At 43.2% G+C, this 57671-nt stretch carries 55 protein-coding genes and 1 pseudogene (2 of these 56 cut by a window edge); 21 read left to right on the forward strand and 35 right to left on the reverse strand.

The annotated features are described in order from the left end of the window. Positions 1 to 365: the 3' portion of a family 78 glycoside hydrolase catalytic domain gene (locus ACQY4U_RS21615; protein WP_428331544.1), read on the forward strand. 2473 nt of this gene lie to the left of the window's left edge; the window shows 365 of its 2838 coding nt (coding positions 2474-2838); the start codon falls outside the window, past its left edge; it ends in the stop codon at positions 363 to 365. A gap of 49 nt (positions 366 to 414) precedes the next feature. Here the strand turns inward: ACQY4U_RS21615 and ACQY4U_RS21620 are convergent, their stop codons facing one another. Both ACQY4U_RS21620 and ACQY4U_RS21625 read right to left on the reverse strand, forming a co-directional pair. Beyond that, positions 415 to 1338 carry a helix-turn-helix domain-containing protein gene (locus ACQY4U_RS21620; RefSeq protein ID WP_428331545.1) on the reverse strand — a complete coding sequence of 308 codons (924 nt, stop codon included), beginning with the start codon at positions 1336 to 1338 and terminating at the stop codon, positions 415 to 417. A 72-nt stretch (positions 1339 to 1410) separates the two neighbouring features. Then, positions 1411 to 2265 carry an SDR family NAD(P)-dependent oxidoreductase gene (locus tag ACQY4U_RS21625; RefSeq protein WP_428331546.1) on the reverse strand — a complete coding sequence of 285 codons (855 nt, stop codon included), beginning with the start codon at positions 2263 to 2265 and terminating at the stop codon, positions 1411 to 1413. Between the two features lie 1081 nt (positions 2266 to 3346). Here ACQY4U_RS21625 and ACQY4U_RS21630 point away from each other — a divergent pair. The 4 genes from ACQY4U_RS21630 (at position 3347) to ACQY4U_RS21645 (ending at position 12683) form a co-directional block, all read left to right on the forward strand. After that, entirely contained in the window at positions 3347 to 4390 is a 1044-nt protein-coding gene (locus ACQY4U_RS21630; protein ID WP_428331547.1) for a trypsin-like serine peptidase, read from the forward strand. After that, positions 4380 to 6245, forward strand: coding sequence for a trypsin-like serine peptidase (locus tag ACQY4U_RS21635; RefSeq protein WP_428331548.1), 1866 nt, complete (start codon positions 4380 to 4382; stop codon positions 6243 to 6245). Before ACQY4U_RS21630 ends, ACQY4U_RS21635 begins: the two co-directional genes overlap by 11 nt. Before the next feature lies 1 nt (position 6246). After that, a complete protein-coding gene (locus tag ACQY4U_RS21640; RefSeq protein WP_428331549.1) occupies positions 6247 to 9363 on the forward strand; it encodes a hypothetical protein in 3117 nt (1038 codons plus the stop codon). 140 nt (positions 9364 to 9503) lie between these two features. Continuing rightward, positions 9504 to 12683, forward strand: a complete 3180-nt coding sequence (locus ACQY4U_RS21645; protein ID WP_428331550.1) for an NACHT domain-containing protein — start codon at positions 9504 to 9506, stop codon at positions 12681 to 12683. Here ACQY4U_RS21645 and ACQY4U_RS21650 read toward each other — a convergent pair. From ACQY4U_RS21650 to ACQY4U_RS21660, 3 genes are read right to left on the reverse strand one after another with little or no spacing between them, the layout of a single operon-like run. Next, positions 12680 to 13726 carry an RES family NAD+ phosphorylase gene (locus ACQY4U_RS21650; RefSeq protein ID WP_428331551.1) on the reverse strand — a complete coding sequence of 349 codons (1047 nt, stop codon included), beginning with the start codon at positions 13724 to 13726 and terminating at the stop codon, positions 12680 to 12682. The genes ACQY4U_RS21645 and ACQY4U_RS21650 overlap by 4 nt on opposite strands. Positions 13727 to 13758: 32 nt before the next feature. Then, positions 13759 to 14694: a sce7725 family protein gene (locus tag ACQY4U_RS21655; RefSeq protein ID WP_428331552.1), complete on the reverse strand. Its 936-nt coding sequence runs from the start codon at positions 14692 to 14694 to the stop codon at positions 13759 to 13761. A 10-nt stretch (positions 14695 to 14704) separates the two neighbouring features. Beyond that, positions 14705 to 15592 (reverse strand): sce7726 family protein, encoded by an 888-nt coding sequence (locus ACQY4U_RS21660; RefSeq protein WP_428331553.1) that lies wholly within the window; start codon positions 15590 to 15592, stop codon positions 14705 to 14707. A gap of 678 nt (positions 15593 to 16270) precedes the next feature. On the opposite strand from ACQY4U_RS21660, the gene ACQY4U_RS21665 reads away from it, so the two are divergent. After that, positions 16271 to 17278 (forward strand): IS110 family transposase, encoded by a 1008-nt coding sequence (locus ACQY4U_RS21665; RefSeq protein WP_428327892.1) that lies wholly within the window; start codon positions 16271 to 16273, stop codon positions 17276 to 17278. A 312-nt stretch (positions 17279 to 17590) separates the two neighbouring features. Here ACQY4U_RS21665 and ACQY4U_RS21670 read toward each other — a convergent pair whose 3' ends face one another. The 8 genes and pseudogenes from ACQY4U_RS21670 to ACQY4U_RS21705 form a co-directional block, all read right to left on the reverse strand. After that, a complete protein-coding gene (locus tag ACQY4U_RS21670) occupies positions 17591 to 18043 on the reverse strand; it encodes a helix-turn-helix domain-containing protein (RefSeq protein WP_428331554.1) in 453 nt (150 codons plus the stop codon). Between the two features lie 2 nt (positions 18044 to 18045). Continuing rightward, the gene (locus ACQY4U_RS21675; protein ID WP_428331555.1) at positions 18046 to 18168 is read right to left on the reverse strand and encodes a hypothetical protein; all 123 of its coding nucleotides are present in this window, start codon (positions 18166 to 18168) and stop codon (positions 18046 to 18048) included. Beyond that, the gene (locus ACQY4U_RS21680; protein WP_428331556.1) at positions 18165 to 18377 is read right to left on the reverse strand and encodes a type II toxin-antitoxin system HigB family toxin; all 213 of its coding nucleotides are present in this window, start codon (positions 18375 to 18377) and stop codon (positions 18165 to 18167) included. The genes ACQY4U_RS21675 and ACQY4U_RS21680 overlap by 4 nt, the downstream gene beginning before the upstream one ends. Positions 18378 to 18457: 80 nt before the next feature. Then, positions 18458 to 18754 carry a hypothetical protein gene (locus ACQY4U_RS21685; RefSeq protein ID WP_428331557.1) on the reverse strand — a complete coding sequence of 99 codons (297 nt, stop codon included), beginning with the start codon at positions 18752 to 18754 and terminating at the stop codon, positions 18458 to 18460. 3 nt (positions 18755 to 18757) lie between these two features. Next, a pseudogene (locus ACQY4U_RS21690) lies at positions 18758 to 18829 on the reverse strand (hypothetical protein); the annotation flags it as partial. A gap of 558 nt (positions 18830 to 19387) precedes the next feature. Further along, positions 19388 to 19825 (reverse strand): hypothetical protein, encoded by a 438-nt coding sequence (locus ACQY4U_RS21695; RefSeq protein WP_428331558.1) that lies wholly within the window; start codon positions 19823 to 19825, stop codon positions 19388 to 19390. Positions 19826 to 19831: 6 nt separating this feature from the next. Beyond that, positions 19832 to 20113, reverse strand: coding sequence for a hypothetical protein (locus tag ACQY4U_RS21700; protein ID WP_428331559.1), 282 nt, complete (start codon positions 20111 to 20113; stop codon positions 19832 to 19834). Positions 20114 to 20204: 91 nt separating this feature from the next. Further along, positions 20205 to 20630: an RHS repeat-associated core domain-containing protein gene (locus ACQY4U_RS21705; RefSeq protein ID WP_428331560.1), complete on the reverse strand. Its 426-nt coding sequence runs from the start codon at positions 20628 to 20630 to the stop codon at positions 20205 to 20207. An 810-nt stretch (positions 20631 to 21440) separates the two neighbouring features. On the opposite strand from ACQY4U_RS21705, the gene ACQY4U_RS21710 reads away from it, so the two are divergent. Both ACQY4U_RS21710 and ACQY4U_RS21715 read left to right on the forward strand, forming a co-directional pair. Continuing rightward, on the forward strand, positions 21441 to 21734 hold the full coding sequence (locus ACQY4U_RS21710) for a hypothetical protein (RefSeq protein WP_428331561.1): 294 nt from the start codon (positions 21441 to 21443) through the stop codon (positions 21732 to 21734). A 72-nt stretch (positions 21735 to 21806) separates the two neighbouring features. Continuing rightward, entirely contained in the window at positions 21807 to 21944 is a 138-nt protein-coding gene (locus ACQY4U_RS21715) for a hypothetical protein (protein WP_428331562.1), read from the forward strand. A gap of 330 nt (positions 21945 to 22274) precedes the next feature. Here ACQY4U_RS21715 and ACQY4U_RS21720 read toward each other — a convergent pair whose 3' ends face one another. After that, positions 22275 to 23561, reverse strand: coding sequence for a hypothetical protein (locus ACQY4U_RS21720; protein ID WP_428331563.1), 1287 nt, complete (start codon positions 23559 to 23561; stop codon positions 22275 to 22277). 174 nt (positions 23562 to 23735) lie between these two features. Here ACQY4U_RS21720 and ACQY4U_RS21725 point away from each other — a divergent pair, with 174 nt between their 5' ends. After that, positions 23736 to 24809, forward strand: a complete 1074-nt coding sequence (locus ACQY4U_RS21725) for a hypothetical protein (protein WP_428331564.1) — start codon at positions 23736 to 23738, stop codon at positions 24807 to 24809. A gap of 255 nt (positions 24810 to 25064) precedes the next feature. Beyond that, the gene (locus tag ACQY4U_RS21730) at positions 25065 to 25334 is read left to right on the forward strand and encodes a DUF3072 domain-containing protein (protein ID WP_428331565.1); all 270 of its coding nucleotides are present in this window, start codon (positions 25065 to 25067) and stop codon (positions 25332 to 25334) included. A gap of 86 nt (positions 25335 to 25420) precedes the next feature. Here ACQY4U_RS21730 and ACQY4U_RS21735 read toward each other — a convergent pair whose 3' ends face one another. Continuing rightward, complete coding sequence (locus tag ACQY4U_RS21735; protein WP_428331566.1) at positions 25421 to 27532, reverse strand: beta-glucosidase family protein; 2112 nt, start codon at positions 27530 to 27532, stop codon at positions 25421 to 25423. Positions 27533 to 28251: 719 nt separating this feature from the next. Between ACQY4U_RS21735 and ACQY4U_RS21740 the strand changes: the two genes are divergently transcribed. Continuing rightward, positions 28252 to 29199: an alkaline phosphatase PhoX gene (locus tag ACQY4U_RS21740; RefSeq protein ID WP_428331567.1), complete on the forward strand. Its 948-nt coding sequence runs from the start codon at positions 28252 to 28254 to the stop codon at positions 29197 to 29199. Positions 29200 to 29698: 499 nt separating this feature from the next. On the opposite strand, the gene ACQY4U_RS21745 is transcribed toward ACQY4U_RS21740, so the two are convergent. From ACQY4U_RS21745 to ACQY4U_RS21755, 3 genes are all read right to left on the reverse strand, one after another. Beyond that, positions 29699 to 30931, reverse strand: coding sequence for a PAS domain-containing sensor histidine kinase (locus ACQY4U_RS21745; RefSeq protein ID WP_428331568.1), 1233 nt, complete (start codon positions 30929 to 30931; stop codon positions 29699 to 29701). A gap of 110 nt (positions 30932 to 31041) precedes the next feature. Further along, positions 31042 to 31509, reverse strand: coding sequence for a hypothetical protein (locus ACQY4U_RS21750; protein WP_428331569.1), 468 nt, complete (start codon positions 31507 to 31509; stop codon positions 31042 to 31044). Between the two features lie 108 nt (positions 31510 to 31617). After that, positions 31618 to 31899, reverse strand: a complete 282-nt coding sequence (locus tag ACQY4U_RS21755) for a hypothetical protein (RefSeq protein WP_428331570.1) — start codon at positions 31897 to 31899, stop codon at positions 31618 to 31620. Positions 31900 to 32140: 241 nt separating this feature from the next. Here ACQY4U_RS21755 and ACQY4U_RS21760 point away from each other — a divergent pair, with 241 nt between their 5' ends. After that, positions 32141 to 36313, forward strand: coding sequence for a two-component regulator propeller domain-containing protein (locus tag ACQY4U_RS21760; RefSeq protein ID WP_428331766.1), 4173 nt, complete (start codon positions 32141 to 32143; stop codon positions 36311 to 36313). Between the two features lie 211 nt (positions 36314 to 36524). Here ACQY4U_RS21760 and ACQY4U_RS21765 read toward each other — a convergent pair whose 3' ends face one another. The 3 genes from ACQY4U_RS21765 to ACQY4U_RS21775 form a co-directional block, all read right to left on the reverse strand. Beyond that, complete coding sequence (locus tag ACQY4U_RS21765; RefSeq protein WP_428331571.1) at positions 36525 to 36695, reverse strand: hypothetical protein; 171 nt, start codon at positions 36693 to 36695, stop codon at positions 36525 to 36527. A gap of 437 nt (positions 36696 to 37132) precedes the next feature. Beyond that, positions 37133 to 37867, reverse strand: coding sequence for an SDR family NAD(P)-dependent oxidoreductase (locus ACQY4U_RS21770; protein WP_428331572.1), 735 nt, complete (start codon positions 37865 to 37867; stop codon positions 37133 to 37135). A 75-nt stretch (positions 37868 to 37942) separates the two neighbouring features. After that, the gene (locus ACQY4U_RS21775; RefSeq protein ID WP_428331573.1) at positions 37943 to 38542 is read right to left on the reverse strand and encodes an SOS response-associated peptidase; all 600 of its coding nucleotides are present in this window, start codon (positions 38540 to 38542) and stop codon (positions 37943 to 37945) included. Between the two features lie 128 nt (positions 38543 to 38670). Between ACQY4U_RS21775 and ACQY4U_RS21780 the strand changes: the two genes are divergently transcribed. Then, the gene (locus ACQY4U_RS21780; protein ID WP_428331574.1) at positions 38671 to 39240 is read left to right on the forward strand and encodes a Crp/Fnr family transcriptional regulator; all 570 of its coding nucleotides are present in this window, start codon (positions 38671 to 38673) and stop codon (positions 39238 to 39240) included. A 97-nt stretch (positions 39241 to 39337) separates the two neighbouring features. Continuing rightward, entirely contained in the window at positions 39338 to 40201 is an 864-nt protein-coding gene (locus ACQY4U_RS21785) for an SDR family oxidoreductase (RefSeq protein WP_428331575.1), read from the forward strand. A 451-nt stretch (positions 40202 to 40652) separates the two neighbouring features. Here the strand turns inward: ACQY4U_RS21785 and ACQY4U_RS21790 are convergent, their stop codons facing one another. The 3 genes from ACQY4U_RS21790 to ACQY4U_RS21800 are packed head-to-tail and all read right to left on the reverse strand — an operon-like array spanning position 40653 to position 42533. Beyond that, the gene (locus ACQY4U_RS21790) at positions 40653 to 41906 is read right to left on the reverse strand and encodes a Y-family DNA polymerase (RefSeq protein ID WP_428331576.1); all 1254 of its coding nucleotides are present in this window, start codon (positions 41904 to 41906) and stop codon (positions 40653 to 40655) included. Continuing rightward, on the reverse strand, positions 41890 to 42321 hold the full coding sequence (locus tag ACQY4U_RS21795) for a LexA family protein (protein ID WP_428331577.1): 432 nt from the start codon (positions 42319 to 42321) through the stop codon (positions 41890 to 41892). Before ACQY4U_RS21795 ends, ACQY4U_RS21790 begins: the two co-directional genes overlap by 17 nt. Then, positions 42309 to 42533, reverse strand: coding sequence for a hypothetical protein (locus ACQY4U_RS21800; protein WP_428331578.1), 225 nt, complete (start codon positions 42531 to 42533; stop codon positions 42309 to 42311). The genes ACQY4U_RS21795 and ACQY4U_RS21800 overlap by 13 nt, the downstream gene beginning before the upstream one ends. Positions 42534 to 42858: 325 nt before the next feature. Between ACQY4U_RS21800 and ACQY4U_RS21805 the strand changes: the two genes are divergently transcribed. Continuing rightward, a complete protein-coding gene (locus ACQY4U_RS21805; protein WP_428331579.1) occupies positions 42859 to 43239 on the forward strand; it encodes a VOC family protein in 381 nt (126 codons plus the stop codon). Between the two features lie 310 nt (positions 43240 to 43549). Here the strand turns inward: ACQY4U_RS21805 and ACQY4U_RS21810 are convergent, their stop codons facing one another. The 5 genes from ACQY4U_RS21810 to ACQY4U_RS21830 are packed head-to-tail and all read right to left on the reverse strand — an operon-like array spanning position 43550 to position 45849. Continuing rightward, on the reverse strand, positions 43550 to 43747 hold the full coding sequence (locus ACQY4U_RS21810) for a hypothetical protein (protein ID WP_428331580.1): 198 nt from the start codon (positions 43745 to 43747) through the stop codon (positions 43550 to 43552). A 36-nt stretch (positions 43748 to 43783) separates the two neighbouring features. Continuing rightward, positions 43784 to 44851: a DUF932 domain-containing protein gene (locus ACQY4U_RS21815; protein ID WP_428331581.1), complete on the reverse strand. Its 1068-nt coding sequence runs from the start codon at positions 44849 to 44851 to the stop codon at positions 43784 to 43786. A gap of 4 nt (positions 44852 to 44855) precedes the next feature. Then, on the reverse strand, positions 44856 to 45032 hold the full coding sequence (locus tag ACQY4U_RS21820) for a hypothetical protein (RefSeq protein WP_428331582.1): 177 nt from the start codon (positions 45030 to 45032) through the stop codon (positions 44856 to 44858). A 3-nt stretch (positions 45033 to 45035) separates the two neighbouring features. Beyond that, complete coding sequence (locus ACQY4U_RS21825; RefSeq protein WP_428331583.1) at positions 45036 to 45239, reverse strand: hypothetical protein; 204 nt, start codon at positions 45237 to 45239, stop codon at positions 45036 to 45038. Continuing rightward, on the reverse strand, positions 45232 to 45849 hold the full coding sequence (locus ACQY4U_RS21830) for a hypothetical protein (RefSeq protein WP_428331584.1): 618 nt from the start codon (positions 45847 to 45849) through the stop codon (positions 45232 to 45234). Before ACQY4U_RS21830 ends, ACQY4U_RS21825 begins: the two co-directional genes overlap by 8 nt. A gap of 582 nt (positions 45850 to 46431) precedes the next feature. Here ACQY4U_RS21830 and ACQY4U_RS21835 point away from each other — a divergent pair. Further along, positions 46432 to 46779 (forward strand): helix-turn-helix transcriptional regulator, encoded by a 348-nt coding sequence (locus ACQY4U_RS21835; RefSeq protein WP_428331585.1) that lies wholly within the window; start codon positions 46432 to 46434, stop codon positions 46777 to 46779. After that, positions 46779 to 48071 carry a type II toxin-antitoxin system HipA family toxin gene (locus ACQY4U_RS21840; protein WP_428331586.1) on the forward strand — a complete coding sequence of 431 codons (1293 nt, stop codon included), beginning with the start codon at positions 46779 to 46781 and terminating at the stop codon, positions 48069 to 48071. The genes ACQY4U_RS21835 and ACQY4U_RS21840 overlap by 1 nt, the downstream gene beginning before the upstream one ends. 16 nt (positions 48072 to 48087) lie before the next feature. On the opposite strand, the gene ACQY4U_RS21845 is transcribed toward ACQY4U_RS21840, so the two are convergent. The 4 genes from ACQY4U_RS21845 to ACQY4U_RS21860 form a co-directional block, all read right to left on the reverse strand. Next, the gene (locus ACQY4U_RS21845) at positions 48088 to 48318 is read right to left on the reverse strand and encodes a hypothetical protein (RefSeq protein WP_428331587.1); all 231 of its coding nucleotides are present in this window, start codon (positions 48316 to 48318) and stop codon (positions 48088 to 48090) included. A gap of 80 nt (positions 48319 to 48398) precedes the next feature. Continuing rightward, the gene (locus ACQY4U_RS21850) at positions 48399 to 48653 is read right to left on the reverse strand and encodes a helix-turn-helix domain-containing protein (RefSeq protein ID WP_428331588.1); all 255 of its coding nucleotides are present in this window, start codon (positions 48651 to 48653) and stop codon (positions 48399 to 48401) included. A 280-nt stretch (positions 48654 to 48933) separates the two neighbouring features. Next, positions 48934 to 50142, reverse strand: coding sequence for a hypothetical protein (locus ACQY4U_RS21855; protein ID WP_428331589.1), 1209 nt, complete (start codon positions 50140 to 50142; stop codon positions 48934 to 48936). 30 nt (positions 50143 to 50172) lie between these two features. Then, the gene (locus tag ACQY4U_RS21860) at positions 50173 to 50319 is read right to left on the reverse strand and encodes a hypothetical protein (protein WP_428331590.1); all 147 of its coding nucleotides are present in this window, start codon (positions 50317 to 50319) and stop codon (positions 50173 to 50175) included. Positions 50320 to 50421: 102 nt separating this feature from the next. On the opposite strand from ACQY4U_RS21860, the gene ACQY4U_RS21865 reads away from it, so the two are divergent. Next, complete coding sequence (locus tag ACQY4U_RS21865) at positions 50422 to 51483, forward strand: sensor histidine kinase (RefSeq protein WP_428331591.1); 1062 nt, start codon at positions 50422 to 50424, stop codon at positions 51481 to 51483. Continuing rightward, positions 51480 to 52211, forward strand: a complete 732-nt coding sequence (locus tag ACQY4U_RS21870) for a LytR/AlgR family response regulator transcription factor (protein WP_428331592.1) — start codon at positions 51480 to 51482, stop codon at positions 52209 to 52211. The genes ACQY4U_RS21865 and ACQY4U_RS21870 overlap by 4 nt, the downstream gene beginning before the upstream one ends. Here ACQY4U_RS21870 and ACQY4U_RS21875 read toward each other — a convergent pair whose 3' ends face one another. Next, positions 52212 to 55232, reverse strand: coding sequence for a lantibiotic dehydratase (locus ACQY4U_RS21875; protein WP_428331593.1), 3021 nt, complete (start codon positions 55230 to 55232; stop codon positions 52212 to 52214). Positions 55233 to 55320: 88 nt separating this feature from the next. Here ACQY4U_RS21875 and ACQY4U_RS21880 point away from each other — a divergent pair, with 88 nt between their 5' ends. Together ACQY4U_RS21880 and ACQY4U_RS21885 are read left to right on the forward strand one after the other, a co-directional pair. After that, positions 55321 to 55743, forward strand: coding sequence for a MauE/DoxX family redox-associated membrane protein (locus ACQY4U_RS21880; RefSeq protein WP_428331594.1), 423 nt, complete (start codon positions 55321 to 55323; stop codon positions 55741 to 55743). A gap of 154 nt (positions 55744 to 55897) precedes the next feature. Further along, complete coding sequence (locus ACQY4U_RS21885) at positions 55898 to 56224, forward strand: hypothetical protein (RefSeq protein ID WP_428331595.1); 327 nt, start codon at positions 55898 to 55900, stop codon at positions 56222 to 56224. A gap of 61 nt (positions 56225 to 56285) precedes the next feature. Here the strand turns inward: ACQY4U_RS21885 and ACQY4U_RS21890 are convergent, their stop codons facing one another. After that, positions 56286 to 57671 carry the 3' portion of a RagB/SusD family nutrient uptake outer membrane protein gene (locus ACQY4U_RS21890; protein ID WP_428331596.1) on the reverse strand. Its footprint extends 12 nt past the window's final position, so 1386 of the gene's 1398 nt are visible here — the last part of the coding sequence; its start codon lies off the right edge, out of view; it ends in the stop codon at positions 56286 to 56288.

Genomic DNA, 57671 nt, shown 5'->3' on the forward strand with positions numbered 1-57671 from the left:
CGGGCCAGATCAACGAGTGGTTTTTTCAACACCTGATTGGCATAAGCCCAGACGAAACCGGGCCGGGATTCAGGAAATTTACCATCAAGCCAGCCTTTTTAAAAACCTTAGATTGGGTTAAAGGGTCGTATAAGTCTATCAGCGGGAATATCAAGTGCGAATGGAAACGAGAACAAGGGAAATTAACTATTGATGTAACCATCCCAATTAATACCGAAGCTACTTTGTATTTACCAACTGATAAGTTAGGAATGGGTAATTTCCAAAACAAAGCTGAAGGCGTTAAATTTTTAGGAGAAAAATCGGGCGTTTTTAGTTTACGGGTAGCATCTGGCACTTATCATTTTACGATTAACGAAAAATAATTTTGATGCCATTATTTTTAAATAAGGGTTTAATGTTTTTTAAATAAGATTAGTTAAAAGTGCGCCTGAATTCCAGCGGGGAAAGATTAGTTTTTGTTTTAAATAATTTACTGAACGATTGCGGGTGCTCAAAACCCAGCTGGTAAGCAACTTCACTTACCGATAAATTAGTTGTAGATAATTTCTCCTTAGCTTTTTCGATAAGTTGATAATGAATATGCTGTTGCGCATTTTGCCCTGTAAGGGAACGCAGCATATCACTTAAATAACTGGGTGATATATTTAATTTTTCGGAAAGGTATTGAACCGTTGGGATTCCCTGGGTCAATGACTTTGCATTGTTAAAATATTCATTTAAAATTTCTTCCAGCTTTTGTAAAAGATCACTGCCTACCGCTTTTCGGGTAATAAACTGGCGTTTATAAAAACGGTTAGCATAGTTTAATAATAGCTCTATCTGGGAGATCATTACATCCTGGCTAAAATCATCTATCCTGCTGCTTAACTCCTCCTCCATAATCTTAAATATAGAAATGATCGTTGCTTTTTCCTGATCTGACAAGTGCAGGGCCTCGTAAGTTGAATAGGAAAAGAAACCATAGTTTTTGATGTTTTTGGCTAATGGATAATTCCAAAAAAAATCAGGGTGTATAAGCAATGTATACAGCGAACATTCCCTGGTTTCGTTTTCATTATTACTACCGATGATTTGGTTAGGTGCAGCAAACAATAATCCACCCTCGTCAAAATCATAATAGTTTTGTCCGTACTTTAATTTCCCGCTCAATTTTTCCTTGTACGAGATTTTATAAAAGTTAAGCACATGTGAATGTGGGTGGGCATTAAAATCAATCTGTGTATTTGCACTATTGATCAAACTAATTAAGGGATGCAAGGGCTTAGGTAAACCAAAGGCCCGGTGTGCATCAGATAAAGAATCAAATTTATAGGGGACGTTTTCTTCTTTTTTCATTTTTACAATTTAATAAAATGATAACCGACAAAAGATTTAATTAACGGTTATCATTGATTCTTTACTAACAGATTACTTTAATTGCCCTTGAGCTGAACTGGAGATAGCATCCCATTCTTCCCATATAGCCAACCGCTCGGCATAGGCCGCACGTACCCAGGGTAAATTATGACTGCCGAGATTAAAACGCAGTGGCGGGTGCGCTGCATCCACAATTTTAAAAATGGCTTCGGGCGTTGCATTGGGGTCGCCTCTTTCCATATTTCTTAAACCTCCAAAAAAATGCTCTTTAAAATCTTTGTAAATATCCAGCCCGGGTGCAAATTTCAAAGACTCCTGGCTCCCAAATTCAGTGGCATAGGCGCCAGGCTCAATAATGGTAACTTTAATTCCGAAAGATTTAACTTCTGCCGCAAGGCTTTCATGGATTGCCTCAAACGCCCATTTTGATGAACAATAGTAGCCTATCACCGGCATTGTCACGTGGCCCAGGCCACTTGATGTGCCAAGTATATGGCCTCCCCCCTGTTTACGCAGCAAAGGCAAAGCCGCTTGGATAACAGCCAATGTTCCGAAAATATTTGTTTCGTAAAGTGCCCTAACTTCTTCTGCGCTGGCTTCTTCAATAGTACCAACAAGCGAATAGCCTGCATTATTAAGTACTATATCAAGCCTTCCAAAATGTGAGTGTGCTTTGTCCACAGCATTTTTAACCTGCTCGGGCTTGGTTACGTCCAGTTCTAAAGTCAATACACTGGCACCATATTTATCTTTAAGATCAGCAATACTTGCTAAAGCACGTGCCGTGGCTGCAACTTTATCGCCACGCTTAAGCGCTGCTTCGGCCCAAACGCGGCCAAAACCCCGGGAAGCACCTGTAATGAACCAGACCTTACTTACCGTTGAATTATCATTTTGATGTGTCATAGTTTTATGTTTTAAATAACACAACAAAGGTGAACAGATACCAATTGCCGCATGTAGCCTAATTGAGGATTTTTGTAGGCTAAATGAGAAAGCGATAAGGGCAGTATATTTTTTTTCTAATTAATTGATAATAAATTGCATAGGCATTAATGTAACATCAGGTATAAAAACTTATAAAAGTTTAATTTGATAACCTGCATCATATTCAAATCCTAAAAATACAGTACACCAACAAGTTATAAAAAGGCACAAAATAACAAAGCCTGTAAATCAATGATTTACAGGCTTTGAATGGTATCAGTCGGGGTGGCAGGATGCATCCGAAACGCTCTAATGTATTGATTATCAAATGCTTCAATTATACCAAATATATGTGGGTGTGAATTAGGGCATTTTCTGAAACCTCTAAGGAACTATCGCGCACGTGCTGGCTTTTTATTTGCTGTCAATGCTCATCAAAAATAGTAAGAAAAAAGAATTTTAAGGAATTCATATTCAATGATTTTTTTTTGTGAAAAATTCATTGAATATAAAGTTTTGACTGCTTTAACTGGGTAACCTTGGCCAAAGCATTTTCTCTTGCTACGGACTTTGCTGCTATCTATCAATTGTTGCTTGAATACCCCACATAGAATATAACCCGAATAATTTGCCGGTTTCCGTGGACTCTCGACCGAATCTTTAGGTAATACATCTATATAAGCCTAGTTTATATAATGTTCAGTTATCCTTTGTTGAATTTAATTATCATTTTTAAAATTTCATTACATGCAACTCCCTAAACAAATTGGACCCATTTGCTTTAGATAGCCAGGACTTTTTGATGATCTTCAGTATGAGCACCTCGGCCACCTTACCTTGCAGGACTGCATATTCTAGAATATTAACATGACAACGCCTATAGTAACGTAGCGACACTACTATTTCTTGATGTAATTAAAATAGCATAATTTTAACGACCTTACAACAAACCGCTATGCCTAGATCTATCATAACGCCCGAAGACTGTGAACGCCTAATGTGGCAATTTGCCGGACCAGGTACATCGAATTTGTTAGAATCGCACGACCTGTTGAATTCAATGGAACAGTCAGAGATAGAGCAGCGTCTAGCAACCAGTTTAACCCATATTGAAAAACTGGCCACTCTAAATCAAACCCCTAATATTAAATTAGTAGAATTAAAGCATGAAATCGAGCAGCATGGAAAAGAGCAGCTTCAACAACTTGAACAAAGAGATGTGATCGCATTGAATAAAAATGCAAACGCAGAGCTGCTTTTGGAAGCTATCGTCATGACAGATGGCTCGCGTCCTGCCTTCCTGATTGCCGGTGATCGTGTTGATCTCGACAGTAATCCAAAAGGCAATTGGAAACAACTAATTACGGTTAGTGGCTCACTACTCGAAGATGCGATAACCTGTGTTGGACGCATAGAATCTGCAATATACGAGCATCGGTATTACGGCACTGGTTTTCTTATCGCGGACGATTTATTGATGACCAACCTGCATGTATTACAAGCGATAGCTACGTTGAATACGGATGGCCATTGGCAACTGAAACCGACCATGCAAGTGAATTTCGGTCGGGAAAAAAACGGGCACCAAAATAAAAATATAAGATTGATCATTGATGTTGTTTATTACGGCCCGTCAAGTGGCGCCCATGGTAAAGTTGACACGGCCCTGTTGAAACTTAATCAAGTAAAAGACGAGTTTCTACCTAGAAAACTTATCAGCCCTTCACCAGATTTGCCGGCCGCAAATGAGATCGTTTATGTCATTGGATACCCCGGGCCATCCGAGCCAGGAACGTATTCAAACTGGATTTTAAATCAGTTATTTGCAGACGGCTATGGGTATAAACGCCTGTCGCCTGGCATAATATTACCACCTGGCCCCGCTGGGCGCGCTATCCGTTTCACGCATGACGCAACCACTATGGGTGGTAACTCGGGCTCACCAGTCATTCAAGCCACTTCTATGCTGACTGCGACTGGTCTCCATTATGCTGGATCACCAGGCCGGGCGAACTTTGCGCACGCATTGGCGGCAATCAAATCAATCACCGGCGGCCCTAACAATAAGCAATTTTCAGAAATCCTCGGCGACTATGGCATTTGAACAATTAGCTGCTGATGGTTATCAGGCGCTCATCAATGGGTTGGTTTGTACCCGCGAGGAATTTTCCATCTTCTATTTACAAGCTCAGCAAGAGTTGGACGCTGCAGACCGGGTTGAGTTTGATATCCTGACTGCTGCTGCACAACTTGAACAGGAAGCTTATGCGATTGCTATGCGACAGGCAAACAATAATGGTTGGTTTGATCATTTAATCGATATTCTTATTATTGAGAACGGCTTATCTGAATCTTACTTACAACAGACAGCTGTGCATCTGGTCGGCGGTTCAGCTAGATTGCAGGGCTTAAGTGACCCAGCTAGAGGATTTGGCTTACCGGAACTGAGTATCAAAGGGATGATCGATGGAACCCGCTGGACCGGACAGGTAATGATCAACAATATTGCGACTGGTAGTGGTGTATTGATCGGACCGCATTTATTTTTGACCGCGTGGCATGTGGTTCAATCTTTGTTTAACAGTACCGCAGATGGCTATGAGCCAGATCTCCTAAAATATAACCGCTTGGTAGTGAATTTTGATAACCGCGATACTTTTAGTGCTGACGGTAGACGTCAACAAGCCCCTTCGATTACTCAAGTACCAGCTGCCGCTAACTGGTGCGTTGCATTTGCCCCATGTCACGAACTGGAAAAAGCTCATCAAAACCCTGAAAATCTGGAAGAACTTCGCGGATTATGGGATTACGCGATTATCCGGTTAAGTGTACCGGTCGGCTTAAAGCGCCGATACGCCAGACCTGACAGCCGTTCAGTTGTACCACGGTCAGAAGACCCGCTGGTGATATTTCAATATCCTAAAATGGCACCGCTGCGGTATGACCAACAAAAAGTGGTTGCTGCTCAGGAAAGTCAGCGCGCATTTATCCCCCAGTTACGCTTTTTACATAACGCCAACACGACGGATGGCTCTTCGGGCGGTCCTTGTTTTGATCGTTCTTTCAATTGCTTTGGCATTCATCAAGGTACTTGGAACCAAGACGGCGTTAATAAGGGTATTCCGCTGGCAGCCATTCTTCAAGATATTAAATCGCGTTATAACGAACTACCAGCACTTAGCCCTGAAGAGTACCCCTTGTGGACTTTCGATGAAAGCTTGCCGGAGCCTATAATTGGCTGCGAATCTTTTCAAGCCCAAGTATGGCAAGCTGTTGCTGGAAAACCTAAAATAATACTGATCCAAGGTGCTGATGGATTCGGAAAAACCTTCCGAATCCGCGTTTTGCAACGGATGTTAGTTGAAGGTGCCCATTTGAAACTGGAACTTCGCGGCGAGACTATCTCCAAAATGAACGCAGCTTCCTTTCTGCATTATCTAGCTAAAAAATTGGGTTTACAGGCACCCACAATAACTCCTTTTAGTGATGAACACTCGACATCTGCGCTATGGCTTCAATATGAACTACTTGTCCATTTAACGCGATTACTAGAAGAAAAGCGTGATGAACGCTTGGTTTGGTTGATCTTCACCGACATTAATCAATACAAGTTAGAAGGAATTTATTTACAAGATTTTTTCTATTTGATTTGTGAACTCGTTAAATCCCAAGACTGGCTACGTATCATCATTGACGGCGGATCGCCGCAGTTGCCGTTGGAACTGGCCCCGTTGAGTCAGATCCATGCAGTGAAAGCTATCACAGAAGACCAATTAAGGACGTTTTTTAACTATTACACCGCCTATCTCGGTGGCGGAAATTACGATCAGATCGTTAATTGGACTCTACATGACACTGTAAGATCTTACGATTCGGATATGCGGACAGCCCCCGCACAGGCCTTGAAATCACTGATACGGACTGTATATGACACCATGGACCGCCTAAGCAAACTTTAACATGGAAAATATGATCGATTACAATAAGTTATTGCAAAACATTGTGGCAAGTCGTCGTTCAAAAACGGCGAGTGATCAGGTATTTTCTAAAGAAGCTTTCGAAAACATCAGTAGCCAAGATTATACAATGGCGTCTGGGACAACGAATACGGCCTCGAAAATCTTCGCGCAAGCTGCCCTTAGTGGTTGGTTTTCACCCTTAGATGTGGTACGCAACCTACCTAATGAAAACATACTGTTGCAACAATTACATCAGCATTGCACCATAAGCGAAACTACGCCGCCCAGATGGTGGCTGGAAAAAAGTACTCGAAAGACCATCATAAACGAGCTTTTAAATGGGAATCAGCTCAATTTGCAACTTGATGGTGATTTACCGGTGACCGATGAGGTCGGTTCATATATTAGAAAGATTTTATCAGACTCAACCACACCACCAATTGCTGCCACGTTATCTGAGTCAGATCTGTTAGCCTATTCCCTGGCTTTAGAAGCATTGGAAGGCATTGACCTTAACCTTCCAGATCTGAAACGGGTAAAACTTCAGATCGAGAAAAGAAATTTTTTGATTGAACAGGGCATGGTTGAGCCTGAACAATTTATCGGGCGATTTGCAGAGCAAGAAAAGCTCATGGAGTTTGTTCACGAACGAAAACAGCGTCCTCAATGGTTCGGGCTTATTTTAACAGGTGCCGGAGGGGCAGGAAAATCGGCATTACTCAATAAATTCCACACGCAGCTATTCCACTCTAATGAGGCCGGTATTGCCATTTTGGATTTTGACAGGCCTGGCATAAACCCACGTGATACTTTTTGGCTTGAAACAGCAATTATTAAGCAGATCCAATTGCAATTTAATATAGCCAATACATTTGATGATGAGTGGAATGCGGATTGGACGGATAAGATCAACCGGGCTAACTTTTATGCTGAAGAATATGATTCGCAAAAAAGGGCGAGCCGGGATTTTCTGCGGCGTTTCCGTAAAGCATATGTAGAAGACAGAATATCGAGGCCGATGGTTTGGATCTTGATCTTGGACACCTTTGAAGAAGTGATTCAACGAAGTTTAACAGAATCTATTGTAGAATGGGTGAATGAGCTTCAATCTCTGCTTGAACCGATCAAATTAAATGTGATCTTCTCCGGACGTATCATGGAAGAACAAGAACGATTGATTCAATTAACCACAATTGTTCAAACTATTGAAATCGATGCCTTTGATCGGGAAACCAGCGAGCAATTTTTAGGTCGATTCGGCTTACCTCATCTTACAATACAGCATCTGTTGCGGAATAGATCAATCCCGAAGCGCCCCCTTGAGTTAAAGCTATTGGCACAACTGTACCACCAGGAGGGTGAAAATGGGGTTAAACAATTGGAAAAAGACTTGGCCTGGGGTGGAAAAAACGCAGTGTTATACACGGGCATCATCTACCGACGTGTATTACTCCGTCTCAAACGAGATGAATTACGCTTGATGGCCTATCCAGGTTTGATTTTAAGATATTTAACTACAGACCTAATCCAAAAAGTGCTTGCGCCAGTTTTGGGCTTGGAGGACGTGGACACCATTAAAGCTGACCGTCTTCTGCACGAACTTGCAAATTACGGCTGGCTTGCTTATTTAAGTGACGGCAGACTCTGGCATCGAAAAGATTTACGCCGGGCTATTCTGCAAGTCATGATCGCTAATGACCCCGATACAGCCAGAAAACTGCACGTGTCGGCTATCAATTACTTTTCCGAAAATTATAGCGAAGAAAATCAAATTGAAGTGTTCTATCATCAAATGATGTTAGGTGATTTTGATAATTTACCCGCTTATGAAAAAGAAATCCCACTAAAAACTATTGAAGGCACATTGCAGGGTGACCTATTGGATTTCCCAAAAAAATCAAAAATTGTCTTCGAACTCCTATGGCACCAAAGAATTACACGCCAACAACTAGATCAGTTACCTCACCGTTATCAACCGCAAGGTTTTGAAATCTTAGGTAATAGGTATTTAGAGACACAGCAATTCGGTGCGGCACTTACCTTGATGCACCAAGGGGAACGCCGTTACTCATATCGAGTACCATTACCTGAAAATCTTATCGATTGGCAACAAGAGACCCTATTTCAAACTGGGCAATGGAAAAGCATTATCGTGGATTCTGTAAATCTCCCAAGCCAAGATTTGGCGGCTAATCTTAACGCCTTTATCATATTAATTATCAAAAACGACGAGCCTGATCTTAAAACCATTGATGTATTCAAAAATTATTTGGGTTCATCAGATTTGGCCAACCAAATAGAGCGTCAGCCCAAGCATCTTGGTAATTACATTGGTCGTTTGGCTATATGTGCTATGTTGATCGTAGCTTCTAGCCCGCGCGACCTAAAAATGGAGGATGATCTTTTGCATCTTGTTCGCCTGCTGCGTAAAGTAACAGAGAAATACCGTTCTCCGGAGATTTATCGCGTTATTTTATTGCTTCAACTTTGTGCCGGTCAACCACTTTTTCCAAATTATCTTATGACAATTCCATTTGCTAAACTAGATACGGGTTGGTTGGACCGCCGGACTGATTATACTAGTTCCACCAGGGTCAATGAAAATATAGGTAGAATCGCAGATGTATTGGAAGATTTTGGGGATATTGAAGGTGGCTGGGATGATAAAAAAACGCCCAGAACCTTATTATTTGCGATCGACCGTGGCAGCCGAAGTTCTCATCAGGACGATCATAATTTTCCAGCCATCGACCCACCAAGATTTTTCGAGGAGATGAAAGGCCCTTTGCCGGAATTGCGTAGTCTTATCAAATATGCTTTATTAAAAGAATTCACAGGATTCGATGGAGCTGCTGAACTACAAATGGTCTTCAAAACAATTATTCCTTTCAAATTTGATGAATTGGAGCCTGTTGAGTTTTTTGAAATTTTCAGAAAGCGTGCTGATCGGGAATTGACATTATATATCGAACTTATCGATCGCATGTGGGAATTGCAAACCTTGTTAGATGAGGCAGTACGATTGCGTCCGTACTCAGAGCAACTTCGACAACTTCAGCAGCTTTGTTTAGCATGGTATAAAGACTACGCTCATGTTTGGGAAAGATTTGCTCATTAAAAAGATCACTAGTTGGAAGATAATGCAATGTTAATATTGTATTAGCATTAATACATGGTACAAGTTATAATTGAAGATTTATAATTAATTTACCTCCTTAAACCTTACTCGCTTTGCACTTAACTAATCCTCCTTTTCTCATGTCATTAAGTCTTTACCAACAAATTACTGCACTCAAAAACGAACAAAATGATGTCCTACGGGGTCGGCTTTTTGAACAGATTATCAGAGAGATTATGCCATGGGATCATCGTCCCCCAGTCGTTATGAGTCCGGAAAGTGAGCAACTGGACGGTGTCTTTGTTTATCAAGGCAGCATTTTTCTAATCGAGTGTAAGGCAGTAAAAGCGGCGGTTACACCAGGATCAAAAGAATGGGAAGATTTCGAATTAAAACTGAGAAAACGTGAACGTCAGAATATTATAGGAATTTTTTGTAGTCTATTTCCTGTTAGCCAAGCAACGATCGATCAAGCAGAATTATTGAATAAATTTGGGATCAAAACGATTATAATTGCCGGAGACATTTGGGATAAGCTTGATGAGACTAACCTGTATTTTCAAAGTTTTTTAGATTTTTTGGTGCTGAATTGCAAGATTAAATTTCAACCCACTGTAACATCATTAAAGGATGCTGGAAAATGGGTATATGATGTTAGAGCGATTGAAGAACAATTTACCAGCCTGACCAAAAAATTCTCAGGTCCGTTTTTACGCCGGTTTAAACATAAGTTTCATGACAAAGTATTTATCTCCCGAACTATTGATAAAAGGATCAGGCAGCTCGCAGACGCAGTTAAGCCCATTAGCTTAAAGGTTAATCCGCAAAAAGATACTGCAAAGCAAATCGTAGTTATACGGGATTACTCAGGTTCGGGAAAAACGACGCTCTCGACCAATCTAGCTTCGCTTTCTGATTTTGCCTATTGTTTGGCTAGCACAGCTAACCTTACAACAATCGATATGATTTTGGAGCCATTTTTCGATCAGTTGAATTATCCCAATAATGCGCTGAACGAACTTCTCGCCGCCAATAAACCTTTAATTTATATTGTAGACTCTTTGGATGAAACGCCTGTTCAACAGCAGGTGCAGAAAAAACGGGAGATCAAAGCTTTACTGAAATATGTCGAGGAATTCAATACGATCGCAGTAAAACAACGATTAGGCATATTTCCGCTATTGGTCATATTCACCGTTCGCGAGGAATATTGGCGCGACTGGGAAGCTGCATTTGAAGGACGTCAGGAAGTCGTTGAACTGAAAAAAATGATCAGTGCTTTTACGGAAGTGGAATTTGAGACTGCCCTTCAAAAATATTCGGGGGCTTACGATTATTCTATAACGAACAGGCTTAACGCCGCTTCGGCCGGGATTCTATCGATCCCGGTCAACTTAGAGATCTTTTCAGAAGCCAATCACTTTGAAGGAGATTTGACTGTATCTGACATTTGGGAAGGCAAAATTTTGAGTGGTTTTTTCAGTAAGAAAGAAGAACTCATCGACAAGCATTATATAGATCGTTTTAATGCCGCCAGTTTCTATCGGATATTGGCGATGACAGCTTTTGAGATACTGAAATCCAAAACTACACTGATATCCAAATCAACCTTTATTGATGTAGTTGTTTCTATTTCTGCGGAATTGGAATTATCCGTCGACCGGATATTATTACAACTCATGTCTGAGCAGATCATCACCAATGATACTGAGGATACAAAGAATTATCGTTTTAAATATATCCGTTTTATTGAGTACCTAGCAGCGTTATATATCATTCAAGAGGTGGAACGTTCTACTGATTTCAAAGTTATAGATTCACTTATCAAAACGGTGTATGATTCTAATATTGCTTCGATATTTAATGTATTCAACAATTTAAAGCATATCGCTAAAACTCAATTCGCTGAGCTAGAAAAAGATCTTGTAAATTATTACGCCCATTCAGCGACGTATCTTTCGCGCTATTTACCTGAACTTAGGGGGCGCATAAGCCGTGGTGAAGGGGTTAGCGAAGAAGATATCAAGGCAATATTGACCATTACTTATACGCCTTCCGCGGAAACAAGTTGGGATACATTTTTTATCATTTCCGCTAAACACAGAAATGTGACACGCGAGGTTATTTTTTCGACATTTTCTATCGCGTGGACAAGCAATGCAAAAAATAATAAGCGATGGCAATTGGTGGGTAACATAGCCAAGCGGGGGTTATTCGTGAGTGAGCAAGTATTATTGTCTTTGATGAGCGACGGAACCCCAAGGGAATGGGAAGAATATTTAGGACAAGTTTTGGAATTGTCAAAACAAGATACTTTTATAGAGCTTTGGCAACAGATCGGCGGCGAAAAAGCGTTGGCACAACTATCTCACCATTCCCCAGAAGACTGGCAGGTCACCAATCGCTTATTAGATCTGATTGTCAGAAATGAGCGTTATGTTTTAGGTGATATCATGGCCGATGCGTCGCCGGAGGACTATCTGCTTTTTGTACCGCAAAAAAAGAAAAAAACGTTCATTATATCTGACAGTGATAGACATGTTTTAGATGAATTGGTTGAGCAGATTCGTGCCGCACTTGACGGAAGAGTTGTGAATACATTGCCTATGCCACACCGCTTGAACGACGTGTCCAAAGACGCTGAGTCGTATTTAGCCCAAGAAGTGGAAGAAATCATTAATGCCACCTACGGCTCACTACAAAAGCCATTTATCAACTATCTGGTCAATCAGTTTTCTAATAACTATAACTTGATTAATACATTGTTGGAGACCACCGTTTTACATTATCCTTTACACGAAGTGGATAAGGAAAGGAAAACGGTTTTTGTCGAAATTATAGAATCTGACTCCAGAAGCAGAACAGGTTATTTAGAAGATTTATTTAAGCGAGGGTACCACAAATGTCAGTTTGATGAGGACTATATCATTAAAGCGATAGAAAATCGTGACGATTATGATTTCGAAGAATTTGAATACGTTATGATTGGTTATTGCTTTCTCAAACTAAAATCGCAAAATAACAGGGCTAATATTAATCTGATCAGTCGCCAACTCATGACGCTTTTTACCTTTCGATATCAGAAAATTGTTTCTTTCAAGTTTGCCAATATGGTAAGTGTTATGAACAACGCGCTGCAACATTACGGAGACTTTACCGACATTTTCTGGCGGGCAGCAAGCGCTTACCAAATTCATGATGAACTAATGACAGCACCATCTATCAAGAAAAAAGTACTGCAATTTAAAGCAAGACCAGTAGTGCAAAATCATCAATATGATGCAATGTTAGAAGAAATTTTTCCCGAATTATTCCATTAAGCCAGTTCATCCCAGTTATATGTTAAATTATTGACCTGGTAAAATTTCACTTCACCGCAACTAACCTTACGGTCGGAAAATAGAGCAAGGTTTGATCCGTCTGGATTCATTGAACTTTTGTATTCTACCGCATCGAATCCGATGGACTTGCAAAACTCACATAAAAATTGAGTGGGTAAATAGTCCAAATGAACATCTTGTTTACGCACGGGCTTGGACAGTTCGCTTTCCAGTTTTTGTAAATAGGGCCGGTATTCGATAAACTCTTCCAATGAAAATTGCTTTCCCTGTACTTCGAAAGGCCCTAAGCCATCAACCTTGCGTAATGAAACTAAACTGATAGGTTCAATGCTGGTAAACTTGCCGACTGTTAAAGTTTCGTGAAGGGAAATGCGTGTCTCGCAAAGCGTTGTTCTCAGATCGTTACATAAATACAGGTAGGGTATTCCAACCGGATTGGCCCGGCCGGCGGTCGCGTGGGCTAGCGGCGGTTTGCCCATTTCGGCAGGTGGCAATAGGGTTTCGGAAATCCGGGCACGGTAAAATTCGGCACCGGCAGGAATGGTAACCACTAATCTTTCAAATATGGATTGTAGTAACTCTGTATCTAACTTTTCGCTTACAAAAAAACGATTATGGTATTTGATATCGTCGGCGAAAGATTCCCATTTTAATTCCAGGTTGTAGGCGTTCTCTGCTAATTCGTTGACGATATAGCTGAATTCAACTGGTTTTTCAAACAGTTCATTTGTGTAAATCTCACCACCTTTTCCAATTTGGTCTACTAAGAACTTGATCAGCTTGTCGTTCAAAACGCCGGCATTGAAAAGGTTGGGCCAATAAGCAGTAAGGTGTTCGTGGAGCAAATAGGGTTTATCGATTTTTAGGGAAACTTCAGCCGTATGATGCGGGGCATATAGTTCAAAAAGCGGCTCGAAAAATGGGCTCAAATATTCGCAACTTACTACAACCTTATCCTTTGTGCCACAAAAATCACACGTCCCTTTACCATTTCCGGAGCCATCAATCACCGTTTGCAGCATCGAATCCGAGAAGCAATGACTACAGCAATTCATTAGATCAGAGATTGGATCAATTCGATATGATGCATGACCGAAAGCTTTTTGATCGTACCGAGGCCGGGGTAGGCACCTCGGGCATGAAGGTCCTGAAAGGCGGTGACCGCCAAAGATTCGATGTGGCGTTCATTCACAAAATCGATTAGCTTATCTAGCGCTTCAGCGAATTTTCCTGCGGTATCAGAGTCATCGTCGTTGGAATCAGACACAAAGTGATGGATACGAACGTTTCCGGTTTCCTCTTCCTCGTAAGTTAAATGGATTACGACCGCCCAGGGTAAACGGCCACCGTCTATGAAGGCGGAGCCAATGGTCAAATAATCACCAAAACCCACAAAGCCCTCATCTGCATAATACAAATGGTCTGTCGAAAAATTTTCGTCATCGATATGGATATAATCGGCATTCTTTTGCTGGCGGTTGAAAGGATCGGCCAAAAAAGCCAACGTTGGACGCGGAAAACTACGTCTTAACGCAATGATATGGCTAACCCCGATAATATTGTAAATGCAATTCGTACGGGCTACCAACGCACTCAAATCAGCCAGGCCGGCGATCTGGTTCAAGTGTAATAAGGTATATCCGCTAGCTCCAAAGCCATATTCATCCAGAATGGTTTGTAGTAACGCCAAGTCCCGGTTGGCCGAAATAATAAATGCCGGCAATACATTCGTATAGCCCGCCGCCTGCAATTGCCTTACCAAATCAGCAATAACCCGGTTACCACCCCTGATGTCACCGTGCTCTGGATTAATGATCAATTGGATGCGGATTGATACCGGCAAGGTCCTGACCATGGTAACAATTGCACGGATATCAACTTTTAAAGGTTCTATAATAGGGGAAACTTTCTCAGCAACCAGCGGTAATCGAGCTAGTTCACGAAGTGCCAGTAGCTCAAACTGCTTACCGCGTAAATAAGGAAAATACATGATTTACGGTTTAGACCAGGCAAGACAATCTTGATGGTAACGCAAGATACTGTTTTTCAGAAAAATAATCCAAATAACAGTAGAATTTCAAATACTCCGGGAGTGCCTGTGCATGGGTATGCAGCAATTGGTGAGCGGGCGTAATCCTGGCTTTAAGGGTATCTAAGAAATGACGCTGCACGGACACCGGGTCAATAGTAGCTATTAACTCAAGACACGTTTTGTAAAGTTTTACGGGCGTTGTTTCTGGTAAAGCACCGTTAATGTTAGTCACTATTTTTAAGAATTCATTTTTGCGCAACGCTTTCATCATAGTCAGATTGTCAAGGCCACCTACGTCCGGCGTTGCCTCACGAATCGTTTGCAAATAATTATCTTCCGTAAATTCAATTATACCGACCTTATGATTTACTATTGCTCGGTACTTTGCGGCCAGGCTGTGATGGGTAACGATATAAACTTGAGAGAAAACTTTATAGTAATCGTTCAGTTGGGATTGCAAACGGTCTGCATTATCCAATTCCGTTTTTATCTCGAATATTTTGTTAGAACCATTGATCAACGCGATATCAGCAACAGATTTACCCAGCCTAAACTCATTCAAAATAATGGTATCACAAAATGTGTAATTTTTTAAAATGAAATCACTCAAGAGTTTTGTTTTGTAAACATACTCGTGACGGTAGTCTTTTTGCAAATGATCGTAAGAAACATCTAATAAGTGTTGCAAAGAGCATTTTTCAGGTAGAACAGCCCCGCCCTTTTCAACGGTCTGCCTTAGCTGCTTACCGTAATTACGTGCGCCAGCGGCAGTCATCATTTTTCTAAAACCCGCATTTGAAACCAAACGGGCTAATGACCGTGAATTGATTTGTAGACTCATAGCGGTTTTTGGCATCAGGCAAAAGTATTAACAATTAAATATAATTAATAATTAATAATTTATAAAAATGAAAATTCAGCTTAGGCATATCAACCTCTCTAATCCTTCGTAGACACGCCTAATAATTTGATCATCAAGATCCATTGTATAGTCCATAAATTTCCGCTGATGACATCGCAATACACAAAATCAAAAAATAACTACTTATTATCCTTCTTTATAATTTAAATGCGACAAGGCCGGATCACCCAGCAACCATTCCATTTCGAATTCAATCCCTCACATCCTATTTAATCTGAAAATAAATTTGTTCTACGATCGCTGGCATAACCGAACATACCATCCCATTTCAACACTTAAGCAACCTTTAGATTAGCAGAATGAAATCACTAATAAAAAGATTGTTGTTATTGAGGTGTGGGAATGTGGTAAACTCGATAGAGTTTTCCATATTTCCACACCTTTTTCTTTTTGCTTCTTTTTCTTTTTGAATAACTGTGATTTTTGTGGAAAGGTTAACACTGACAGAGGCGCATTTAGTTAAGCAACCAGGCTTAGAAGCCTAATTTTGGATTTAATCCTCTGTCAGTTGTTTAAACAAGCATCAAATAGAAATTCGAGTTCTCAGGCTCATTAGTAAGGTATTGATTGTGTTTAAACAGGTTAACCCTATTATAATTAACAAACAAAGTTATGGAATTCACCTATTTCATCGGTACCGATGTATCAAAAAACGAACTGGATTTTGCTGTTATGCAAGGTAACGTGTTTTTGTTTCACAAAGAGATACAAAACACGCCTACTGCTATTAAATCCTTTATTAAAGAGTTAAGTAAGTTAACGGGGTTTGATTTAAATAAGACTGTTTTCTGTATGGAACATACGGGTATATACAGTAGCTATTTACTATCGCTTCTGCATGATAAAAAAGCGCCGATCTGTTTAGAAGCAGCTATGCAAATTAAAAACTCTTTAGGTAATCTACGCGGCAAAAACGATAAGGTTGATGCTATTCGTATTGCGGAATACGCTTATAGAAATCGTGATAAATTAAGCTTATGGCAGCCAAAGAGGGATGTAATCCAACAACTCGCTCATTTATCAACTATTCGCTCAAGGTTAGTGCAAATTCAAAAAGTGGTAAAGACTCCGCTCAAGGAGGCAGCTCCCTTTATTAAAAAAAGCCAGGAAAAGCTTCATAATAAGCTATGTAACAAAACCTTAAATGGCATTAAAGCGGATTTAGAAAAAATCGAAAAGGTTATCGAAGAGATCATTGAAGGAGATCCCGAACTAAAAAGGCTTTTCACCTTAGTTAAATCAGTAAGTGGTATTGGGAAAATAACGGCTGCCATGATCATTGTTACTACAAATGAGTTTAAAGATATTAAAGATCCTAAAAAATTCGCCTGCCATGCTGGTGTAGCCCCGTTTGTGAAAGAATCCGGCTTATTCAAAGGCAAAGGCAGGGTGTCACACATGGCTAATAAGAGGCTTAAAACACTATTACACCTGGCTGCTTTAAATTCAATACGATATAATGAAGATCTGAAACACTACTATGAACGTAAAGTAATAGATGAAAAGAAAAACAAAATGAGCACAATAAATGCGATCAGAAACAAACTGATATTACGAGTTTTCGCCTGTGTTAATCAAAACAGGACGTATGAAAAAAATTATTCAAGATTAGTTGCATAACACATAGAAATCCAAAAGCGAAAACAACGGAAGCTGTCAAGGGTGAGTGCATACCTTAACAAACAAAAACAATGGCACTCATTTATATACCCTTTACTGCTTTCGTTGTGCAGGCTATCTTTGCGTCCTGCGGTGAGAATATGATGAAATGACTAACCAAGTCTTTGCAGGTGTGCCGAGGTACGAGGCATTTCTGCGCTGTTCAGCGAGGCTGGTGACGAAATGGAACCCGGCGCGATAGCGCGTGGTGCAATGTAGGAACCTGCCGCAGCGATTATAGCAGTCCTCTATTGTTTACGATAACGCTTTAAATTAATGTTTAGCTGCGTGAATTTGCTTAGAAGTATTTATCAAGCCTGGATTAGCGTAAGTATCAGCAGTAGGTGTCAACTTATAGTGCCTGTTAAAAGCTTCCTGTCTTAATTTGAAATAATCAGCCAGTTTTCTAATAACTTCTTTAGACAGTCCTTTTTTATAGTTTAATATATCAGATACATAACCTTTACTAATGCCCAGTATATCAACCAAATGCTGCGGTTTCAAATGATGATCCTGCATAAAGGAACGGAGTAAAGCAATAGGATCACTTTCATTAAACGTGTTATTTTCCTCATCGAATTTCTCGATCAATAGCGTTAAAAGATCAACTTCATCCTGTATTGCATTATTAATTCCACCAGAGAGCAAGCCTTCCAATTGGTTACAATACTCTTCGTATTGGCTTTTGTCTTTTATGACGGTGTATTTCAGAACTGTTGTTTCCATCTTTAATATAGATTAATTGTATACTGGCCACCCTGTTTGCAAACTTTATCATATTCCGCATGCGTTCCAATCCAGCAGATAAAAAGGTGTGCCTGTTTTGTTCCGAACACGTATTTGCAGATCATTCGGTAATTATTGCCGCCAATATCAAATACCACCCTGTTACTGTTTTCCCTAACAGATCAGCAGTGTTATAAGTGAATTTCATATCGCTGGGCTGTTGCCAGTCAGCCAGCTTCAACTTTTCAGTCCAGTCTTCTAAAGAAGATTTACTACGAGGTTGAAGCTTCACAAACTCTTCAAGCGTTTGTTTTTTAATCAGATGAATTTTCATCTATTGCAAATTTAAATAAAAGTTCACAAAAAGAGAACTTTTAAAATGAAATATCTATTTTTTTTCCGCTGGCTGTTAACTTAGCATCGGTTTATTTTTATTTCCCGCAATGGGTCGTAAACTTGATAATGATCTCCTATCTTATAATTTTTATTCGGGTCTTCAAATCCAACTACGCCTAAACCATTTTTTGACCCATCCCATTTTTGGGGATTGTTCACCAGGTAAACCCGATTGTCTCCATCGTTAACATGTTTAATTACTTCACCAAGAGGCGTTACATATGAAGATGTCAAAGCCACAAAATCAGAAGACAACATTCCATCAATACCTACGCTTCTTATAGGATTATTATTGACATAAGTGTATGGACTCAATCTTCGACTCTCTTCAGCCAGTGGGTCAACGGTAGGCCATCTTGCTAATGCGGGATCATATAACCTGGCACCATAATCGTACTGTCCTGATTCCTCCTGTAACTCTTTCTTGTTATAAAGGTATTCTTTCTCCCCTGAACCACTTTTTTAGTAAAGAACGAACCGCCCTGCACGGCGTTTCAGCCGCCGTTTAGTGGCGTTAACGTTTTTATTTTCATTTGAAAAAAAGAAGATGCCGTTTTGATTGTCCCTTTGATAGCCATTGTGCACCCGCCAGACACTTTAATATAACAGCTTATTATGGTACGAACTCCCATAATGCCATTATGTTAAGCATCAAAGCTGCCGTGTCCGGCTTTTCCGGCGCACCTGATTACTGGTTAAGCCGATCATCTGTACCGCAAAGACAGCCTCCGAAGCCAGGGCAGTAAAGGGACTTTCGCGGCATAAACCCGCAAGCCTTTTACGCACATGGCCATTTATTCAACGTTCCCTTGACAGCCCCGTCTTTTCCCTCTTTTTGGTGCTTAACAGTTGATCAGCTAAACCTCTATGCCCTTATTGCTTTGTCAGCATACCGTCCGAAACACTCGGACAACCTTTACGGACATCAGGACGGGCTTTTGGTATAAACTATTTGAATTCTGTGAGCCCCCGACTCCTGAACGCACTGTCTCCTTTTAATTTCGTCATAGCTGGATTATCTAATTCAATCTGCTTGATCTGAATTTTACTATTAAATACTTGGGGGGTATGTGCTTTATCTGCGGTGTAAATGAATAAGCTATCATTGGAAAACTTGTAGAACAGAAAAGATGCGCCATCATAAATATAATCTTTAGTACTATCAGCAGTAAACTCTTCCTCTTCATTCGTTGACAATACTATAACTTTACTATCATAGGTCATTCCCCATGTTTTAGATTTCAAATATAGTGGCTCATTACCGTTTGAAATAACAAGTTTCTTAATATTATAAATAGGCTTCATATCAGGTATTTGATTGTAGAATACAAAACCAATTATGGCGATAACTACCAGTAAAATAATAATTAGATATTTTCTTTTCATGTGCAGTTACTTGCCTCCATTTAACCATCCTTGTAAAACCATCCTACCAGTATAATCTTGCTCCCCATAATAAGGAGCAGGGCCAAATGTAGGATGACAAAACAAAGTCATCAGTCCTGCATTCATTTTATTATAATGGCTTTGTTGTAATGCACCAGCTAACTTCATGTAAGTTTCAAAACTAATATGAACCCCCATAGAAGTACGTTCTCGACCATTATACCCTGCCAGATAATTACCTGCAGACCATGCAGCAGCATATTTTCCAGCTAACAATTTACCCGTCATTGGGCCATAGGGAGCTATTTCATTGCTGTTTTAATATCAAACAACTGATGCAATTTAGATTTATCGCCAGTTTCTTTAAGATCCATACCCATTAAATCAGCTTGTACACTTGTGTTTTCAATGTCTGAATCAAACTCTCCTCCAAATTAATCCTACCTTCGGGCTTATGGGAATCTGGATTTTCAAACTCATCCCAATACTGTGTTTCGCCCATCTTTTCATCTCCGGCTGAAGTTGAATTTTTATGTCGCGTATCAATTTGGTGCTCGGTTGGCTGTTTTTCATCTGCATTAGCTTCATGCTTATAAACACCTAAATCACCATCATTATAAACAGCTAAAACAATCCCATCCTCATTGGTATGAGTCGAACACATTCCGTCAACATCGATATTTCTAATTGGGTTGTTTAATCCATATCCATATGGTGACCAACTTCTACTTAACTCCGAAAGCGGGTCAGGGGTCGTCCAACGTTCAATCACAGGATCGTAAATTCGGTGACCATAGAGTATCAAAAGTAACCCTGGTATTCCCTAAATGATCGCTCAACGCGTGTATATAATAATACGAGTTTGCGCCAACGGTTGCAGGGACTGCTTTGCCTTCTTCCGTTTGTATAAAGCTTAAGGTTCCGCCGTCATATTTAATGTCACTGATGTAATCGGTCGTACCGGTTCCTGCTGTGCTGACTCTCCTCAGCTTTTGTCCGCCTGCATCGTAGTATAGGTAATCGTTTTTGAACAAGTAATTGTCTGAGGAAGGTTTAGGAGATTATAACTGATAGTAATGTTACCACTAACCCGGCTCTGATCTGTAACGGTATTGCCATTTATATCGTAGGTATAAGTAGAGCCGCTGGATTTAACCCCAATATTGCTTGCAAAAGCGTCATTGAGGGTTGCAACTGGTTCGTGGTTGTAGTCCCCGCCGTAGATGTATAGGTGAGCTGATCAATAGGTGCGCCAACCTGGGTCGAATCTATTTCCTTAAATCACTGATTTACAATGATTTTCTGTTGTTCTAGTTGTTTAAGGCATTTACATAGGTAACACGCCCTATCGACTGTACAAATATACATTATTGAAGCAAAAAAGGCTCTAATAAGAATAAGAAACTTCATAATTTTTACTGGATCATGATAGGCAAATTACACACTTTACATTATAGAATTATTATAGTCAAATATTAGAAAAACAAATCTCCCCAGAATTGTTATACATATATATTCCTATCAATTAGCGGATCGCTTGAAACAACATATCCACTTATCCGGCTCTTTTTGACGTAGGCTTAATGCCTTTATATGCCTTCATAAAAATTCAATAATGACAACAATTAAAAATGTACATCCTCTAAGTCCCGAGGAACTTTACCATATTTTAAAAAATGATTTTACCGATGAGATCAATTCCAAACTTAGTTCGAGTTTAAGCGTAGAGTTCGCACACGTTTACAACGTAATTAATGTTTCTTTTCCCGAAATCATTGAGGGTACGGTATTTACAATTATCGTTAATGAAAATGAAATTGAGTTATCAAATAACGGCGATAATAGTGAATACAACACGGATTTACTTGATCAGCAACTTATCGCTTTTCTAAACGAGAAGTCCAGTTAGGATTTTAAGTTTTGGTTTAGCCAAAACTCACTAATTATGATTTGTCTTTTTAAATTTTATTAATAGACCGATATGAACAATAATAAAGATGATAACAGTGTCCTTACACCTATAACGCAGCTGACTGAAAAGGAAGAAATGCTATATGAAACGTACCAGCCTGCCATTTTTACCATCTGGCCTAAATTGTTTATAAGATCATTTGCGTAGATTTCACCGCGATAATCAGTTTGCAGCAATTCAAACCTTGTCATAGTAACCGGAAAGCCTAAAAGTTCGAGTTCATGATAGGTATCTTCTAAAGCAGTGTTTACCAATACAGGCAACTGTAGTTTTTCGCTTCCACCGCAAAAAGCTCTACGTCATTAGTTACTTTAACCTTTGCACCCATTAACCTTGCACCGGAATCAGGTGGTCTGGTTCATCAGAATCTCCACCTTGAAATCCTCTCAGACTAAAATCTAGCAATTTCACCCACACTCTTATTAATTGAATTTTTTATTTTAAGGAGATTTCTATTGGACAATATCTATGGCCATGCTATTTTTCGAAAACCTGCTGATAGATTATTTTCTGGCGATTGCCCAGTTTAACAGACTTAATCTCGCCTGCTCCTTCAAAGCCAATCACAATTCCAACAATCTTTCCAATATCCTGACGAATAGTTCTTGAAAAGATCATTTTTTCACCAAGTGATATGCTCAACTGGTCATGTTGGATAGTACAGGAAAGATGCTGAAAAGCATTAAAATCACAACCAAATGCGCTCAGGTCGTGATCTTTGCCATAGATTGTTTCGCTGCCTAAAGACAGATCAAGTGTAGCAATACAGCCCTTATCTGAAAGCGGGATGGAAATTTCATTTTTCGTTCCAACGATCTCTATTGTTACTTTTCGGCAGGACGATTGTTCAGGTCGCGATGTATTTCGCAGGATAGTTTCAAAAATAAAATCATGCCCACTGGCACCATCAAAATAACGAAAGTTGTAAAAATGCACCCAGGCATCGTTCAATACAGTCGATCCTTTAATTCTTTCAAATGTCTGTGTCTTTATCCCTAACCCACCGGGTAAATCCGTTGAATCGGAATTGAGGTAAACAGGTATGGGACTTTTGTCAATAATACCCATCCAGCCATTTGTCTTTAAAAATACGCTGGATGTTTTCCTGACCTGTCCATTGCCAACCAGTTTTGCGTCAAAATATCCGGGGTAATAATAGACAGACGTATGTTGCTTTTTAAGCTTATCCAATTTTTCAGTACGTGTCTTGTCCCAGCTTTGTTGAAGGTAAATATCAGCCGACGGATCATTAGCAGCATCATAATTAAAAACTACGGAATTTGGCATTTGATCAGAAACAATCCGGCTTTTGAAGACCTCTTTCGTTACGTCATACTTGTCATTATTTAAAAATGAGTTTTTTGATATTTCAATTATCAATAATATGATCAATACGCTCCCGGTTACGGTTCCAATATTCGTTAATAGGCAGCGGTATCTCAGGTAGAAAATCTTTTTATCCGTGCTAGCATGCTCAGGTGCAATCATTTTTCCGTCCATCGCCTTTTTAAAGGCTCTCCAATCTTCAAAATCTATAGTCCTGGCCAAAACATTTAAGGTAGCTATTGCCGGCGTATTGGTGTAACGAACCCTTCCCCATATTCTTTTCAGGGTTGACAAGCTCAGACGGCAATTCGTTTTAGAAAAAATAATTTCACGTAGTTTTTCGAAATCATATTCGCTCCAGGAATCACTATGTTCCCAACCTAAAGACTGTTCTAAAAATTCCCTCCATAAACTTATATATGGCTCCTCTTTATCCATGCTGTAAACTTTGTCTTAATTTTTTAAGTGCCTGATATATAAAGTGCCAAACTTAGCGAAAGGGTTACATACAGGCAAACCTATAACACGCTTAAAAACAGAGTGATGCAACTTGAACCTAACTTGAATAGTTTGTTAATTGTCAGATAGCCATTGAAATTCTACGTTTACGTTATGAAAAATAAAACAATGTTGCAAACGGTAAAAATCCGTTATACTATGATGACCCTGTTCACGGTCTTATTTGTCTTTAATACCACGGTAAGCATGGCGCAAACAGTGTACGTGGATGCGCAAAAAGGGAAAAATAACGCCAGCGGAACTTTGACTGACCCTATACTATCTCTGGACGAGGCGGTATTAAAAACAAACAGCTTCAAAGGCAATAAACCTGTAAATCTGAGGCTTAACCCAGGTTTATATACCGTTACGCACAAACTAACACTTAAAACGGTCAGCCCGGCAATCAGCAATGCGGCGTATACGATTGAAGCAGTAATCATGCCGGATGACAAGGAATGGCATCCAGCAAGCATGCCTGTCATATTATCTGCATCGGGGAATAATGACGACTATGAATTTGCGCACTGCGTAGGCTTTTTTGTTTCACGAAATAATGTTATTATAAAGGGTCTGAAATTCTTGGGAAATCCAAACACCGCGGTACATTACTATTATCCGATCAGAAGGCAGGATAAAGCGCTGAGCGGACTCAATGTTTCTCAGTGCTATTTTATCGGAGAAGCAAATTCGACAGCAATACAAAGCTCTTTTTGGGCATCAGGCCCGGGAATACACGTGGATCATTGTATATTTCATAACAGCAAGATCGCATTTGTACTGGGAGATAACGTAAATGACTTTTGTTTAAGCCATTCAATCATTGATGGCGCCTATAATACCGCAATTTGGTATGGGTTTGCAAAGACAACCGCTAAGTTTACCTTCAAAAATAATATAATTACCAACTGCTATTACGTGATGGTCTATCCGGTTGAAGATGGCCAACCCTCATACACTTTCAGTGCTTCTTATATCACGAACAATGCTCACTATCTGGGCAACTATCCAAAAGCGCAGGATCGATTTTTTGCTGAAGCGAACAAGCATATCAAAGAAGTTAATGTCGTTAAAAAAGCGGTGGTCAAATTAGTAAGTGTGGCAGATGACGGTATAACCAGGGATAATCTCAATCTTTCAAAAGCTTCAGCAGGGAAAAGTACAGGTGCAGGCATATTTTCAAAATAAGCGAAGTCCATCTGCTAATTCACAAAATGTTGGCACTTATTTGCACAAGTGCAAGCCATGTCTGTCTAATTTCAATCATTTTATTTATTGTTTACTACAATATTTATGCATTAGTAGGAACTGATATTTATTTTATTTGACCGTATGAAAATTTATCGACAGTATTTTTATTAACATAGTATCAATCCGAAAAATATGAGCAATCTTTTAAAACTCAAACTCAATTCATTTGTTGCTAAATAAATTAGCAATCATATGATACCAAGCAACGATAATGAGGAAAAGCTTTTCCGGGAAGATAAAGACCTCACTTATGAAACCGGGAGTAATGGATCAAATACCATCAAAGATCCGGACAACTGGACAACTGGCGATGAAAAGATGACCGGCGCCCAACATTCTTATTTAACTACTTTAAGTGCAGAGGCAGGCGAAGCATTCGATGAGAAACTGACGAAAGCAGAAGCGTCCAAACGCATCGAAGAATTACAACACAAAACCGGCCGCGGAATGGACACTAACTAAAATGGACCTGATATGTTAAAAAAGCAGCAGAAAGGCTGCCTTTTTAACATTTTCCTTTCGGTTAAGATTTAAAGAAAGCTATAGATTTAATTGACCTTTAAATTTACTGTTTCTCTAATATCCCTTGACGATGTTCCGGCCAGTACTTTATATTCACCGGGTTCAACGATCCATTTGCCGGTTCTTTCATCATAATATGCTAAATCTTTAACTGGAACTGTCAAGGATACTTTAGCCGTAACACCCGGTGAAATCATTATCTTTTTGAAAGCCTTCAGTTCCTTTTCTGCTCTTTCCACTTTCGAACCCGTTTTGCTGATATAAAGTTGAACAGTTTCTTTGCCTGGGTATTTCCCGATATTTTTAACATTGAGCGTAACTGTTATATTTTCATTTGAACTAAATGTTTTTTTAACAGTTTGAAGGTCCGAAATCTTATAATCGGAATAAGAAAGGCCATAGCCGAAGCAGTACAGCGGCTCTATTTTTTTTGTATCATACCAGCGATAACCTACCAAGATGCCCTCTTTGTAATCTACTTTAAGGTTTTCACCAGGATAGGCATTCAAGGCATGAGCCGGTGAATCCTTCAATTCAGCCGGGAAAGTGAATGGAAGTTTGCCTGAGGGGTTTATCTTTCCGATCAGGACATCAGCCAGTGCATTGCCATTTTCAGAACCATTGTACCATGACCAAATGATGGTGCTGTTATTCGTTTTGATCTTACCTATATCATAAGGTGCGCCGCCAACCACAACGATAATTGTATTCTGATTAACAGCAGTTACGGCATCCACTAAAGCCTGTTCGCTGAACGGGAGACTCAGGTCCTTCCTGTCACGGCCCTCGCTTTCATACTCGCGGTTACCTCCGATAAATAGGATCGCTACATCTGCACTTTTTGCCATTGAAACAGCTTGTGCGGTCATTGCTGAATCTGGTTTAGTTTCCGGATTTGCGTTAGTACGTGAAGGCCTGAAAGCCCCTGAGTAACCTTGCGCATATTTTATAATTACTGTTTTGCCCAGCCTGTCCTGAAGCCCAGCTAATGCCGTAACCTCGTACTTTGCTTTTACACCGGCACCAAATCCGCCTAAATGAAAAGTACGTGTTGCATTATCCCCTATCACAGCGATCGTTTTTATTGATGATGTTTTCAGCGGCAATAAGTGCGCATCATTTTTTAGCAATACAATTGATTCAGCTGCGATATCATAAACTGTTTTACGGTGTTCAGGTGTATTTATTTTCCCCGGGGGAGGATTATCGCTTAAAGATGTATGATACATCACCCATAAAACATGTCTTACCTTATCATCAATTACCTGCATGCTGACTTTTCCGGCTTTTACGGAGTCGAGGAGCTTATCTGCAAAATAATAAGTATTATAAGGAGGTCTTGAGCCCATCTCCAGATCGAGCCCGTTATTTGCGGCGTTTACCGTGCTGTGTGTCCCGCCCCAGTCGCTGATCACCATTCCTTTGAATTTCCATTCACCACGCAAAACTTTATTGAGCAAATAGTTATTTTCAGAGCAATATACATCACGGAATTTATTATAAGCTGACATGATGGTCCAGGCATTGCCTTCTGTGATGGAGGCCTTGAAAGCAGGTAAATAAATCTCACGCAGCGCACGTTCGTCCACGTTAACGCTTACCCGGTTCCTTTCCACCTCCTGGTTATTTACTGCAAAATGTTTGACACAAGCCGCTATGTGCTGACTTTGTATCCCTTTTACCGATTGTACGGCCAGGCGTGAGTTCAAAAATGGGTCTTCCGAATAATATTCGTATGTTCTGCCGCAGAGCGGGGTGCGTGCTATATTGAACGCAGGCGCCAGCATAATATATTTTTTCCGGGCCCTGGCTTCTTCGCCCATATCATGCCCATAGCGATAGGCCAACTCCGGGTTCCAGGTAGCTGCCAATGCTGAGCCATTTGGAAAGAAAGTGGCAGAATCAGTAGTGAGGTTTGCCGATCCCCAGCCCTCTTTAACATCTTCACGTACGCCCAAAGGCCCGTCATCAGTCATTAAACCAGGTATGCCTAGGCGGTCGACCCCTGCAGTGCTGAATATACCATTGGCATGCAGCAATCCGATTTTTTCTTCAAGCGTAAGCTCTTTGATAAGGGCTGCGATTTTAGCATCCGTAGCGCTCTCATTTTTTACCTGGGCCTGCAATTGACTGGTCATTCCCAGTAAACAAATAAATAAACAGTAAGTGATTTTATTTTTCATCACGCTAAATATATATAAAGTAAATCAATTCAATATCAGGTAGTTTCGGAAAAATCCAGGATCAGCTCCGGCAATACGTAGTTTAACGTTATGCTATAGTTATTTTAGCAGTTAATATTAGTTTTAACCAAAACAATAAATTGGCCTTTTTACAAAATGGTAAATGGACTTCCGGTTGAAATAACGAATTTTACTTGATGGAAGCGTTCGTTACTAACATTCTTCACTTCGGAAATCTCAACCCACAGCAAATGGACTTTATATTGAACAAAGCTAAGACGCTGGAATTACCTAATGAGGAATATTTTTCAGAAGCGGGAAGATCCCGAGGCATATCGGGTTCTTGTTGAAAAGTGTGATGAGCTTCCTGTTACACATTACCATAAAAGCGAAAAGATAACGCATTCCTCTAGTTGGGCTTACTATTCAGTTGAACATATTTTGTTTCGAACATTTGTGTTGCAGTCTTTTCCCCAGATTTGACTGATTTCTCAATGAGTGCATAATAGTTGACATTCAATTGGGTCTCGATACAAAAATAAGTGGTCGATTATCAGGATGAAAAATCAACTATAAGTTAGCAATGTAAATCGTTTCAAAGCAATATCCGAAAGATACCCAGTCCGGGGGCTTTAATTAAGGAAAAAAAATTACATTTGGTCTTAATAAGAGTGATGCTAATATCTAATCTATTCCTTTGTAAAAAAGCAATACTTACCAAAAAGTTTTTCCCGTTTCTGATATCTTACCTTGCTTTTAACTGTGCTTTTTCACAGGTGCCAAATATTGCCTATCAAACGCCTCAGGTATATACAACTAACGCTACCATTAGTCCATTAATTGTAAACAATACAGGTGGAGCTATACCACCGAATATTTATGGCGACGTAAGCACGTTTGCAGGCAGTGGTCAAAACAGTTTTCTAAATGGAATTAGCACTACCGCAAGTTTCTCAGGCCCTGTTTTTTTAACATTTGATCCCCAAGGTAATTTATATGTGGCCGATCCCGGAAACAATGCTGTACGAAAAATAACACCCAATGCAACGGTCAGCACATTCGCCGGTACCGGCGCTTCAGGTAAACAGAACGGTTCGGCAAACACAGCAACTTTTAATTACTCGGTCGGTGTTGCCGCAGATGCACTGGGCAATATTTTCGTAGCCGACCAAAATAATAACCTCATTCGCAAAATTACGCCGACAGGTATGGTAAGCACTTTCGCAGGAAATGATGCAACAGGTAAAAACAATGGAGCCGGAACATCGGCAAGCTTCAATAGTCCATATGGAATGGCTTTCGATAGTAAAGGAAACTTGTACATAGCAGATGAGGGAAATAACATTATACGCAAAGTTACACCCGTAGGCATAGTGAGTACTTTTGCGGGAAGCGGAGCACAAGGTAAACAAGACGGAACAGGTACCGCAGCAAGTTTTTACAGCCCTGTTGATGTTACAATTGACAGCAAAGATAACCTTTACGTAGACGACCATGGTCATTCAATTATATGTAAAATAACCCCCGGAGACGCAATTGCTACCTATGCAGGGGGCGGATTGGATGATACTGATAACGCTACCCTTTCAACGATTTATTTTACGGGCGGATCAAGATCCTGAGTTCAAATGGTACGTTAATGCGGAGCGAGAACAAACTACCTTACTGGAAAGCTATCGCATAACACAAGATATCGGTATAAGCCGTAGTTGCGGTAATATGGTAAAGGCTGGTGCTGTGGCGAGTGCAGTGGTTTATGCTTATATCGCCCAATATATGGTGAGTTTAAACCATGTGACTTAATGAATATAGCCGCATGCCTGTGGGTGTTCCTTTGCATCTTTCAACATTAGCCTGAATAGGGAATGCTGCGCCCCCCCGTTGACGGAGAAATCCTCCCGCCGAAGACCCGATTGCTACGATAAAAAAGCTATAAGTCATTTATCCAGTGAATTTTAATACTTCTTTATTTTAAATAAACAATAATTAAAAATGGTTTTAACGCGAGGGTTTATGCGACCGTTGAGTAAGCTGAAGATTTGGTAGAAACCAGGCATTTAGAATTTTAAAAAGCGCAATAGATGACATTAATATTCATTTATACAATTACGTTTTGACCTGTTACAAATCAATCTTAGGAATTGTAAAATAAAAAATGCTGCCTAAGCCCTTCTCACTTTCCACCCATATCCGGCCACCATGTCTGGCAACAAATTCATAACAAATTTTGAGTCCTATGCCTGTTCCCTTTTCGCTGGCAGTCCCATAAGTAGTGTAATTTGAATTTCTGTCAAAAAGTTTACTGATCTTATCTTTTGGAATTCCTTCACCTGTATCAGTAACTGAAAATTTGGTTCCCTGATCAAAGGCGATGACAGTAATATTGACATTCCCTCCTCTGTTTGTGAATTTAATCGCATTAGATAATAAATTACGGATTATAGCTTCCAACATGTCCTTATCAGCAACTAAGTTAAGTTTGCTATCAATAGCATAAGTAATTTCAATACCTTTCTTTTTTGCCGTAGGTAAAATACGTTGGACGCATTTTTGAATTTGACCGGTTAAATTTTTTATTGAAACGGGCTTAAACGCTAAGGTAGCAAATTGAGCTGTTGCCCAAGCCAGTAATTCTTCAAGCAACTCGCTGGCTCCGGACAGTTCCTGTTTAATATGGATAAGATTAGTATGTAAATCAACAGCAGGGGTATCATCAATGTCGTTAATGGTTAGCCCCAATAACTGTAAACTCCCGGATATGGGATTTCTCAAGTCATGTCCTATAATAGAAAACAACTTGCTTTTTTGTTCATTTGAAGCCACCAACTCCTTATTTAAAGATTTAAGCTCAGCTAAAAGATCATCTTCGTGTTGTTTGAGATTATGTTGTATAGTAATATCTTCTATGATCGTATAACCTAATGTTTCTCCTTTGTCTGGAAATAAAATGGATGTGATGTGACACCAGATCACAGTGCCATCCTTTTTTGACAAACAAGTTTCAAAACTTAAAGAAGGTGTAGTTCCTTTCCACAAATGTTCCCGAAGAATTCTCCAATCCTTTTGATAGGCTAGAGGCGTATAGTCAAGTATTTGGGTTCCTATGATCTCCTCTTTATGCTGATAACCTAAAAGTGCCACCAAAGCTGGATTAACCTGTATAATCTTCAAATCTGAGGAGATGATTTTGTTGCCCAACCTGGAATATTCAAATACCGTTCGGAAGCGGAGTTGGCTTTCCTGATACATCAATAATTGTGAGGTAACCTCTTTACCGCTTAAGGCAGACCGTAAAAGTAGATTCTCGTCCTTTAGCGCTTCAATGTCTTTTATGAGAGATTTAATAGTGTCCATATCTTTAAATATTAAATTTCAACTTGAGTGAAGTTTAAACGCCAAAAGAAAATGACATTCCTAATACTCCGAAGTTAAGAAATTAACGCGTAGTAGTACTATTTTACGCTTTAATCAAGCCCCCTGTTTTCACCAAAAATCGAACAAACATTAAGGAAACAGGAGTGTTCTTCCCAGAGGGCGTAACCCGCCGACGGGCAATTTTCAAAACAAATGAGAGGTTCCCTCATGCGATAGGTTTTAGAAAAATAATCTACATAGCTTAGAATGGCTAGATAACAGGTCGAATTCCACCCCCCGGCCAAGTTGGTTAACACTTCCCTATTAGGTGCCACTGGAATTTGTGTTGATTTTTTCAATTCGGTATCTGTGATAAGCGCCTTTGTCCATTCGTTAAATAAGCCCTTCATTTCACTCGTTAAAACGGGGCTGATAACCACAAGCGTATGCGCCTGTCCAAACGCTTCCCTCCGGATGCGGTTGCCATATTTTACTGGTGTTGCTATTGCTCTGCATGGCAGCGTTAAGGGTATGATCTTGATAATTCTTTCACGGTCGCACGGATGAATACCATTCACAAACTACTTCATAGCTAACCGGATTGTTATGACTGATGCGGAACAAGGTTCAGCATCTTTCATCCGAACACTTTGTTCTTTAAATCCTTCCCTGTCAAACATACGCGACTAAGCTGATGATAACGCTAATTTAAGTGTATCCTTAGCTTGTTCAAGGTGCTTTCTCGCGTTAATCTGTTCCAAAACGTCCACCGCCGGCTGTAGCAGCCCTGTTATTTTTCCTATCTCTATCATCGGGCGATATATTAAATTAAAATACCCGGATTCGGTTCCACCATTCTTATCTAAAAAGATCGGGACGTCACTTTCTCGCCATTCTTCACCTTTGCGGCAGGTGTGACGTAACTGTTTCACAACCGGCTGTCCCTCCAGTTCGGGTGTACTTCGCATAATGTTTTAAAAATAACCCATATTAGTTACTCTGCAATAAAGTAGAAGGTAACCTTAATAATATTAGTGTCATTACGAACTTAGTGCAAATTCTTACGTATAAATTGAATTAATAAAGATTCTCCGCGGACTTTCCTATTGCCCGCGGTAAATTAACCAATAATTTACCTTTAATTTAATGAGCAATATCGCAAACTTGGAAAGTGTGTTTAGACGCCTCATATTTATTGTGTGTTTTTGCATGCCGTCCCTCGCTTTTTCTCAAAATCAGAGTATCACGTTCGATCATATCGGAACCAGGGAAGGATTATCACAAATTAATGTGAATTGCATTATCCAGGACAGTCGGGGTTTCATGTGGATAGGTTCCAGGAATGGGCTAAACAGGTTCGACGGATATAAATTTATCAATTATAGCTACGATGCTAAGAACAACAATTCAATAAGTAATAATATGATTTCCGATCTTGCTGAAGATAACGACGGCAATATTTGGATAGCGACACAAAACGGGTTAAATAGGTTTGAAAGAAAAACCGGCACATTTACCAGATACATGCATGACGAGCGTAAAGCCAACAGTATCACAAGTAATATTATAAGCAGACTGGCATTTGATGCAGATGGTTCCTTATGGATAGCTACCCAAACGGGGGGCCTAGACCGCCTCGATTTAGTTAAGAAGATATTCCAACATCATATTCATACTGCCAATTATAACCAAAGCATCAGTGACAACAACGTCCGGACGGTGTTTTTAGATTCAACGCGCAATTTATGGGTTGGCACCTCCACCGGCGGATTACAACGCTACAATAGGAAAAACGATAGGTTTTTAAAATTTCAATTAAAGGATAGGCGCTCAAAAGTAGTATCCGGAACGAATATTATCTGCATAAACGAAATCTCAAAAAATGAATTGTGTATTGGCACCCAGGATGACGGACTTTATTTATTCAATAAGGACAAAGGAACATATACACATTTTTCGCACAACAAAGGATTATTAAATAGTATTTCCAGTAACACCATTTATAGCCTGAAGAAAGATAATGAAGGCAATCTTTGGGTAGGAACAGAAAACGGTGGTCTGTCTATATTAAATAAAAAAACAAGTGTATTTAATAACTATCAGCATGACGAGGTAGATCCAAATAGCCTTAATGGAAATTCTATTTATGGTATTTGCAAGGACCGATCTGGTAACATGTGGTTGGGCACGTTTAGCGGCGGTATCAACCTTTTTAAAAAATCAACCTCATTATTTCCGCTTTACCGGCATAATTCTTCACCAAATAGCTTATCGAATAACTTCGTTCTCTCCATTTTCGAAGATAAAGAAAAAAATATCTGGGTTGGTACAGATGGTGGCGGTCTGAATGTGTTCAATTCACAAGTTGGTAGCTTTACCCGTTATATGCAGCAGCCGGAGGGAAATGAAAGTATATCAGGGAATTATGTTCTGGTTGTCAATCAGGATGCCGACGGCGATTTGTGGACAGGTACATGGGGAAACGGAATCAGCATTATGAACCACACCAACCACAAATTTCGTTATTTAAACAATAACCCCGCTTCATTCCCCGCTTTGAGCGGCAATAATGTTTATAATATACTCCACACGAAAGATAAAAAGACCTGGATATGCGCGTTCGGCAATGGCTTGGATTGTTACGATAAAAAAAATAATACTATTCAACATTACAAGTTTGATGGTAATAATCATCAAGGAATAAGTAGTAATTATATCTACACCTTGTACGAAGACAAAAAGGGAAACTTATGGGTTGGGACATCAGATGCCGGTATTGATTTGCTGGATCGTAAAACAAATACATTTACCCATTTCCGGCATAACGAGCGTAAAAACAGCATCAGTAATAATGGTGTCACCGATATTATCGAAGACCAAAAAGGTAATCTATGGCTTTGTACTCTTTCGGGACTGGATATGTTTAATCCACTCACAAAAAAGTTTACTGTTTTTACTAAGGAGAACGGTTTACCGAGTGATATTATGTACTCAATAAAACAAGATAATGAAGGAATGTATTGGATAGGTACCAGCGGCGGTTTGTCAAAATTTGATCCAAACCATCGGACTTTTGATAATTATACCTCTGAAGATGGGATTCAATCTGGCGAATTTAAACCTCATTCTGCAATGAAAAGCAGCGATGGAAAATTATATTTTGGGGGCGTTGGTGGTTTTAATGCTTTTTTTCCTGAACAGATAAGGAAACACACCGGTTTTTCACCCCTGGTAATCACTTCCTTCCAATTATTTAATAAACCGATTTCCATAGCAAAGGGAGATGACGATCCCTCACCATTAAAACAAGAGATTTCGGAAACCAAAGCAATAAACTTAACCCATTTACAGTCCGTTTTTTCGCTTGAGTATGCCGCTTTGGATTATGGATCAACGGACAGAAAACAATATGCTTATAAGCTACTCAATTTTGACCAGGAATGGAATTATGTTGGCGGCAGAAATTCTGCTTCCTATACCAACCTTCCAGCTGGACGGTATGTGTTCGAATTAAAATATAAAAACAGCGCAGGTGTATGGTCACCTATCCGTAAAGCATTGTATATTAATATTAAACCACCATTTTGGCTAACTTGGTGGTTTAAAGCAATCGCTTCATTATCCTTGATGGGTGCGGTGTATGGAACTTATAGATTTCGTGTAAGGGCTATAAAAGCACAACAATATATTCTTGAAAACCAGGTGATAGAACGCACCAGTGTAGTCCATTTGCAAGCCCAAAAACTACAGGAGACCAATGAGGAATTACAAGCCCAATCGGAGGAAATGAAGGCACTCAATGAAGAACTCATAAGCCAAACTAAAGAAGCAGACAGAGCTAACCAAGCTAAAAGTGTCTTTTTAGCCACCATGAGCCATGAAATACGTACACCGATGAACGGTGTTTTGGGAATGGCTTCGCTTTTGAACGAAACCAATCTCGATCTTGAACAAAGAGAATATTCACAAGCTATATTGCATAGCGGTGAAGCATTGTTGAATGTCATTAACGACATATTGGACTTTTCCAAAATTGAGTCGGGTAAAATGGAGCTTGACCCGCATGTCTTCAATCTAAGAAATTGCGTGGAAGAAGTTCTCGATTTATTTTCCGTGAAAGCAGCGGAATCGGGACTCGACTTAATGTATCAGGTAGACCACCGGCTACCTGTATGCTTAATCGCAGACAGTTTGCGGCTTCGGCAGGTATTGATTAACCTGATAGGCAATGCTATAAAATTTACACATCGAGGAGAGATATTTTTAGATATTAACCTGAAAAATGCATTGGGCGATGATGACATTGAACTTGCATTTGATGTAAGGGACACCGGGATAGGCATTCCCGCAGAAAAGCTCTCTAAATTATTCGAAGCCTTTTCGCAAGTTGATTCGTCCACGACGCGTAAATATGGGGGCACCGGGTTAGGACTTGTTATTTGTGAGCGCTTAGTAAAACTAATGGGCGGAAAAATAGGGTTAACCAGTGAAGTAGGTATCGGCACTACCTTTCATTTTACGATAAAGTGTACAATGAGTAAGAACAATGACCATCAATTTGAATCGCTCGACATGTCTGAAGTTGAAGGTAAAAGTGTATTGGTGGTAGATGACAATCCCACGAACCGCCGTATTTTGCAATTGCAACTGGAGCTCTGGAAGCTTAAATCTGTATTGGCTTCATCAGGCTATGAGGCATTACGAATATTGGATAATAATCACAATTTCGACCTTGTAATATCTGACATGCAAATGCCGGAAATGGATGGAGTGCAGCTCGCTACTGCTATAAAGATGAAATATCCTGCTTTGTCGATTATTCTGTTGAGTTCTATAGGTGACGAAACTAAAAAACAATACCCGGAACTTTTTGCTGCTGTGTTAACTAAGCCAGTAAAACAACTGCATTTGAGCAATGTAATAGTTACTGAACTGATGCATTTTGCACCGCAAGCCCATTACAGCGAGAAACCGGCTCCGGTCCTAAACAAAGACTTTGCAATTAATCATCCATTAAAAATTCTGATTGCAGAAGATAATTTAATCAACCAAAAAATGATCCTGCGGGTACTGGACAAACTCGGTTACGATCCGGAATTGGCAACTAATGGATTAGAAGTTATTGCACTGCTGAACAACCAATATTACGATTTAATATTAATGGACGTGCAAATGCCCGAAATGGATGGTTTGGAAGCAACACGATATATAAGACAACATTTTTCCAGACAACCAATTATCCTGGCTATGACAGCTAATGCTATGACTGAAGATAAAGAAATTTGCCTAAGGGCTGGTATGAATGGTTATACTGCAAAGCCTATAAAGCTCGATACACTCCTTACCATGTTGACAGAAACACATCATTTGATTAGCAATTAATTTCGTTGACGATATACGCATGCAGCCTAAACCAAGTTTGCATACCAATGGGCGATTTTGACCTAATTGAATTTTCGTTATGTTTTTATCATCCAAAGAGCAGAATTCACCACAGATATTAGTTTCGCCTACGGCTCAAATTGACGATCTTTTGCTTTATTTCTTTTTCTGTTGGCTGTAAGCGGCTCTTTTGATAGCGTTTCAGGACATTCTAAACACCTGATGGCGATTTTGTAAAGTCATTAGCTTTTTGCTTAAGCTGATTGGCTATCTCAAACCTATTGCATCCGCGCTGGCGCAAATCTAATACGGCTTTTTCGTCTTCGGAAGCACGGCGGTGGGTACTGTACTTTGACCCGCCCTTAGCACGCAACAGATCCACTTCATTACCTGATTGCTTAAAGCGATTATATCACTTTAGAGAAATTATAGCATCGGTGTCATGAGCAAGTATAAAAACCCTTTACAAACATAAACTAAGGGTGTTTACCTCGTTTTATCAATTCGTAATCCCGAAATAGGAAGCGGTAATTATTCTGATAATTCCGTTGTTTGCTGATAATGATATACGTAAACCGATGAGCGTTATTTGGATCACAGTGCTTGAACGGACGAACAGATCTGACTTTGGAGGTTAATGTCAATCAGCGTATAAAGAGCGATGATCCCGGATCAAATCAACGATGACGACTTCGGAAAAAGCCGATGCTTCACCTTTCGACCCGATCATCCTTGGTCGTTTAAACCAAAAAAAAAAATCGAATACGGCTTTCGTGCACCCATGAAAACTACCGCCAAAACGGGATCCTTTGCATAGCGCTAACTCTTCTGAAAAGCAACACCGCAGATTTTTTCGCAGATTGACAGGAACTGTTCCTGTATCTCCACATCATCGGATTCGGTCCGGTACTTTGCCTGGCGCTGGTGATTAAAATATTTCCCGGTGACCAGGGCCTTAGGGTCATCACTGGCAGCCAGCCAAACCTGTGTTTGAAAACCTTTGTCCAGATCATCCGGTGCGTCCGCTCCACCCATTTTGGTCGGCACCCAACCCGGATCAATCGCATTCGCATAAACATTGCTGAGTTTTCCCGCCATAGCCTTAGCCAGGATCAGGTCGTGAAGTTTAGAATCCGAATAAGTTACCATGGGCGGAACGCTTTTTAAACCCTTTAAAGTTGCATCCCCGGACAAATGCGAACTCGAACTCAGGTAGATAAGGCGTCGTGCCGGTACCAAACAACTCAGGATATAGGGCGCTATGGTATTAACGTTTAAAATCTGTTGCGCAGAGGCCTTATAAACCCCGGCATTATGGATTATGGTGTCGAAGGCGCCCAGATTATTTACTTCAGCAGCCAGCCTTTTCGTTGCTTGCATATCCGAAAGGTCGGCGGCCAATACGCCAGCCGCGCCCGGGACTAATTGCATCGCTTCCTTTGAACGGATTTCGTTTCTTGCATGCAGGGTTACCCAGTGACCTTGTTTAACCAATTCCTTTGCGGCTAAAAGACCCAGGCCATCTGCGGAGCCTGTAATGAATATACTTTTCATATCCCCTTTTTAACAAGCTTTTGAAACCAATGTTTCATCTGGCCCCTGCATATATAAAAGTGATATAACATATCGTTAATATTCTTTCTCTACCGTAATTTTCAATGCTTCGGGTAGACATGGTCTGCTTAGTAAAATCGCCGTGCGCTGCTGACCGGTCAAATTACCGTTAAGCCACGACTTGATATCGCTCCGTTCCAGTATCGCCGGCATTCGGTCATGAATTTCAGCCATTACCCGGTTAGGTGGCATGGTCACCATCAGGCAGGTCGGCAACAACACATTCGTATCCACATCTATCCAAATATCCCAAAGTCCTGCAATATAGAAAGGTTTGCCGTCCGAGCGTTCGATCCGGTATGACTTTTTTTGTTCTTTATTGTATTCAAAAAATGCCTGGATACGGATAACGCAATGCTTACGGCCTAACTGCCGACGCCAGGCGGTATGCAAATTTTCGATCTTGGCATGTTTATGTTTTGCATGGATCTTATCATCATCCGCGGTCAGCAGCCCCCAGCGGTATTGCTGCACCTTATCCGGCAAGGCATCCGTCACCACCGTCAGCATGCTCCCGGGACTCCCGCTCGCATTCGGTTTAGGTTTAAACTGCCGGCCATCCCTGCCGGTAATTAATATATCGTTTTGTTCGCCTACTAAAACTCTTCCGCACATAGTCAAAGATTAACGCTTAAAAATACTAAATATTTTAGCAATTAATATAATTTGTTAATTAGAACGATAATTCGGACTTTTTACCAAATGGTAAATGAATTTCCGGTTTGATTAGCGAATTTTACCCGATGGAAGTGTTCATTAATTACATTCTTCAATTTGGAAATTTGAACCAGCAGCAGATGGACTTTATCCTGAGCAAAGCCAAACCGCTGGAATTGCATAAGGAAGGATATTTTTCAGAAGCGGGAAAGATCCCAAGGTATGTCGGATTCTTGCTGAAGGGTGTCGTGCGTTTCTGTTATTATAACAACAAGGGCGAAGAGATCACGCATTCCTTTGTCGAGGAATATAACTTTGTGTCGGATCAGCAAAGGTTCGAGGCGCAGATCATTTCTTCTGAATACATTCAGGCAGAGACCGATTGTGAGCTGCTGGTCTTTTCCAAAAAGGATTGGGATGAGATCGGCAATACCATCCTAAGTTGGAAGGAGATCGAAAACCTGATCTTAAAGAATTGCCTGCTCAAAGCGATCGAACGCCGGAGCCCCTTGGTTTCCGAAGACGCAACCAACCGTTATTTGCTGTTCAATGAACATTTCCCAGGCCTGGTCAACCGGGTCCCGCTTTCCCATGTAGCTTCTTATCTGGGCATCACGCAGCAGTCGCTGAGCCGGATACGAAGAAATGTCCGTTAATTGTCTTTTTTATATACTGGCTGCACTTTTTACCAAATGGTAAAATTTTCCCCTCTCCGCTATCCCACCTTTGTTTCCTAATTTAAAATAAAAAACCATGAGCAAAAAAGTGATTTTAATAACCGGAACGAATAGCGGCTTTGGCTGGCTGACCGCACACAGTTTGGTGGCTTTAGGTCACCAGGTGTATGCGACCATGAGGGATACCCAGGGCAAAAATTCGGATAAAGCTGCTGCCTTGTCCGTTTTGGAAAATGTGACGGTTCTGGACGTTACGCTAACGGACGATAAATGCGTACAACAAGCGGTTGAACGGGTGATAGCGGAATCAGGACGGATTGATGTGCTGGTCAATAATGCAGGATTTTCACTGAACGGTGTGGCGGAGAGTTTTACCACAGCGGATTTACAGGCTATCTTCGATGTGAATGTATTTGCACCCTGGCGGTTTATTAAGCAGGTATTACCTGCGATGCGCAAACAGGCTGAAGGGCTGATTATTAATGTGACCAGCGGGTTTGGCAGGGTATCTTTTCCGTTTGCGACCATTTACGCCGGTTCCAAATTTGGTTTGGAAGGGATCAGCGAAGGACTGCATTATGAATTGAAACGTCTGGGTATTGATGTTGCGATCATAGAACCAGGCGCTTTTCCCACGGAAATGAGCCAAAAGACGCAATATGCGTCGGATCAGTCGGTTTTTGAGGGCTATAGCGCAATTGCAGAAATGCCAGGTAAAATGATGATCGCGCTTGGCGGGTTGATCCAAAGTCACAATCCAGATCCGCAAATGGTGGCCGATGCTATTGTTGATTTGATCGGTACAGCAAAAGGAAAACGACCTTTGCGTACAGTAGTCGACCCGATCACCGGGAAATATATCGAGGCGGCGAATCATGCGGTCGCAGAACAATTCGGACCGGGTTTGACGTTGTTTGGTATGGGTGAACTATTAACCTAAAGTTAGCAATGCGGCAGCGCTCGCTGATCCTGCCGCATTGATTTAATAGTTGTAATGCCAGTCCATTGCTCCCGGACAACGATTCCAGGCATAAATGATGAAGCTGTCAATGACCTAAGAAGTTTTCCGGTCCCCATTACAGAAGTCATGTGCCGCACAATGATGGTGATGATCAGCACGGCCCTGCCAAACACTTTACCGCTATCTGAAAGTTGCCGCAAACCTTGCGCACAAATTCATTTTTATGGCGCCTGCTTGCCCGGAGCGTATAACAAAGCAGCCTCAAAAAATCCAGTTTAGAACGCCGCAGGTCGACGGATGACCTTGCAATGGGTCGAATTTAAGCAGGCGCTCAGGTCGCGGTTCGCGATCTCGTGCAGCAATTTGTGATTATTCCGGATCAATGTTGCAGACGTGAATATAAAAATATATACAACTCTCTGCCCCTAACTCATTTTGCTACAATGATGTCGTTCCAGTTGGTGGTGTAGGCTTTGCTTAGAAATTCTTGTTTCATTTTCCAGGTCTTGTCATAACCTTCCGCTGCGACCCGTAAAACACCATGCCCATACCGGGCATTGATATCATCCATGAGCGTACTGAGCGTGTCCTGTTTGGTACCTTCATAATTACTGAAAATATTAAACTGTACTTCGCCGGCTGGAATAATACCCGTAGCCCGCACACCCGTCTTCAGGTAATTATAGCCTGGCTGATAAATCGCCCGCAGCGCCTGCACGCAGACCTTGGTAAGTTGTTGCGTGCTATTGGTCGCAAAAGGAATCTTAACAGTAATACTCGGATAATGCTGGTCATGTTTTTCGTTATGCTTGTTGGTACGCAGATAAATTGTTAAAGCCAGCGCCATACTTTTTTGCTGCCGCAGCTTAACCGCTACTGTGGCCGCGTGCATGGCAGTTGCTTCCTCGATCTGCTCCAGTTCGGTTTGATAAGTATTAAAACTCTGGCTCGACTCTATGCCTTTGGAACGCTCTGCCACATCCTTAATGACGTTACAAGGCTTTCCCCATAATTCCTGATGGAGCCGCCAGCCTTGCACGGTCATGTGCTGCCTTACCAGCTCGGGCTTTAACTGCCGGAAATCCTGCGCTGTAATTACACCCAATGTTCTTAGTTTTTCATAATATTGCCGCCCGATACCCCAGACATCCTCGATCGGAAAATCCTTCATTACTTCATCGATTCTGGCAGTAGTATCCAGTATCAGAAAGTTGCGCTTCATTTTCTTGGATGCCTTATTGGCCAGCTTGGCCAGCGCCATCGTCGGCCCGACACCCACCGTGATTGAAAGTCCCGTATGCCGCATTACATTGCGACTGATCATGGCCACATGCTGTTCCAAATCAATACCTGCCAGATTACCCAATGCCATAAATGCCTCATCAATACTGTAGACCATTAACATATAACTATAACGGGCGAGGTTATTCATCATCCGCGCACTCATGTCGGCATACAAAGTATAATTACTGCTAAAAATGACCGCGTTAAGTTCTTTAAGTTGTTTACGCACCAAAAACTCTGCGTCGCCCATTTTAATGCCGGCCGCTTTCGCTTCATTACTTCGCGCGATCACGCAACCGTCATTATTCGACAACACCACGACCACCCGGCCTTTCAGGATTGGATCGAACAGCGTTTCGCAGCTGACATAGCAATTATTGATGTCAACATGCGCAAACACGGCTATACCTCCCGGTTTTTTGTGCTGGCTGTAGTAGAGGATTAAGCGTCAGCATCACTACGCCCCAGCATTCCCATTTATCCTCTGCTATTACTATCGTATCGGCTTTTGTGTTCGCTTTCAACAGAAGATAGCTGGGTTCAGGGCAGTATTCCCGCACATAAAAGTCACCCTCGTGAAAAAAAACCACAATACACCCGTTTACCGGAGTGAGTGACCTGTCGATCACCAGTATATGATGTTCCAATATATGATAGCGCGACATTGCTTCGCTACCCATTCGCATATAATAGGTATTATCCGGATCGATCACCGTGATATCGGTTATATCCAATGCCGGTTCCTCATGGGTCAGCATTGGCAGGCGAAAGCCCAGCACATCTCTTTTTGTTGCCTGTTTCTTTACCCGCAGCATAAGTCGCCCCCCGCATTTTGCTCACCGGTACTGATCTCGCTCAGCCTGACCTGTAAATTCTCTTTCAGTGATTCGTGCCGGTGAAAACCTTCCTTCAGTTTTCCGTCATACCGGCGCTGAATCGTACTCAAGTGGTGCTGCACGTTTTTCAGCATATCCACCGCTTCGCGAAGCAATTTTTCCATTAAACAGGTATCTACGGGTAATTTCATTTGCTCAAAAATGAATATCAAAGTTATGAAATACATTTTAAAATACTAATATTTTTAGCATAACTTATTAACATAAGAACGAAGAATCACGGGAGGAAAATATATTAAAGATGCTAAAGAATGAATCCACCTTTAACTTTCTTGCGGATATATTCTAAACCTTATAGGGTATGCAAGAGCGGGTTAAGCTATTTCTGAGATATTGTCGCCTTTATAATTAAAAAATAATTTCTATGACTAAATATCCTGATTAAAACTGAACTTATTTTCAAAAAAAATTTAAATTAGCTACAGCAATTATATTGCATAACTAAATCCTATAAATATGAAAAAAGTAACAGGAATAGGCGGTGTATTCTTTAAAAGTAATGACCCTAAAAGTATGAACGAATGGTATGTAAAAAACCTTGGCTTACCTGTAGGGCAGTATGGAACCACCTTCGAGTGGCGGCATGCTGATGATCCGTCAAAAGAAGGATCAACTTCATGGTGCACTTTCGCAAATGATACCAAGTATTTCGACCCATCGACAAAACCTTTTATGATCAATTATCGTGTAGAGAATCTGGTGGAGTTGCTTGAAGAGTTAAAAATGGAGAACGTGAACATCGTTGATGAAATTGCGGAGTATGATTACGGTAAATTTGTACATATCCTTGACCCGGAAGGCAATATTATTGAACTTTGGGAGCCCAGAGAAGAATAGCTCAGCGTGAAATATTAATAGCCTCTTTTTAAAGTTCGTTAAAAGGCTTTGGAAATTGTCCTCATATAAATATCGTTTAATAAATTTTCTAATTCCTCGTCAGCAATTTTTCAATTCATACCGATCACTTTCGGCGGCTATCCGAATATAGATCTATAAATTAAGGTTTCATAAATGTAAAGCGCCCCCTGTTTTCAGCCAAGATCATCAAATCCTATGAAAACAGGGGGCGAAAATGGGGCGGGCATAGCCCGCCCGCCGGGAGTCCAGCTAAAATGGTCTATTTATCCTTCACCTTAAACTAAGATTCTTATGTAGAAGGCTCAATATGAATGACCTGTATCTGATGAGCTAGGACGCTCTTTAGCATATTTACCGCCAGGCTGATTTCAAATTCATCCATTTTGTTCACTAGTAAATTTTGACGGTTGATTTGATCCAGCCTGGTGATGCATTCTGCTACAATCTTTAGAACTTTATCCGCTGTTTGATTTGCTTGCCTTTTCATGTTAAAAAATAACGGGGGCATTACGCCCCCGGCGAATTAATTAAATTTGATAACGTCGCTGCCGTGATCGGCAAAATCACGGCACAGGTTAAAAGCGACCTGCGCCCGCTGTTTGGCTGTACCATCCATGATTGATTTAAATTTGGCTTCTTCATTTTTGAAACTCCGTACATTCTGAAAATACCCGGTCACTGCATTATAAGCGCCGAAAACTGTTCCTGCGGTTGTAGCCAGTTGCTGGCTTGGGCTGCCTAAAGCATAATCATAGACCTTTTCTACTATGTTGGTGTAGTGCGTGGACAACAGGTCTGATTTATTGGCTCCTAAATTTTCCAATACTTGTTTATTGGGTGCCATGGCGATCTGGATCAGTTTTTTAACTTCGGCATCCGTGATGCGCACTTTTGCCCAGTTGTTAAATAAACCCTCCAGTTCACCCGCTAATAAATTACTGATCCCCATTAAGGTATGCGCCTGTTTCAGCCTTTCTGCAGCAGAAGCGGTATGCCTGATTCTTATAGCGCCTGAATGGTTGCGCATCGCCGCGTTGAGCGTATTATTACAAACGATCCTTACCGGGGTAAAGGCTGCGGTAATACTGCCCAGGCCGTCGTGCGTGGTGGTTAAAAATAAATACTGTTCGATCCAGTCTTTCACCCCTACCCGGATATAATCCGGTAATTTGGCGGTGATAAATACCCGCTCGCCATTGCCGAGTGCGCCTGCTGTTTCGTATAAAATACCATCCCCGCCGCCGACAATGGCATCAAAGAAGGAAAAAGCATCCCGGTTTTGCACCACTTCGTAATCATTGCCTACTACCCCTAAAACCTGCTCGGTATCGGCCCGGACCGTGGCAAAAAAATTTGGAACGGCTAACTCAGGAATGACGGTCTCCTTGCCGGGCTCGCCGATATGGTTAGCGGTATCATAAGTAAACAAGGGGCGTTTTTCAACGATATAATCCAACCCGGCATGCTGAATGGCCTCGCTGCTGGTCGGGTAGTGGTCAATAACCTGCCCGCAGCCGTGCCACGGTCTTTCTTTTACGGACATGATGCTGTGTTTTCCTGTCCGCGGATTAAAATTGAGCTGATGTGCCATAATATTAGTTTTTAGTTGTTCTTGTTTTTAATTGCATGATCTCGGTACTTAATACCCTGACATTCGCTGTGCTGCTCACCTGCAAAGCTGTTTGCGTTTGCAGCTCTTCTATGGCATCGTGGATGCTTGAATGCGTGGTTTTGATGGTGACTTTCACCAGTAAAAAGATTTTGTCTTCCATCGGTTATGATTGATAGGTGTTAAAAAAATCGTATAACTCCGTGCTGAACCTTTCGGGATTTTCCTGCGCTAAAGTTTCGGCATAACCTTCCCAAAAGATTTGGTTGGTGAGTTCTATAAATTGCTCGTACATAGGAATTGCTGTTTTTGATAAAGTCCTAAAAAATGCTCCCGGCGGGTAGCCGGGAGCATTGCCGGGTTTAAGCATTTGGAAAAATGATGTTGGCTTCGATTTCGGCCAGCTTTTCATGGCAGGCATTAAAAATGAACTGCGATACCATGCGGATCAGGTTGGGCGTATTGGTCGTAAAATCCCGGCCTTTATCGTCCTTGATGATCAGCCTGCAACCTTGATAAGGGTTGGTTTCCAGTTCGTCGTTTTCTTCGATCAGTTTTACCTCGAAATCTTCCAGCGTTTTAATCCTGCCGATCAGGGCTAAACGCTGGATGCTCAGGCGGTGCAGGCCGTTTACAGATTTTAAAGTTTGCTCTAAATTCAAGGCCAGTTTTAAGGGAGCTTTCGCGGCTTCGGCTTTTCCGGGTTCAGCTTTTTGTTGCTCCTGCGCTAATTGTTCAGCGGGCGCAATTGCAGCGTTAGCGGGTTGGTGATCCACTGCAGCGGAACTACCTGTTTTAACTTCTGCGGTCTTTCCGGCCTCAATTTGTGGCGTTTGGGCAGGTGTTTGATCTTTAACGTTTTCATCTGCTTTGGCTTCCTTTTGGGTTAAACTTGGGCGGTTTTCAATACGGTTAGCTGGTTGGTTGTTTTTGGCTGCTGTACCTTGTACTGCGGTAGCATTTTTTTCTGCTGTTTTCATTTTTTAAATGATTTTAAAGGGTTAAAAATTTGTTTTTTTGCTTCTTTCTCTTTTCCGAAACTTCCCTGAAAAGCTATTTTTCAAAAGAAAAAACGGTAAAAAAGAAAGTCAAAAAGGCGGTCGCAAAGCCCGGGCGGGAGAACTATAAGTCCCGGAGGGTGGCCGCAGCACAGCGGAGGACATTATGCGTTCGTACGAACGGGCTGACCGATCTTGACGCCGCTTTTTTCCGTTTTCTTTGAAAAATAGCAGCTGGATAGCAGCTGATCTGCCAGCAGTAAATGAAGTGCAGCGGTCAGGCAAGCGCAGCTTTTCCCGGCGCAGCGGGTAAACAAGCGAAGGCTTGCCTGCTGCGTTTCATCGGAATTAGAAGAGATTTAAAGCACGGCGGATGCTTTTGCAGCGCAGCGAAAATGCAGGAGTATATTCTTGTACAATGTTTATAAATTCCATCATTAACTCAATATAATCATACTAATGATGGAATAAAACAGCATTAATAAAATAATTAAAATTTTATATTAAATAATGCTTATTTTTGCTGGCAAAAGCTAACATTAATAACGTATAATAGCATTAGCGATGGAAAAAACAAGCACCGAATGGTTCGCAACTAGCGACCAGGAATTGTTAAACCAGATCGGACATTTCCTACAGGATACCCGTTTACAGCAAAACAAGACCCAAAAGCAGGTTGCAAAAGCTGCCGGAATCAATCGTTCGACTGTGGGACAGCTCGAAAATGGGCATGGAGGAACCCTGCTCTCCCTCCTGCAGCTCCTTCGGGTGCTGGAACAATTGCCGGTGCTGCGCGCCTTCGAAGTGCAGCAGCAGGTCAGTCCATTGCAGCTCGCCAAGCTGGAAAAGCAAAAAAGACAACGCGCGAGGAACAAGGATAGGGATAGTGATATAACTACAATCAACTGGTAATGATCGGCAGCGCATTTATTAAGCTTTGGGGCGAACGCGTAGGCGCGATTGCCTGGAACCCCGCTACCGGGGTAGCGGACTTTGAATACGATCCGGCCTTTTTGCGTAAGGGCCTGGATATCTCGCCATTAAAAATGCCCGTCCAGGCAGCAGGCGGGCGGATCTTTTCCTTTCCTGAATTACGAGATAGCCAAACCTTTAAGGGCCTGCCCGGACTTTTGGCTGATGTCTTACCGGACCGATACGGGAACACGCTGATCAATACCTGGCTGGCAAGGTCCGGCAGGCCTGCGGATAGCATGAACCCGGTAGAAATGCTGTGTTTTATCGGACAGCGCGGCATGGGTGCGCTGGAGTTTGAGCCGGTGGTACCCAAAGGCAAAAACACATCTACCAAACTCGAAGTAGACAGCCTGGTCGAAATTTCCGAAGCCATTTTATCCGGCCGGAAAGACTTTCACACCGACCTGTCGGCTGATGAAGAAAAAGGCTTGCTGGATATTTTAAAGATAGGGACCTCGGCGGGTGGAGCCCGCGCCAAAGCGGTCATCGCTTATAACCCCCAAACGGGGGAAGTGCGAAGCGGGCAGGCGGAAGCGCCCAAAGGTTTTACCCAGTGGCTCATTAAATTTGACGGCGTGCATGATGCGCAGTTCGGCACTTCCAGGGATTACGGAAGGGTGGAAATGGCTTACCACCTGATGGCGGCAGCCTGCGGAATTGAGATGACCGAGTGCCGCTTACTGGAGGAGCATGGCCGGGCGCACTTCATGACCCGGCGTTTTGACCGGATCCCGGGCGGGGAAAAGATCCATGTGCAGACCTTTTGCGCCATGCAGCATTTTGATTTCAACCTGGTCGGCGCTTATAGTTATGAGCAACTGTTCCAGACCATGCGCTCCTTGCGGCTGGATTACCCGCAAGCCGAGCAGCTCTATCGTCGGATGGTATTTAATGTACTGGCCAGGAACTGCGACGACCATACCAAAAACTTTGCCTTTATGATGAATAAAAGCGGTCAATGGGCTTTGGCGCCGGCTTATGACGTGTGTCATGCCTACCGGCCGGGCAGCCCCTGGGTAAGCCAGCAATCTTTAAGTGTGAACGGGAAGAGGCAAGGCATAGGCCGGAAAGACCTGCTGGAGGTTGCAAAACAAATGACGATTAAAAAGCCGGGGGAAATTATCGAAGCTGTAAACGGGGCTTTAAAATTATGGAACAAGTATGCCGATCAATGCCAGGTAGAGAGGCAACTGCAAAAACAAATTCAGGACACTTTTATCCAGCTGTAAGGCAACGCCCTGTCTATCAGATCCGGTAGCGCAGGGCGATGGCATTACCAATGGCCTGCGTAAGTTCATGCCCGGGTAAAGCAGGTTCTCCCCGTTCCAGCCATTGCCGGTCCTGGTAACAGAGCGTACAGGTCAGCTCCCCTATACTGATCTGTATATCCGAACCTTCTCTTCTGAGCGGCGGTTCGCCCAAAACCCGGAAGCTGTAATCGGTACCCTTGAAGTTGACGCGTAATAGTTGTCCCATAACCGGGCTGAAATTAAAAAGAAGAAAGATTCCCGGCAAGTAATAGTTCAAATGAAAAATTAAAAAAGGAACGTTTCCGATCAGCTGTCAAAGCCTTCACTAAAGAAATCGCTGGGGCTGATTTCCATGATCCGCAGAATCTTCAGCAGCGAAGACAAACGCAGGTCCTGTCCTTTTTCGTATTTGCCATACGTAGAGCGGTTCAGGGCATATTTATTGGCAAACTGCTCGTAATTGGAAAACCCTTTTCCTTTGCGGATAGCCCTCAGCCTTTCACCCACCTGTTTCAGTGTTTTTTGCGTAAGTTCATCGGGATTGTCATCGCGGGGGGCCATATTGTAAAATAAGCCAAAAGGAAAGAATTATAAAACCTCTCATAAAACCCATACTATTAAAGGCTTTTATAGTTATAATTCCTTACCTTTAAACCAACAGATGATCAAAAGATGGACGCAGCTGATTTATTGAATTGCCCGCTTACCGAACTGGAACTAAGTGCTGCCTTTATAGCCCAATGCAGGTCCATGGGCTTTCAAAACCTGGGGGAGATCACCAAACTGACGTCCGCAGCGCTCATACAAAAAAAGGAGTTTTCTTACCAATGGCTGGCCGAGCTTAGTGCATACTTAGGCAAACACCAATTGCTGTACCTGTTGCAAGCCATACCGGGAAAAAGTCCCGGTCAATCCGTTTGACCATGCGTTGCAGCAGGTCACGCACGTTAGCTGCGGTTACCTGGCTGACGCTGTAATATTCTTTGCTCAGGCTACCCGGGGAAATGACCGGCTGCCGCTTTGTCCGGCAATGCCCTGCCAGGAATTTAAAGGTCATACGCAGGTTTTCCTCCGGCAATAAATGTTCTTTAACAAACAGGCGAACCAGGCACGCCAGGTGCGCTACAGAAAGATCAAGCGATAGCTTCACTGGCATACTTTCCTCCTTTTGTCCCTGGAAGACGCAAGCCCTGTTTTTAACGATGGCGATCTCTTCGGAAAGCCAGCCTTTCATCAGGACGGTCAGGGCGGGCCACTCCGGATCATAGCAGGACTTAGCCGGCGCGATACCGTTCCACAGGGATTCTTCGGCACAAAGTGCAGTGAGTTTTTCACCGGGATCCGGGAGATTGAACTCTGCACTGACGTGGCGGATACAATAATTAAAAAAGGCAAGCTCGTTGAACTCCAGTTCCGCCAGCAGCCTGAGCAGGCGTTCGTTGAGCGTGCCGCTTAACTGTTCCAGGCGCGTGCTGCTGAGCGCTTTGATCCAGTTTTCAAAGTAGAAAAGCGCGCGGTAGCTATAGGCTGCGCCATCGTTTGCAGTCATCTCTTCCAGGTAATACGAGATACCATCAGATAACTCCTGATCGATGAGGGGATGCATTAATATACCTTTAACAGCCGCTATTTCCGGCAGTAAAGCTTTGATCAGACGGTTACGGTAACTTACCGGAGCAATTGCATCCGGTTCAAAAAAATCCGCATGAAAAGTAAAAAGCTGGTCTACTAAAGATAGCAGCATCGCATCAAGGCTTGTTAGGTGCGCATCGAAGAGGGCCATTTCAGCCTTGCCGGTCCGTAAATGCTGCAGGGTATCCGAGAGCTTCCGGATACCCTGCAGGTGGAATTTAAAATAACGCGCCAGCTGCTCATCTGATGCTGCAGAGAATACGGCAGCCGACCATGCGACTTTTACCTGTGCGCAGGCGGCCAGCATAGCTTTACCGGGTAAGGCCAGGCGGCTTTGCAAGCCGGGGCAGGTATCCAAACAGGGTTTGTCCAGCCTTTCAATCAGCAGGCGCAGCTCGTACAATTCATCGGCCAGCATAAGCAACAGTTTAAGCAGCAGGGCTGCGGGTTATTTTACATAAATGTGCGTTGTAGTTAAAGTGAACGTATTGGTGGGGTCGGTTTCCTTACGTCCTGCGCGTTGCTTAGGATTGCTTTCCTGGTAGGTAAACAATGTTTTTGTTGTTTTTTGTGGAAGTTTACTTAGTGTTTTCATATTGTTTATTAATTAATTTTTAGTAATTTAAAAGTTGTAAAAGATCCCAGAAAGTTTTTTACACGAACGACACGAATAAGCGTACGAATAACCTAAAACCTGATGACTGCTTTCCAGATCCGACCAACAAACCCGCTCCCGGTTAAAATCCTCCTCCATATCTTTTGCTGGATGCTCTTCATCAGCTACGAACTGGTGTCCCTTTACCTGGTGATCGGGCGCCTGGAACCTGTATCTGTATACGTGCTTTATTACAGCTTAAATATCCTATTCTTTTACAGCCATGCCGGGCTGCTGCACTATAGCTTCGACCAGTCCCCCCGTCGTTTGGCGGAAGGCGCCCTGCTCCTGCTGCTGGAGTTCCTCGTCTACGTAGCCATCAAGAGCGTGGTGGATATGGCGCTGGAAACGCACCCGGGAACCTTGACGCTAAAGGTACTGGCAGCAGAAAAACTGGCGATACCAAACCTGATCCGGGCTATTTATTTCGGGCTGCTGGCCACGTTTTACTGGCTGGCAGGCCGGGTCGGCTATTTCCGGCAGCAAAAAGCGCGGGCAGAACAGCAGGCGGCCGAACTCGGACAGCAGCTGGCGCTGGCAGAAAATGCTTACCTGCGGCAGCAGCTCAACCCGCATATGCTTTTTAATGCGCTGAATTTTATCTACCATAGTGTTTACAAGCATTCGGTAGACGGCTCCAGGTGCGTGCTGTTACTCTCGGATATCCTGCGTTTCGGGCTCGAAAGTGCGGCACCGGACGGAAAGACACTGCTGTCCGCAGAAATCGAGCAGCTGAACAACCTGCTGGAGATCAACCGGTACCGCTTCGGCGGCAAGTTGCACCTGGAGGTACAATTTCCGGCTGAGCCCGGGCAGCACCGCATTATCCCGCTGATCCTTTTCACGCTGACCGAGAACCTATTTAAACACGGCCACCTGAAAGACCCGGCGCATCCCGCTCAACTAATCCTTTCCATAGACCAGACCGGCGCGCTGCGCTATTACAGCTATAACCTCAAAAAGAAAAAGAACGATGCGGCCCGCGAACACCTGGGCCTGAAAAACACCCGGCTGCGGCTGGACCAAAGCTACCCGGGCAGCTACCGGCTTTCAGTTAATGAAAGCGAAACGTTTTATGAACTCACCTTAAACTTACAGCTATGAACTACACCTGCTATATCATTGATGATGAAAACCATGCGCTTGAATTACTGCGCGACTACATCGAAAAAACACCCGGTCTTACGCTTGCCGGCACTGCCACCAATCCCCTGGTTGCCTTGCAGGAAATTGCCGCGCTTCGCCCTGCCCTTGCCTTTGTAGATGTGGACATGCCGGAAATGAGCGGGATGCAGGTAGCAGAACTGATCAACAAATACCTGAAGGTAGTTTTTACGACATCCTTCCGGGACTATGCTTTGGAAGCTTTTGAAAAAGAGGCGGCGGATTACTTGCTTAAACCGATTTCCTACGAAAAATTCCTGAAGTGTATCCAGAAGATCCGGAGTCAATCCGCGACTGTGTCCACCGCTGAAAGAACAGAACGCGCCACATTTTTCATCAAAACCGGCACGAAGGGCAAACTGCTCCAAATTGACCTGAATGAGATCATTTACGTTGCGGCGGCTTCCAATTATATCGATATTTATACGACTGGTCAGCAGATCGTTGCTTACCTGACGCTCCGCGAATTGCTGGAGATACTTCCGGCTGCGGGCTTTTCGCAGATCCACCGCTCGTATATCGTGAACCATGCCTTCATCCACTCGCTGGAAGTCGGGCAGGTCCGGATGTGTAACCAGGCAGAGCTGCCTATCGGGCGCAGTTACCGGGAAGGATTCCAGGACAAGATGAACTTACGCACCCTGATCAGCAAGCGCGAAAATCCCTGATCAAAGGCCCTTTCCCTTGCGCTGAAGGCTGGAAAGGCAGTATTTGTGCAGGTAATAATAAACAAGGAACTCCTGTTTCCGCTGGTTCATGGAGAAAGTCCGGTTCATCTGCACGTGCACCAGGTCAGAAAGCAGGCGCAGCTTTAGGCCGGGCTCTTCGCCTGCGACCTTTTCCCGGATCAGCAGAAGCGGCTTTTCAATCCTCTTGAGCTGACGGATCATTACTGGAGGAAGGTTCGCAAAGACCAGCCCAGCTCCTATCAATGCAGACAGTTTGGGCTCAATGCTGCGGTATTGCCGGTCCATATCTATGCGCAGCTGTTTATCCCCGGAAAATTCGGTGGTGAAACTGTCTTTCATCTGTCCTGCAAAAGCGACCAGTTCCCCGGCATCACCAAGGAAACGCAGGATCATCCGGTAAGCGGTAACCAGGCCCAATTCAAATTCCGACAAACTGGTATTTCCTTTTTGCTGCAGGCGGATCAGGGCAAGCACCAGTTCGCTGCCCTGGTGGAACAGCTCTTCTGCCAGCTCCATAACCTGCGGGCCGTATCTTTCGAGTTCCCTGCGATAAACGGCGCCCTGGTAATCGCGGATCACTTTTTCATGTTCGCCGGCTTCCAGGCGGGCTGCCAGGTCAGCGAGTATAACACCGGGGTCATTATTTTTCAGCCTGATGCGCAGGCGCAGGTGGTGCGATTTATCAGTATAACGGATAAAATACCAGCTGAGGATCTGCCTGCTATGTTTCCTGACCAGGGGGCTGATGGTGCCGGCAAGCAGGAAATCCACCGTTTGCGGGTTGCAATAGATCTTCAGGTACAGCCATTTGCTGCCCAGCAAATACTCCCTGCTGACTGCTTTCGGCATTTTAGGTTCCTTTTCTCCTATGCCCTCATAGCCCTTGAGATCATGGGAAAGAAAGGCGATGAACTGGGCGGCGAGCGGCTTGTTCCCGGTTTTCACCGAACGATTGCTCAGCAGGTATTCGGAAAGTATCAACTGTGATAGTTTGGATATATACTCAAAAAAGAAGGCGAGTTCAGCTGCATTGGATAAATCAAAAACGAGCTGCTGGTCGCCGCTGCCGCTGCTGACATATTGCGGCAGGTGCTGTGCGTCGCGGAGATCGCGGATGGCTACCTGCTGATCGCTGGCGGCTGCGGCGCGCAGGTGGTCCAGCGCCGGCTTTCCGATCACCCATTTAGCCGGACAAAGGATGGTGCGCTGATAAGTAACGCGCGGGTAGAAATCCATGCCCGGGAAATAACTTTCCAACGCAAAAGTAAGGCCGGCCCGCAGGCCCTGGTATTGCAGGTCGCACAGCAGGCGGAAAAGCGCCGATTCGCTGTGCTGGTAGTTGTAAGCCGTCGGCAGGCGCGGCACAACCCTTTTACCCAGGCTGACCGACTCGAGGATCAGCTCCCCGTTTCTCACCCAAAGGAGCAGGTCGGAGGGTAAGAGCTTTGCAGGCGCATCCAGCGGAGAAAACACATTCAGCGGGATTTCGTGCGGGTAGATCCGTTTGCGGCGGTTGATGTTGTCCACATGGGTATCGGATAACTGACCGATGTCTGCAAAAAGGATCCCTGGATTGGCGGCCGCTTCGGCGGCGGCCAGCTTGCGGCACAGGGCCAGCACGGGTTCACTGAAGGCAGAAAATCGACCGACCAGGGCGGTTGCAGTAGCGCCACCGGCGTGCTCGACCAGCAGGCCTGCTGCCGTATCCCGGTACATCAGCGAAAGTGTGGCTGGTAAATGATCTGAAGAGGTATCCGTCTCCATTGCGGCCAGGTCCTCATCATTGAGCTGCAGGGGAGCAAAACGGTCCCGCATCCGTCCTTCGGTCCACAGTTTAAAAAGCAGGCGGTGGGCAGCGGTCCAGTCGAGCTGCGTGCCGGCCTGTTGTTTTTCCGGAAAACGCAGTTCTTTGAGGAGTTCCGACGCCTGTTTATCCGCCGCAAGGCCGGCATAAGAAATCCCCGCATCCGGGTCCAGGGCGAGCAGCAGCGGCACTTTTTGCAGGTTGAACCGCTCCTGGAAGTCCGCAATGAACTGTTTAAGGGCGCTGGGCTGACGGGGTACGGAAAGCTGCGCTAAAGCCGAGACCACTTCTTTTAATTCCTGCTGGTGGCTGACTGCGGGGCCACCATCCAGGTGGCCTCTTTCGAGCGCGGCATAAAAATGCTGCCTGTCAGCAGGCATTTCCCGCAAAAAATCGGCGTGCTCCAGTCGCGCTGCCAGCAGCGGCAGGGAAGGCGCAGCAGCGAGCGGGCCGCTATAAAAACCTGCATCATTAAAAGCCAGGTCCGCAGCCGGTGACGGCGCGGTGATTTTATCAGGAACGATCAGGTTCCCGGCAGCCGGGGTGAACAGCAATCCCGCAGCGATCATGAACTCCAGATGCTCCTGTGCTTCCGCTGCGCTACAGGCAAAATTCCGGCAGATCCAGTCGGTCAAGGCAGATGACGTCAGCGGTCTTTTCCGGAAAAGGGTGATCAGCTGCCGGTAATATTTTTCTGCCGGCAGGGCCTCCAGTGCGAAGCGGTATTTGCCGTTTTCATCAGGTTTGGCCTGCACGTAACGGTAGGAGCGCCCCAATTGATAAAGGGTGGGATTCAGCTGAAGCGTGGTATTCGCGTTAAGCCCGCGGACCCCTTTGCGCAGCTTCTCATCGGGGAGCAGGTGCAGCAGGCTCTGCTGGTCGCCCGAGAGCCGGAGGGTTTTTCCGTCCGCCCAGGAAAGGAGCGTAAAGGAGGCAAAGCTGCCAAAGGGCGTCGGCCGGAAGCACATGCGGTTATAATATTTATGCAGGGTCAGCTTTTCCTTTTCGCTCAGGCGGCCATAATCAAAATCTTTGGCTTCCAGCAGGCGAAAAAATTCGGGACTGGCCAGCCATAAGGCATTGCGGAACACCTCGGTGCTGAGCACTTCCGGCAGGTGGTCCAGGTCATAAGTGGTAAAACTATCATAAGGTGCCCGTAAAAAGAGCTCCGGTAAAAATCCATATGCTGTACCCATGTTCAATCGATTGGGGGTATACTACCCATTTACTACTGTTTTGACTTTTGTCAGCTGCTTTACTTTGTATCAACAAGCACCGCAACTGATGAAAAACTTTCTCAAATCTTTACCCGGAACACTGCTGGCCATCCTGCTGATCTATGCAGCGGCCAGCAAGCTGTTCCAGTACGATACCTTCCGGATCCAGCTGCATAAGCAGCCTTTGCCTTCCGGGCTGGCGGATATCCTGGTGTTGGCGATCCCTGCGCTGGAACTGTGCTGTGCCGGGCTGCTGCTCAGCCGTCGGCTGCGCGCCTGGGGGCTGTTTCTTTCGCTCGGCCTGCTGGGCATCTTTACGGGTTATATCGCCCTGGTGCTGCTGCACTGGTGGAGCCGCACGCCTTGCTCCTGCGGCGGCATCCTGAGCCACCTGTCCTGGACGATGCACCTGGCTTTTAACTATGCCTTTATCCTGCTGAACCTTATCGCTATATACATCCACTTTGAAGAAAGGAGGGCCGTGACGTAGCATCAAGCCAAACACCATCCCGGCACGCCGTGCCCGGAAAGGAAGCTGCCGGCGCTTCCACACCTCAACCGGCCTATTGTTTAATTGATTAATCACACACCTTTCATTTAAAGTTTTTCTGGATGTTTTTTGATGTAATAAAGCATCCGTTCGTATGAAAAAGATGAATTTTAGTTTAGCATTCGTTGCATTGTTTTTGGGCATTGGTTTAGCTTTTATCAGCTCCAGCCCTGTTAAAGCAAAGAGCAATAGCCTCACCCTTTCCTGGTTCCAGTACAATGGCTCTGGCAGCCCGACCGATGCAGCCAATTATACCGAGATCACCGGCTCACCGGACTGTTCGGGCACGACCAATATCTGTTCGATCCAGGCTACGGTCGGCACTAATGCCAAACCGGTGATCACGCCCAGCCTGAGCACCGAGATCAACAATGCGCTGCATAACCATGCTGATTCTGCTAACGTAGAACTGCAGGACTAAATCAGCAGCTGATAAAAGGGGGCGATTGCCCCCTTTTTTTGTGCATTGAATTTACCCTTGCTCATCTCGGGTTCTGGGCTATGCCGCTCAGGGTGATCACTTCCTGCGGGATCAGCATGGTATAGCGCGGGTCCCCCGGTGGCAACTGGTAAACGGCCTGTCCGAGTTTGCGCAGCAGGGTCGTCTGCAAACCGCTTTCGCGGTTCAGCCGCCGCAGGTCCGTCCAGCGCAGGCCCCGGAAGACGAGCTCCTTTCTTCTTTCTGCCAGTACCAGCGCCAGCGCAGCCGGCGCATTAGCCGCGCCCAGCGGCTGGAAGGTGCCGGTCTTCCAGCGTGCCTGCAACAGCGTATTGAGCAAGGCCATGGCAGCATCTGTCTGCCCTGCACGCGCCTGGCATTCCGCGGCGATGAGGTAAAGCTCGTCAGTTGCCAGGCCGGAGAAGATCACGCTGCTCTGGCTGCCATCATAATTGCCTTTAAAGGAGAAAGTGCCATCGTTATTATTTTTATAAAAGATGCTTTTGCGCAGGTCATTGGCCGCGTAGGACCGGTAAAGGGTGGAATCCACTTTTGCTTTGGAGGGCACGAGCAGGGCCGATCCCGAGGACATCGCATAAAAGATGGTTTCCTTGTTAAATCGGGGGATTGGGTTTGCCGAAGTTTTGCTGAGCGTGTTATAATCCAGCAAGGGCGGGCTGAGCTGCAGGCAGGAGTCGGCGTATAGCCCTGCCTGGGTATAAAGACCCATGGCCAGGTAGGTACGGGCGATGGCGGCATAAGCCGCGATGCGTACGGGTTGCGAGGGAAAGGCTGAAGCTGCGGGCAGTAAACGGACCGAAGACTTAAAATCGGCCAGGATCTGCTGGTAGGACTGCTCGTTGCTGGCCCGCACTGATTTCAGGTTAAAGTCTGAACTCAGGCGCAGGGGAATACCGGGATCGGCAGCAGATGTCGCCGGATCGTAGGGTTTGGAGAAAAGGCTGGCGACCTGTAAAAAGGCATAGGCCCGGAAAAAAAGCGCAGCGCCCCTGATCCCGGCTGACGGCGGCCCCTGCCCTGCCTTACCCAGGCCTTCAAGCACCTGGTTGGCATAGAAAACCACCTGGTAAGGCGACAGCCACTGCCCGTTGACCACGACACCGGCGGGATCCCAGTTATATAGCGTCTTGTCTTCGGCGGTCACCAGCGCATCATAATTAGCCTGTGGGAAATAGTAATTATCGGCTGCCGCTTCGCCGTAGGACGGAAAGCTGCGGTTCATTACCGATACGTTATCGAGCAATGCCTGCAGGTCCTGCAGGGTGGCAGGTACGACCTGCGTCTGGTCCGGTCTTGCGTCCAGGTATTTTTTACAGGAGGCGGCGCTGCCGGTCAGCAGGAGTAAAACCAGGAGATAGATAGGCGGCCTTCGGGCGGCCAGGCGTATGATTTGTTGAGAAAGCAATTT

The sequence above is a fragment of the Mucilaginibacter sp. genome (genome assembly GCF_965277465.1).
Classification (GTDB): Bacteria; Bacteroidota; Bacteroidia; order Sphingobacteriales; family Sphingobacteriaceae; genus Mucilaginibacter.

Excerpts from the sequence above, each read along its gene's own strand:
- ACQY4U_RS21620 (WP_428331545.1), bottom strand. The coding sequence starts at position 1,338 with ATGAAAAAAGAAGAAAACGTCCCCTATAAATTTGATTCTTTATCTGAT.
- ACQY4U_RS21625 (WP_428331546.1), bottom strand. The coding sequence starts at position 2,265 with ATGACACATCAAAATGATAATTCAACGGTAAGTAAGGTCTGGTTCATT.
- ACQY4U_RS21630 (WP_428331547.1), top strand. The coding sequence starts at position 3,347 with ATGGAACAGTCAGAGATAGAGCAGCGTCTAGCAACCAGTTTAACCCAT.
- ACQY4U_RS21635 (WP_428331548.1), top strand. The coding sequence starts at position 4,380 with ATGGCATTTGAACAATTAGCTGCTGATGGTTATCAGGCGCTCATCAAT.
- ACQY4U_RS21640 (WP_428331549.1), top strand. The coding sequence starts at position 6,247 with ATGGAAAATATGATCGATTACAATAAGTTATTGCAAAACATTGTGGCA.
- ACQY4U_RS21645 (WP_428331550.1), top strand. The coding sequence starts at position 9,504 with ATGTCATTAAGTCTTTACCAACAAATTACTGCACTCAAAAACGAACAA.
- ACQY4U_RS21650 (WP_428331551.1), bottom strand. The coding sequence starts at position 13,726 with ATGCTGCAAACGGTGATTGATGGCTCCGGAAATGGTAAAGGGACGTGT.
- ACQY4U_RS21655 (WP_428331552.1), bottom strand. The coding sequence starts at position 14,694 with ATGTATTTTCCTTATTTACGCGGTAAGCAGTTTGAGCTACTGGCACTT.
- ACQY4U_RS21660 (WP_428331553.1), bottom strand. The coding sequence starts at position 15,592 with ATGCCAAAAACCGCTATGAGTCTACAAATCAATTCACGGTCATTAGCC.
- ACQY4U_RS21665 (WP_428327892.1), top strand. The coding sequence starts at position 16,271 with ATGGAATTCACCTATTTCATCGGTACCGATGTATCAAAAAACGAACTG.
- ACQY4U_RS21670 (WP_428331554.1), bottom strand. The coding sequence starts at position 18,043 with ATGGAAACAACAGTTCTGAAATACACCGTCATAAAAGACAAAAGCCAA.
- ACQY4U_RS21675 (WP_428331555.1), bottom strand. The coding sequence starts at position 18,168 with ATGATCTGCAAATACGTGTTCGGAACAAAACAGGCACACCTTTTTATC.
- ACQY4U_RS21680 (WP_428331556.1), bottom strand. The coding sequence starts at position 18,377 with ATGAAAATTCATCTGATTAAAAAACAAACGCTTGAAGAGTTTGTGAAG.
- ACQY4U_RS21695 (WP_428331558.1), bottom strand. The coding sequence starts at position 19,825 with ATGAAAAGAAAATATCTAATTATTATTTTACTGGTAGTTATCGCCATA.
- ACQY4U_RS21700 (WP_428331559.1), bottom strand. The coding sequence starts at position 20,113 with ATGACGGGTAAATTGTTAGCTGGAAAATATGCTGCTGCATGGTCTGCA.
- ACQY4U_RS21710 (WP_428331561.1), top strand. The coding sequence starts at position 21,441 with ATGACAACAATTAAAAATGTACATCCTCTAAGTCCCGAGGAACTTTAC.
- ACQY4U_RS21715 (WP_428331562.1), top strand. The coding sequence starts at position 21,807 with ATGAACAATAATAAAGATGATAACAGTGTCCTTACACCTATAACGCAG.
- ACQY4U_RS21720 (WP_428331563.1), bottom strand. The coding sequence starts at position 23,561 with ATGGATAAAGAGGAGCCATATATAAGTTTATGGAGGGAATTTTTAGAA.
- ACQY4U_RS21725 (WP_428331564.1), top strand. The coding sequence starts at position 23,736 with ATGAAAAATAAAACAATGTTGCAAACGGTAAAAATCCGTTATACTATG.
- ACQY4U_RS21730 (WP_428331565.1), top strand. The coding sequence starts at position 25,065 with ATGATACCAAGCAACGATAATGAGGAAAAGCTTTTCCGGGAAGATAAA.
- ACQY4U_RS21735 (WP_428331566.1), bottom strand. The coding sequence starts at position 27,532 with ATGACCAGTCAATTGCAGGCCCAGGTAAAAAATGAGAGCGCTACGGAT.
- ACQY4U_RS21740 (WP_428331567.1), top strand. The coding sequence starts at position 28,252 with ATGCTAATATCTAATCTATTCCTTTGTAAAAAAGCAATACTTACCAAA.
- ACQY4U_RS21745 (WP_428331568.1), bottom strand. The coding sequence starts at position 30,931 with ATGGACACTATTAAATCTCTCATAAAAGACATTGAAGCGCTAAAGGAC.
- ACQY4U_RS21755 (WP_428331570.1), bottom strand. The coding sequence starts at position 31,899 with ATGCGAAGTACACCCGAACTGGAGGGACAGCCGGTTGTGAAACAGTTA.
- ACQY4U_RS21760 (WP_428331766.1), top strand. The coding sequence starts at position 32,141 with ATGCCGTCCCTCGCTTTTTCTCAAAATCAGAGTATCACGTTCGATCAT.
- ACQY4U_RS21770 (WP_428331572.1), bottom strand. The coding sequence starts at position 37,867 with ATGAAAAGTATATTCATTACAGGCTCCGCAGATGGCCTGGGTCTTTTA.
- ACQY4U_RS21775 (WP_428331573.1), bottom strand. The coding sequence starts at position 38,542 with ATGTGCGGAAGAGTTTTAGTAGGCGAACAAAACGATATATTAATTACC.
- ACQY4U_RS21780 (WP_428331574.1), top strand. The coding sequence starts at position 38,671 with ATGGAAGTGTTCATTAATTACATTCTTCAATTTGGAAATTTGAACCAG.
- ACQY4U_RS21785 (WP_428331575.1), top strand. The coding sequence starts at position 39,338 with ATGAGCAAAAAAGTGATTTTAATAACCGGAACGAATAGCGGCTTTGGC.
- ACQY4U_RS21795 (WP_428331577.1), bottom strand. The coding sequence starts at position 42,321 with ATGCTGCGGGTAAAGAAACAGGCAACAAAAAGAGATGTGCTGGGCTTT.
- ACQY4U_RS21800 (WP_428331578.1), bottom strand. The coding sequence starts at position 42,533 with ATGAAATTACCCGTAGATACCTGTTTAATGGAAAAATTGCTTCGCGAA.
- ACQY4U_RS21805 (WP_428331579.1), top strand. The coding sequence starts at position 42,859 with ATGAAAAAAGTAACAGGAATAGGCGGTGTATTCTTTAAAAGTAATGAC.
- ACQY4U_RS21810 (WP_428331580.1), bottom strand. The coding sequence starts at position 43,747 with ATGAAAAGGCAAGCAAATCAAACAGCGGATAAAGTTCTAAAGATTGTA.
- ACQY4U_RS21815 (WP_428331581.1), bottom strand. The coding sequence starts at position 44,851 with ATGGCACATCAGCTCAATTTTAATCCGCGGACAGGAAAACACAGCATC.
- ACQY4U_RS21820 (WP_428331582.1), bottom strand. The coding sequence starts at position 45,032 with ATGGAAGACAAAATCTTTTTACTGGTGAAAGTCACCATCAAAACCACG.
- ACQY4U_RS21825 (WP_428331583.1), bottom strand. The coding sequence starts at position 45,239 with ATGCTTAAACCCGGCAATGCTCCCGGCTACCCGCCGGGAGCATTTTTT.
- ACQY4U_RS21830 (WP_428331584.1), bottom strand. The coding sequence starts at position 45,849 with ATGAAAACAGCAGAAAAAAATGCTACCGCAGTACAAGGTACAGCAGCC.
- ACQY4U_RS21835 (WP_428331585.1), top strand. The coding sequence starts at position 46,432 with ATGGAAAAAACAAGCACCGAATGGTTCGCAACTAGCGACCAGGAATTG.
- ACQY4U_RS21840 (WP_428331586.1), top strand. The coding sequence starts at position 46,779 with ATGATCGGCAGCGCATTTATTAAGCTTTGGGGCGAACGCGTAGGCGCG.
- ACQY4U_RS21845 (WP_428331587.1), bottom strand. The coding sequence starts at position 48,318 with ATGGGACAACTATTACGCGTCAACTTCAAGGGTACCGATTACAGCTTC.
- ACQY4U_RS21850 (WP_428331588.1), bottom strand. The coding sequence starts at position 48,653 with ATGGCCCCCCGCGATGACAATCCCGATGAACTTACGCAAAAAACACTG.
- ACQY4U_RS21855 (WP_428331589.1), bottom strand. The coding sequence starts at position 50,142 with ATGCTGGCCGATGAATTGTACGAGCTGCGCCTGCTGATTGAAAGGCTG.
- ACQY4U_RS21860 (WP_428331590.1), bottom strand. The coding sequence starts at position 50,319 with ATGAAAACACTAAGTAAACTTCCACAAAAAACAACAAAAACATTGTTT.
- ACQY4U_RS21865 (WP_428331591.1), top strand. The coding sequence starts at position 50,422 with ATGACTGCTTTCCAGATCCGACCAACAAACCCGCTCCCGGTTAAAATC.
- ACQY4U_RS21870 (WP_428331592.1), top strand. The coding sequence starts at position 51,480 with ATGAACTACACCTGCTATATCATTGATGATGAAAACCATGCGCTTGAA.
- ACQY4U_RS21875 (WP_428331593.1), bottom strand. The coding sequence starts at position 55,232 with ATGGGTACAGCATATGGATTTTTACCGGAGCTCTTTTTACGGGCACCT.
- ACQY4U_RS21880 (WP_428331594.1), top strand. The coding sequence starts at position 55,321 with ATGAAAAACTTTCTCAAATCTTTACCCGGAACACTGCTGGCCATCCTG.
- ACQY4U_RS21885 (WP_428331595.1), top strand. The coding sequence starts at position 55,898 with ATGAAAAAGATGAATTTTAGTTTAGCATTCGTTGCATTGTTTTTGGGC.